This window comes from Ruegeria sp. AB7, assembly GCF_056542625.1.
Map to the genome: position 1 here is coordinate 57,672 of NZ_JBQGAC010000008.1, position 56,016 is coordinate 113,687.

56 protein-coding genes, 1 tRNA gene, 1 pseudogene and 1 riboswitch (2 of these 59 running past the window's edge) are annotated in these 56,016 nt (G+C 54.9%); of the genes and pseudogenes, 22 read left to right on the top strand and 36 right to left on the bottom strand.

Annotated elements, in window-relative coordinates; translation table 11 throughout:
- A protein-coding gene (locus ACR0EN_RS18110) for an NnrS family protein (RefSeq protein ID WP_170425541.1) crosses the window boundary here: on the top strand, positions 1-1,102 show its 3' portion. 89 nt of this gene lie to the left of the window's left edge; only the last 1,102 of its 1,191 coding nucleotides appear in the window; the start codon falls outside the window, past its left edge; the stop codon is at positions 1,100-1,102.
- A gap of 15 nt (positions 1,103-1,117) precedes the next feature.
- On the opposite strand, the gene ACR0EN_RS18115 is transcribed toward ACR0EN_RS18110, so the two are convergent.
- Positions 1,118-2,230, bottom strand: a complete 1,113-nt coding sequence (locus ACR0EN_RS18115) for a Hint domain-containing protein (RefSeq protein ID WP_480588178.1) — start codon at positions 2,228-2,230, stop codon at positions 1,118-1,120.
- A 272-nt stretch (positions 2,231-2,502) separates the two neighbouring features.
- Between ACR0EN_RS18115 and ACR0EN_RS18120 the strand changes: the two genes are divergently transcribed.
- The 6 genes from ACR0EN_RS18120 to ACR0EN_RS18145 are packed head-to-tail and all read left to right on the top strand — an operon-like array spanning position 2,503 to position 7,921.
- Complete coding sequence (locus ACR0EN_RS18120; protein WP_170398152.1) at positions 2,503-2,952, top strand: c-type cytochrome; 450 nt, start codon at positions 2,503-2,505, stop codon at positions 2,950-2,952.
- 16 nt (positions 2,953-2,968) lie between these two features.
- Complete coding sequence (locus ACR0EN_RS18125; protein ID WP_170398155.1) at positions 2,969-4,336, top strand: cbb3-type cytochrome c oxidase subunit I; 1,368 nt, start codon at positions 2,969-2,971, stop codon at positions 4,334-4,336.
- 5 nt (positions 4,337-4,341) lie between these two features.
- Positions 4,342-5,151: an AAA family ATPase gene (locus tag ACR0EN_RS18130; protein WP_480588180.1), complete on the top strand. Its 810-nt coding sequence runs from the start codon at positions 4,342-4,344 to the stop codon at positions 5,149-5,151.
- A gap of 9 nt (positions 5,152-5,160) precedes the next feature.
- A complete protein-coding gene (locus tag ACR0EN_RS18135) occupies positions 5,161-7,083 on the top strand; it encodes a nitric oxide reductase activation protein NorD (RefSeq protein WP_480588182.1) in 1,923 nt (640 codons plus the stop codon).
- The gene (locus ACR0EN_RS18140) at positions 7,080-7,628 is read left to right on the top strand and encodes a cytochrome c oxidase subunit 3 (RefSeq protein WP_480588184.1); all 549 of its coding nucleotides are present in this window, start codon (positions 7,080-7,082) and stop codon (positions 7,626-7,628) included. Before ACR0EN_RS18135 ends, ACR0EN_RS18140 begins: the two co-directional genes overlap by 4 nt.
- 5 nt (positions 7,629-7,633) lie before the next feature.
- On the top strand, positions 7,634-7,921 hold the full coding sequence (locus ACR0EN_RS18145; RefSeq protein WP_480439537.1) for a cytochrome C oxidase subunit IV family protein: 288 nt from the start codon (positions 7,634-7,636) through the stop codon (positions 7,919-7,921).
- 59 nt (positions 7,922-7,980) lie between these two features.
- Here the strand turns inward: ACR0EN_RS18145 and hemA are convergent, their stop codons facing one another.
- Positions 7,981-9,204 carry a 5-aminolevulinate synthase gene (gene hemA, locus ACR0EN_RS18150; protein ID WP_480588186.1) on the bottom strand — a complete coding sequence of 408 codons (1,224 nt, stop codon included), beginning with the start codon at positions 9,202-9,204 and terminating at the stop codon, positions 7,981-7,983.
- Between the two features lie 185 nt (positions 9,205-9,389).
- On the opposite strand from hemA, the gene ACR0EN_RS18155 reads away from it, so the two are divergent.
- Positions 9,390-10,091 carry a Crp/Fnr family transcriptional regulator gene (locus ACR0EN_RS18155; protein WP_170398170.1) on the top strand — a complete coding sequence of 234 codons (702 nt, stop codon included), beginning with the start codon at positions 9,390-9,392 and terminating at the stop codon, positions 10,089-10,091.
- Between the two features lie 33 nt (positions 10,092-10,124).
- Here ACR0EN_RS18155 and ACR0EN_RS18160 read toward each other — a convergent pair whose 3' ends face one another.
- The 14 genes from ACR0EN_RS18160 to ACR0EN_RS18225 form a co-directional block, all read right to left on the bottom strand.
- Entirely contained in the window at positions 10,125-10,382 is a 258-nt protein-coding gene (locus ACR0EN_RS18160) for a hypothetical protein (RefSeq protein WP_170408114.1), read from the bottom strand.
- 1 nt (position 10,383) lies between these two features.
- On the bottom strand, positions 10,384-11,088 hold the full coding sequence (locus tag ACR0EN_RS18165) for a NapC/NirT family cytochrome c (protein ID WP_170398176.1): 705 nt from the start codon (positions 11,086-11,088) through the stop codon (positions 10,384-10,386).
- 26 nt (positions 11,089-11,114) lie between these two features.
- Positions 11,115-11,549: a nitrate reductase cytochrome c-type subunit gene (locus ACR0EN_RS18170; RefSeq protein ID WP_170398181.1), complete on the bottom strand. Its 435-nt coding sequence runs from the start codon at positions 11,547-11,549 to the stop codon at positions 11,115-11,117.
- A gap of 12 nt (positions 11,550-11,561) precedes the next feature.
- A complete protein-coding gene (gene napH, locus ACR0EN_RS18175) occupies positions 11,562-12,473 on the bottom strand; it encodes a quinol dehydrogenase ferredoxin subunit NapH (protein ID WP_170595065.1) in 912 nt (303 codons plus the stop codon).
- Positions 12,470-13,288 (bottom strand): ferredoxin-type protein NapG, encoded by an 819-nt coding sequence (napG, locus tag ACR0EN_RS18180; protein ID WP_170513614.1) that lies wholly within the window; start codon positions 13,286-13,288, stop codon positions 12,470-12,472. Before napG ends, napH begins: the two co-directional genes overlap by 4 nt.
- A 27-nt stretch (positions 13,289-13,315) precedes the next feature.
- The gene (napA, locus tag ACR0EN_RS18185; RefSeq protein ID WP_170398190.1) at positions 13,316-15,808 is read right to left on the bottom strand and encodes a nitrate reductase catalytic subunit NapA; all 2,493 of its coding nucleotides are present in this window, start codon (positions 15,806-15,808) and stop codon (positions 13,316-13,318) included.
- A 17-nt stretch (positions 15,809-15,825) separates the two neighbouring features.
- Positions 15,826-16,098 carry a chaperone NapD gene (locus tag ACR0EN_RS18190; RefSeq protein WP_170513617.1) on the bottom strand — a complete coding sequence of 91 codons (273 nt, stop codon included), beginning with the start codon at positions 16,096-16,098 and terminating at the stop codon, positions 15,826-15,828.
- On the bottom strand, positions 16,095-16,604 hold the full coding sequence (napF, locus tag ACR0EN_RS18195) for a ferredoxin-type protein NapF (protein WP_170408124.1): 510 nt from the start codon (positions 16,602-16,604) through the stop codon (positions 16,095-16,097). Before napF ends, ACR0EN_RS18190 begins: the two co-directional genes overlap by 4 nt.
- Positions 16,605-16,744: 140 nt before the next feature.
- A complete protein-coding gene (dxs, locus tag ACR0EN_RS18200; RefSeq protein ID WP_480588188.1) occupies positions 16,745-18,673 on the bottom strand; it encodes a 1-deoxy-D-xylulose-5-phosphate synthase in 1,929 nt (642 codons plus the stop codon).
- A 14-nt stretch (positions 18,674-18,687) separates the two neighbouring features.
- A complete protein-coding gene (locus tag ACR0EN_RS18205) occupies positions 18,688-19,554 on the bottom strand; it encodes a polyprenyl synthetase family protein (RefSeq protein ID WP_480588190.1) in 867 nt (288 codons plus the stop codon).
- A complete protein-coding gene (locus ACR0EN_RS18210; protein ID WP_010443127.1) occupies positions 19,555-19,797 on the bottom strand; it encodes an exodeoxyribonuclease VII small subunit in 243 nt (80 codons plus the stop codon).
- Positions 19,794-20,720 carry a histone deacetylase family protein gene (locus ACR0EN_RS18215; RefSeq protein ID WP_170819097.1) on the bottom strand — a complete coding sequence of 309 codons (927 nt, stop codon included), beginning with the start codon at positions 20,718-20,720 and terminating at the stop codon, positions 19,794-19,796. Before ACR0EN_RS18215 ends, ACR0EN_RS18210 begins: the two co-directional genes overlap by 4 nt.
- Before the next feature lie 69 nt (positions 20,721-20,789).
- The gene (locus ACR0EN_RS18220) at positions 20,790-21,491 is read right to left on the bottom strand and encodes a response regulator (protein ID WP_170513633.1); all 702 of its coding nucleotides are present in this window, start codon (positions 21,489-21,491) and stop codon (positions 20,790-20,792) included.
- Complete coding sequence (locus tag ACR0EN_RS18225; protein WP_170398209.1) at positions 21,488-22,000, bottom strand: MarR family winged helix-turn-helix transcriptional regulator; 513 nt, start codon at positions 21,998-22,000, stop codon at positions 21,488-21,490. Before ACR0EN_RS18225 ends, ACR0EN_RS18220 begins: the two co-directional genes overlap by 4 nt.
- 158 nt (positions 22,001-22,158) lie before the next feature.
- On the opposite strand from ACR0EN_RS18225, the gene ACR0EN_RS18230 reads away from it, so the two are divergent.
- The 4 genes from ACR0EN_RS18230 (at position 22,159) to ACR0EN_RS18245 (ending at position 25,047) form a co-directional block, all read left to right on the top strand.
- Positions 22,159-23,025, top strand: a complete 867-nt coding sequence (locus ACR0EN_RS18230; RefSeq protein ID WP_170819098.1) for a branched-chain amino acid aminotransferase — start codon at positions 22,159-22,161, stop codon at positions 23,023-23,025.
- 116 nt (positions 23,026-23,141) lie between these two features.
- Positions 23,142-24,092 (top strand): AraC family transcriptional regulator, encoded by a 951-nt coding sequence (locus ACR0EN_RS18235; protein WP_170408132.1) that lies wholly within the window; start codon positions 23,142-23,144, stop codon positions 24,090-24,092.
- Between the two features lie 111 nt (positions 24,093-24,203).
- Positions 24,204-24,569, top strand: a complete 366-nt coding sequence (locus ACR0EN_RS18240; protein ID WP_480588192.1) for an SPW repeat domain-containing protein — start codon at positions 24,204-24,206, stop codon at positions 24,567-24,569.
- A gap of 268 nt (positions 24,570-24,837) precedes the next feature.
- Positions 24,838-25,047 (top strand): hypothetical protein, encoded by a 210-nt coding sequence (locus ACR0EN_RS18245; RefSeq protein ID WP_170398221.1) that lies wholly within the window; start codon positions 24,838-24,840, stop codon positions 25,045-25,047.
- Here the strand turns inward: ACR0EN_RS18245 and cobO are convergent.
- The 5 genes from cobO to ACR0EN_RS18270 all read right to left on the bottom strand — a co-directional run bounded on the left by cobO (position 25,044) and on the right by ACR0EN_RS18270 (position 28,990).
- On the bottom strand, positions 25,044-25,643 hold the full coding sequence (cobO, locus tag ACR0EN_RS18250) for a cob(I)yrinic acid a,c-diamide adenosyltransferase (protein WP_170625409.1): 600 nt from the start codon (positions 25,641-25,643) through the stop codon (positions 25,044-25,046). The genes ACR0EN_RS18245 and cobO overlap by 4 nt on opposite strands.
- A gap of 58 nt (positions 25,644-25,701) precedes the next feature.
- Positions 25,702-26,637, bottom strand: coding sequence for a DMT family transporter (locus ACR0EN_RS18255; protein ID WP_170398226.1), 936 nt, complete (start codon positions 26,635-26,637; stop codon positions 25,702-25,704).
- 54 nt (positions 26,638-26,691) lie between these two features.
- On the bottom strand, positions 26,692-27,354 hold the full coding sequence (locus ACR0EN_RS18260) for an HD domain-containing protein (RefSeq protein ID WP_170625410.1): 663 nt from the start codon (positions 27,352-27,354) through the stop codon (positions 26,692-26,694).
- Complete coding sequence (aroC, locus tag ACR0EN_RS18265) at positions 27,338-28,438, bottom strand: chorismate synthase (protein WP_170819102.1); 1,101 nt, start codon at positions 28,436-28,438, stop codon at positions 27,338-27,340. The genes ACR0EN_RS18260 and aroC overlap by 17 nt, the downstream gene beginning before the upstream one ends.
- Before the next feature lie 111 nt (positions 28,439-28,549).
- Entirely contained in the window at positions 28,550-28,990 is a 441-nt protein-coding gene (locus ACR0EN_RS18270) for a 6,7-dimethyl-8-ribityllumazine synthase (RefSeq protein WP_170613155.1), read from the bottom strand.
- Between the two features lie 72 nt (positions 28,991-29,062).
- Positions 29,063-29,209, bottom strand: a riboswitch (FMN riboswitch).
- 55 nt (positions 29,210-29,264) lie between these two features.
- Between ACR0EN_RS18270 and ACR0EN_RS18275 the strand changes: the two genes are divergently transcribed.
- Positions 29,265-29,879 (top strand): FMN-binding negative transcriptional regulator, encoded by a 615-nt coding sequence (locus ACR0EN_RS18275; protein ID WP_170636651.1) that lies wholly within the window; start codon positions 29,265-29,267, stop codon positions 29,877-29,879.
- Between the two features lie 22 nt (positions 29,880-29,901).
- Here ACR0EN_RS18275 and ACR0EN_RS18280 read toward each other — a convergent pair whose 3' ends face one another.
- Positions 29,902-30,348, bottom strand: coding sequence for a cytochrome c family protein (locus ACR0EN_RS18280; RefSeq protein ID WP_170513659.1), 447 nt, complete (start codon positions 30,346-30,348; stop codon positions 29,902-29,904).
- Positions 30,349-30,833: 485 nt separating this feature from the next.
- Between ACR0EN_RS18280 and petA the strand changes: the two genes are divergently transcribed.
- From petA to ACR0EN_RS18295, 3 genes are read left to right on the top strand one after another with little or no spacing between them, the layout of a single operon-like run.
- Positions 30,834-31,418 (top strand): ubiquinol-cytochrome c reductase iron-sulfur subunit, encoded by a 585-nt coding sequence (gene petA / locus ACR0EN_RS18285; protein ID WP_170398293.1) that lies wholly within the window; start codon positions 30,834-30,836, stop codon positions 31,416-31,418.
- A gap of 14 nt (positions 31,419-31,432) precedes the next feature.
- Positions 31,433-32,764 carry a cytochrome b gene (gene petB / locus ACR0EN_RS18290; RefSeq protein WP_170398296.1) on the top strand — a complete coding sequence of 444 codons (1,332 nt, stop codon included), beginning with the start codon at positions 31,433-31,435 and terminating at the stop codon, positions 32,762-32,764.
- Positions 32,765-32,781: 17 nt separating this feature from the next.
- Positions 32,782-33,567, top strand: coding sequence for a cytochrome c1 (locus tag ACR0EN_RS18295; RefSeq protein WP_170398299.1), 786 nt, complete (start codon positions 32,782-32,784; stop codon positions 33,565-33,567).
- Positions 33,568-33,710: 143 nt separating this feature from the next.
- On the opposite strand, the gene mtaB is transcribed toward ACR0EN_RS18295, so the two are convergent.
- Together mtaB and dapF are read right to left on the bottom strand one after the other, a co-directional pair.
- Positions 33,711-34,967 carry a tRNA (N(6)-L-threonylcarbamoyladenosine(37)-C(2))-methylthiotransferase MtaB gene (gene mtaB / locus ACR0EN_RS18300; RefSeq protein WP_170819104.1) on the bottom strand — a complete coding sequence of 419 codons (1,257 nt, stop codon included), beginning with the start codon at positions 34,965-34,967 and terminating at the stop codon, positions 33,711-33,713.
- On the bottom strand, positions 34,964-35,797 hold the full coding sequence (gene dapF / locus ACR0EN_RS18305; RefSeq protein ID WP_170398305.1) for a diaminopimelate epimerase: 834 nt from the start codon (positions 35,795-35,797) through the stop codon (positions 34,964-34,966). Before dapF ends, mtaB begins: the two co-directional genes overlap by 4 nt.
- A gap of 218 nt (positions 35,798-36,015) precedes the next feature.
- Between dapF and ACR0EN_RS18310 the strand changes: the two genes are divergently transcribed.
- A tRNA-Lys gene (locus ACR0EN_RS18310) sits at positions 36,016-36,091 on the top strand.
- A gap of 101 nt (positions 36,092-36,192) precedes the next feature.
- On the opposite strand, the gene ACR0EN_RS18315 is transcribed toward ACR0EN_RS18310, so the two are convergent.
- The 4 genes from ACR0EN_RS18315 to ACR0EN_RS18330 form a co-directional block, all read right to left on the bottom strand.
- Positions 36,193-37,239, bottom strand: a complete 1,047-nt coding sequence (locus ACR0EN_RS18315; RefSeq protein WP_480588195.1) for a tyrosine-type recombinase/integrase — start codon at positions 37,237-37,239, stop codon at positions 36,193-36,195.
- A gap of 116 nt (positions 37,240-37,355) precedes the next feature.
- Positions 37,356-37,712 (bottom strand): helix-turn-helix domain-containing protein, encoded by a 357-nt coding sequence (locus tag ACR0EN_RS18320; protein ID WP_480588197.1) that lies wholly within the window; start codon positions 37,710-37,712, stop codon positions 37,356-37,358.
- Positions 37,658-38,194, bottom strand: coding sequence for a hypothetical protein (locus ACR0EN_RS18325; RefSeq protein ID WP_480588199.1), 537 nt, complete (start codon positions 38,192-38,194; stop codon positions 37,658-37,660). The genes ACR0EN_RS18320 and ACR0EN_RS18325 overlap by 55 nt, the downstream gene beginning before the upstream one ends.
- Before the next feature lie 222 nt (positions 38,195-38,416).
- Positions 38,417-38,995, bottom strand: a complete 579-nt coding sequence (locus ACR0EN_RS18330; RefSeq protein WP_480588201.1) for a recombinase family protein — start codon at positions 38,993-38,995, stop codon at positions 38,417-38,419.
- A 1,494-nt stretch (positions 38,996-40,489) separates the two neighbouring features.
- Between ACR0EN_RS18330 and dcm the strand changes: the two genes are divergently transcribed.
- Both dcm and ACR0EN_RS18340 read left to right on the top strand, forming a co-directional pair.
- Entirely contained in the window at positions 40,490-41,563 is a 1,074-nt protein-coding gene (gene dcm / locus ACR0EN_RS18335; RefSeq protein WP_480588203.1) for a DNA (cytosine-5-)-methyltransferase, read from the top strand.
- A 13-nt stretch (positions 41,564-41,576) separates the two neighbouring features.
- Positions 41,577-42,014 carry a DNA mismatch endonuclease Vsr gene (locus tag ACR0EN_RS18340; protein ID WP_170757097.1) on the top strand — a complete coding sequence of 146 codons (438 nt, stop codon included), beginning with the start codon at positions 41,577-41,579 and terminating at the stop codon, positions 42,012-42,014.
- Here ACR0EN_RS18340 and ACR0EN_RS18345 read toward each other — a convergent pair.
- From ACR0EN_RS18345 to ACR0EN_RS18370, 6 genes are all read right to left on the bottom strand, one after another.
- Positions 42,011-42,445: an EcoRII N-terminal effector-binding domain-containing protein gene (locus tag ACR0EN_RS18345; RefSeq protein ID WP_480588205.1), complete on the bottom strand. Its 435-nt coding sequence runs from the start codon at positions 42,443-42,445 to the stop codon at positions 42,011-42,013. The two genes, ACR0EN_RS18340 and ACR0EN_RS18345, sit on opposite strands and share 4 nt — an antisense overlap.
- Positions 42,442-44,256, bottom strand: a complete 1,815-nt coding sequence (locus tag ACR0EN_RS18350) for a DEAD/DEAH box helicase (protein WP_480588207.1) — start codon at positions 44,254-44,256, stop codon at positions 42,442-42,444. The genes ACR0EN_RS18345 and ACR0EN_RS18350 overlap by 4 nt, the downstream gene beginning before the upstream one ends.
- Entirely contained in the window at positions 44,240-45,073 is an 834-nt protein-coding gene (locus ACR0EN_RS18355; RefSeq protein WP_480588209.1) for an HNH endonuclease, read from the bottom strand. The genes ACR0EN_RS18350 and ACR0EN_RS18355 overlap by 17 nt, the downstream gene beginning before the upstream one ends.
- A complete protein-coding gene (locus ACR0EN_RS18360; RefSeq protein WP_480588211.1) occupies positions 45,070-46,704 on the bottom strand; it encodes an ATP-binding protein in 1,635 nt (544 codons plus the stop codon). Before ACR0EN_RS18360 ends, ACR0EN_RS18355 begins: the two co-directional genes overlap by 4 nt.
- 53 nt (positions 46,705-46,757) lie before the next feature.
- The gene (locus ACR0EN_RS18365; protein ID WP_480588213.1) at positions 46,758-48,872 is read right to left on the bottom strand and encodes an AIPR family protein; all 2,115 of its coding nucleotides are present in this window, start codon (positions 48,870-48,872) and stop codon (positions 46,758-46,760) included.
- Between the two features lie 940 nt (positions 48,873-49,812).
- Positions 49,813-50,385 carry a hypothetical protein gene (locus ACR0EN_RS18370; RefSeq protein ID WP_480588214.1) on the bottom strand — a complete coding sequence of 191 codons (573 nt, stop codon included), beginning with the start codon at positions 50,383-50,385 and terminating at the stop codon, positions 49,813-49,815.
- A 1,015-nt stretch (positions 50,386-51,400) separates the two neighbouring features.
- Here ACR0EN_RS18370 and ACR0EN_RS18375 point away from each other — a divergent pair.
- A pseudogene (locus tag ACR0EN_RS18375) lies at positions 51,401-51,868 on the top strand (cephalosporin hydroxylase family protein); the annotation flags it as partial.
- 131 nt (positions 51,869-51,999) lie between these two features.
- Positions 52,000-53,856, top strand: coding sequence for an SLC13 family permease (locus ACR0EN_RS18380; RefSeq protein ID WP_170398548.1), 1,857 nt, complete (start codon positions 52,000-52,002; stop codon positions 53,854-53,856).
- 9 nt (positions 53,857-53,865) lie between these two features.
- Here ACR0EN_RS18380 and ACR0EN_RS18385 read toward each other — a convergent pair whose 3' ends face one another.
- Together ACR0EN_RS18385 and ACR0EN_RS18390 are read right to left on the bottom strand one after the other, a co-directional pair.
- Positions 53,866-54,966 (bottom strand): Gfo/Idh/MocA family protein, encoded by a 1,101-nt coding sequence (locus ACR0EN_RS18385; protein ID WP_480588216.1) that lies wholly within the window; start codon positions 54,964-54,966, stop codon positions 53,866-53,868.
- Positions 54,967-54,978: 12 nt separating this feature from the next.
- Entirely contained in the window at positions 54,979-55,689 is a 711-nt protein-coding gene (locus ACR0EN_RS18390) for a GntR family transcriptional regulator (RefSeq protein ID WP_170398311.1), read from the bottom strand.
- A 105-nt stretch (positions 55,690-55,794) separates the two neighbouring features.
- Between ACR0EN_RS18390 and ACR0EN_RS18395 the strand changes: the two genes are divergently transcribed.
- Positions 55,795-56,016: the 5' portion of an LLM class flavin-dependent oxidoreductase gene (locus ACR0EN_RS18395; RefSeq protein WP_480588218.1), read on the top strand. The gene runs 933 nt beyond the window's last position; only the first 222 of its 1,155 coding nucleotides appear in the window; it begins with the start codon at positions 55,795-55,797; its stop codon lies beyond the right edge, outside the window.

Genomic DNA, 56,016 nt, shown 5'->3' on the forward strand with positions numbered 1-56,016 from the left:
GTGGGGTTTTTGGTTGATGACGCAGACCGGGTTGGTCGGATACGAAGACCCAACCTATTCCATGAGTCCTCCAATGTGGCACGCGCATGAGATGATCTTTGGCTATGCCACAGCAGCTCTGGGCGGGTTTTTTCTGACGGCTGTTCCCAACTGGACCGGGACCCCAGAGGCGCGCGCCCGGTTCATCATGCTGGCTGCAGGTCTCTGGTTGGCCGGGCGGGTAGCGATGTGGTTCTCCGGTGCGCTGCCGCCTGTTCTGGTCGCTGTGTTCGATCTGGTCTTTGTTCCAATTCTGGCGGCAAAGATTGCTACTCAGCTGATCCGACGCCCCAAACCGCAGAACATGGTATTCCTTTTGCTGCTCAGTGCGATCTGGATTGCCAACTTGTTAACCCATTTAGAGTGGATCGGTGTGACCAGCGATACGCTGGACATCGGATTGCGGGCGGGGTTGCTGACGCTCTGTAGCCTAATCGCGATACTTGGCGGGCGCATTACGCCAGCTTTCACCCGAAATGCGATGAAACGCGCGGGAGAGCCCGAATCCAACTGGCCTATTTCGGTAGGAGCGTTTGATAAAGCCGCCATGGGGCTTGCACTGTCACTGCCGCTGAGCGTGCTCGTCTTTGGAATCGCACCTGTATCAGGCGCTATCGCGCTAATGCTTGGCGTTGCTCAGATCCTGCGCATGGCACGTTGGCGCGCACGCTGGGCACTGCGGCAGCCGATCCTGATCGCGTTGCATCTGGGGCTGGGCATGCTGGCGCTGGGCCTGATCCTGTGGGGGCTGGCTGTGCTGGGGTTCGGCAGCGAGATCGGGGCGCTGCATGTTCTGGGCATTGGCTGCGTCGGCGGCATGACCCTTGCCGTGATGAGTCGGGCCGCCCTTGGCCATAGTGGCCGTGCCCTCGTGGCCCCGCCACCCATGGCGATCGCTTACGGTTTGATGGCGGCAGCCGCAGTTTTGCGCTGGGTCGGGTCGGCGTTTGACCAGGGATATCTGGTTGCGATGCTGGCCTCAGATGGGCTGTGGATCTGCGCCATCGTCTTGTATCTGGTTGCGATGTGGCCCGCGTTGACCGGGCCACGTCTAGCGGCCTGAGCAACGGTTCTTAGATTAAGAAAGTCGGAGCAACGCCCTGTCATTTTTAATATGCCGTTGCAGCAAAGTATGGATTTGTCTTCCGCGTTTTGGAATCTGGCGGGCTGCGATTGGTTGATGGTCTGGCAAAGCTAACTCTGGGAAGAGCGCAACAATTTCGGCCAGCGCCTCGGGCTGTATTCCTTTCAAGGCTTGCTTGCCTGTGAATAGGCTTTCTGACGGCGCGCCTTCCGCCAGCACGATCTCATGCCGGTCGAACAGAACATGGAAATACACAACGCCCTGAGCTGTCTCGTCGACGGTTATGCCGGGTATGCCGACCAGCTTATGGGCTGGGACCAGAACCTCTTCGCTGTCGAACATGCGATCGGCGATACTCGAACGGATCAACATGCGATGCTGCGGTGAGACCAACAGATCGCGTCGCGGCAGGTTGCTTCCCAGACTGCCCGCTGCGATTCGGATCGGGCGCAGCTTGGGATTGAGCGCAAATTCAGACCTATCCAGAGCGCGCGCGCCGATCCAGCGAATTGGTTGTGGTCCATGATCCAAGGTGACAACCTTGTCACCAGCGGAAAGCGTTTCTATCGCGACATCACCATCAGGTGTCGCAATAAGCGTTCCGGCTGAGAAACAAGGAACATCAACGATGGAACCGGGGTCAGTCGTGTCCGGTGCGTTGCTCGGTGTAACGTTGACGACGCTCATCGAATACGTCACCCCGGGATCTAGGGGCTCAGAGGTTATGTAGCCAGCGTTGGTTCCTTCAACCTCGACAAGGTACACAGTGATTGTCCCACCGCCGGGATTCGTCAGAATGTAGGATTCTTCCAGATAGATGTCGCCGCTCAGAAACGTTGTCGAACCATCAAGGTTTGTTACTGTTCCGGTCTGTGTGTCGTCGTCGCCATTTTCGTTGTTGAATCTGTCGCCGTTGAAAACATCCCCGGTATCGGGAACTGGCGGGCCAAACCCATTTCGAATGAAACCACCGGCCTCGTCCTCAACATTGAATACCCTTCGGTCCGTCGCGGGGTCATAGCTTGCGTCCAGGGTGATCGTATCAGGCCCAATTGTATTCACCGTAATGACGCCGGGTGCGTATCCGATGTATGAGTAGTTCGCCATTCTTTAACCACCACGCTTCAGGTGCCATCTAAGCACCTCTATTCACCGATAAATCGAGAACGCTCGCTTCAACTTTTCGAACGTCCGGAAACATGCTGTTCTAAGTACTATTTTTCAAGGCAATCTGAGGGCATTTTAGTGATACTGACGCAATTATGACCACAGGTGTCCAATTCCGCGCTTACTTTGGCATGCTTGACTTTCGTTAAGGCAGCCCTGCGACCCACCCGCCATTGTCATCAGACTAGCTAATCTGCGCAAAGGAGAGCGCAATGCGAGAAGTCATGACAAAGAGCATGGCTCGCAACATATTCTATGGCGGGTCACTGTTCTTCATCCTCATCTTCCTGGCCCTGTCGGCCCACTCGCACTGGTACATCGTCAACTCCGAGAATTCGGCGAAGCTTGATGACAGTGTGGTTCGGGGCAAACATGTCTGGGAAAAACATGCCTGCATCAACTGTCACACGATCCTGGGTGAGGGCGCCTACTACGCGCCGGAAGTCGGGAATGTGATGACCCGCTGGGGTGTGCTGGACGACCCGGAATCGGCCTTTGAAGCGCTCAAGGGCTGGATGGAGGCGCAGCCGACCGGCATTCCCGGTCGTCGGCAGATGCCCAATTTCAACCTCAGCGACGAAGAGATCCGCGATCTGACCAACTTCTTGATCTGGACGGACAACATCGATGCGCAGGGCTGGCCGCCCAACGAGGCAGGCTGAGAAAGGGAACGGAGCAATGAAATACGAATCCCAAAAAATCGCCTACGCCTACTTCGCAGTAGCGATGGCCCTGTTCGCGGTACAGGTAATCGGCGGCCTGCTGGCCGGTTTCATCTATGTATTCCCGAACTTCCTGAGTGAGCTTCTGCCGTTCAATATCGTACGGATGCTGCACACCAACTCTCTGATCGTCTGGCTGTTGCTGGGCTTCTTCGGTGCGGCCTACTTCCTGATCCCCGAAGAGACCGAGCGCGAGATTCATTCGACCAAGCTGGCCTATCTGCAGTTGATCATTCTTGTGGTTGGTACGCTGGGCGTGGTCGTGACCTATGTCTTCAACCTGTTCGAAGGCAACTGGCTGCTGGGCAAAGAGGGGCGCGAGTTCCTTGAACAACCCAAATGGGTCAAGGCGGGCATCGTCGTGGCCGCGCTGATGTTCCTTTACAACGTGTCACTGACCGTTCTGAAGGGCAAGAAGACGGCAATTTCGAGCATCCTTGTTCTGGGCCTCTGGGGTCTGGCGCTGCTGTTCCTGTTTGCTTTCTACAACCCGGGCAACCTGTCGCTCGACAAGCAATACTGGTGGTATGTCGTCCACCTATGGGTCGAAGGCGTATGGGAGCTGATCATGGCCTCGATCCTGGCCTACCTGATGCTAAAGCTAACGGGCGTTGACCGTGAGGTGGTCGAGAAATGGCTCTATGTCATCGTCGCCGCCGCGCTGTTCTCGGGCATCCTTGGGACAGGCCACCACTACTATTGGATCGGTACACCCGGCTATTGGCAGTGGATCGGTTCGATCTTCTCAAGCCTCGAGGTGATCCCGTTCTTCGCGATGATGGCCTTTGCCTTCGTCATGGTCTGGAAGGGCCGTCGTGACCACCCTAACAAGGCTGCTCTGCTGTGGTCACTGGGCTGTGCAACGCTTGCCTTCTTCGGTGCCGGTGTCTGGGGCTTCCTGCACACGCTGCACGGGGTGAACTACTATACCCATGGCACGCAGATCACCGCAGCCCACGGTCACCTGGCCTTCTACGGTGCTTATGTCTGCCTCAACCTGGCGATCTTCAGCTATGCGATGCCGATCCTGAAGAACCGTGATCCCTACAATCAGGTTCTGAACATGGGCTCGTTCTGGCTTATGACCAGCGGCATGGTCTTCATGACCTTCGTCCTGACCTTCGGTGGTACCGTGCAGACTCACATGCAACGTGTGGTCGGTGACTACTTCATGGACGTGCAGGACCAGATCGCGATCTTCTACTGGATGCGTCTTGGCTCTGGTGTGGTCGTGGTCCTTGGTGCGCTTCTGTTCATCTACTCGATCTGGGTGCCCCGGAAAGAGGTGATTGAACCCGGTGCCTCTGAAACCCCTGCGGAGTAATGGATATGGATGGCTCCATGAAACTGAATGAGGGGGCGGCGAACGCCCCCTTCTACCTCGCCCAAAGCGATGAATGCGATGTGTTCACCGCCGCCTACAACAACGACCTGCCGGTTTTGCTGAAAGGTCCAACAGGTTGCGGTAAGACCCGCTTTGTGGCCCATATGGCCGCCAAGCTTGGCCGCCCGCTTTACACCGTGGCCTGCCACGATGACCTCGCCGCCGCCGACCTGATCGGTCGCTACCTGTTGAAGGGCGGCGAAACCGTCTGGGTTGATGGCCCTCTGACTCGTGCGGTGCGCGAAGGCGCGATCTGCTACCTTGATGAGGTGGTCGAAGCCCGCAAGGACGTCACCGTTGTGCTGCACCCGCTGACCGATGACCGGCGCATCCTGCCGATCGACCGCACCGGCGAAGAGCTTGAGGCCGCGCCCGGCTTCATGCTGGTGGCCTCGTACAACCCCGGATACCAGAATATCCTGAAAACCCTGAAACCCTCGACCAGGCAGCGGTTCATCTCGCTGGAGTTCGACTTTCCTTCGCCCGAGATGGAGGCCGAAGTCGTCGCGCAAGAAAGCGGTCTGACGCTTGAACGCTGTAAACCGCTGGTACGCCTTGCAGGTAAGTTGCGCGGGCTTAAGGGTCAGGACCTTGAGGAAGGCGTGTCCACCCGGCTGGTCGTTTATGCCGCGACGCTGATCGCACAGGGCATGTCCACCGACCGCGCCATCCTCGCCGCAATGATCGAACCTCTGACTGATGATGAGGATATCAAACGCGGGCTCCTCGATCTTGTCACGGCTGTCTTTGGGTGAGGCCGGCCGATGGTCAGGATCGATTTTGAGCCATGGGAACCCGAAGAAACGATCGGGAAACTGTGGCACACCCTTGCCAGTCGCCTTAATGCACCTGAAGTGCATGATGGAGCCGCGGTCGACCTCTCAGAGGTCGCAGGGCGGCTGGCAGTCCTCTTTCGAGGACTTGGGGGTAGTCCGGGCGTAGAATTGCGCCCGGTCTCGCCCGAGATTTCGCGCCACCGTCTGGGGTGGCGTTGTCGTCTGGCAACCGAGGCCGAGATGATGCCGCGTGCGTCGTTCGATGGCGAAGTTCTGCGTTTGCCGGATCGGCTGGCGGTGTTTCCCGCGCGTGAAGCCAACGGTGCGCTTTATGTCTGGCTGGCCGCCGCCGCTGCACATGCCGGAACTCGTATCGACGAAGACGACCCGTTGCGCGCCGACCTGCATGCGCTTGTCGCCGCCCGACAGATGGTCGAGGCGGCGTTGCACAACGCCCCCGGCCTGCGCCCGCTATATGCGGAACTGTGTAAGGGCGTGCTGTATCAACGCGACATTTCCGGGCTGCCACCCGTCGAGGCAGCGGTTGAAGAACTGGTCCGCCACATGCTTGGCGACCCCGCGCCTTTGTCGCCAAAGGCTGAACATCTTCTAGCGTTGGATGACGATCTCACCGCCCCGCGCGCCTATCATCATTTCCGGCCTGTCCCGCTGTGGCCCGAGTTGCGCCCGGTCGGGTTCTCCGAACATAACGAAGTGGAGAACCCCGAAACCGAAGGACCGCCTGAGGAATCCGGCGAAAAAACCCACCGTGCCCGCCGCCGCAAGTCGGATCAGGCCAACCGCAGCGACAGTTTCATCCTGCACAAGTTCGAAGCGATCCTCAGTTGGGCCGAGTTCCTGAACATCAACCGGCGCATCGACGATGACGATCCTGATAACGCCAAGAAAGCCGCCGATGATCAGGAAGAGATTGGCTTGGGTCAGATCTCGAAGGCGCCGCCGACCAAACTGAAACTTCATCTGGACCTCGCTCCGGAGGACGTGAACCGCGAACGCCTGTCGGGACGGGTTCTGTATCCCGAATGGGACGTGCGCACCGGCCAATACTTGCCCGATCATGTCAACGTTCTGACCTCGGATGCCGAGATTCGCGAAGATGCCGCCGAGTTCGGCAAAGACCCCGCCACTGCCCGCCGCATCCGCGCCGTGAAACGCCAGTTCGAGGCGCTGCGCCCGGGCCGCGTGATGACGCGCGGTCATCTGGATGGTGACCAATTGGATATCGAGGCAGCCGTTCGGGCGCAGGTAGACCGTTGTGCCAATGGCGAAGGCACCGAACGCATTTGGATGCAATCGCGCCCCGAGGCGCGCGATCTGGCGGTGTCTATCCTGCTGGATGTCAGCCGCTCGACCGAAAGCGCCGTCACAGGCCGCGCCGTGATCGACATTGAACGCGAGGCTCTTGCGGCACTCGCCTGGGGTCTGAACGCCTGCGGCGACGATTTCGCCATCCACGCCTTCAGTTCGCTGAAACGCCAGCGGGTTTACGTGCAGCGCTGCAAACGCTTCGACGAGCCGATGGGTGGTTTGGTGGAACAGCGCATCGCCTCGCTGCGCCCCGGCCACTATACCCGCCTCGGCGCCGCAATCCGCCATTGTTCCGCCGATCTGGCCAGCCAATCGCGCAAACGCCGGTTGCTGTTGATCATCACTGACGGCAAACCCAACGACCTGGACCATTACGAGGGTCGCCACGGTATCGAAGACACCTGCATGGCCGTGCGCGAGGCGCGTAGGGCAGGGCAATCGGTCTTTGGCGTTACCATCGACAAAACCGGCAAAAGCTGGTTCCCGCGCATGTTCGGTCAAGGCGGCTTCGCCGTCATCCCCGACCCGCACCGGCTGATCATGGCCCTGCCTCAGATCTACCGCCAACTGGTTGGAGCATGAGTGACGCCTCATTGATCGATGAGCTTCCGGGCGAGCTGCTGATGTGGGTTCTGATCATCTCGGAATTGCTGGTTTTCGGCGCGGGCCTGATTGCCTTCATGGGCGTTCGGCTGACCGACCCGACAGGATTTGCCGAGGCTCAATCGCACCTTTACCGGACAGGGGCGGCGCTCAACACGGTGGTGCTGGTCACCTCGGGCTATCTGGCGGCTCAGGCGCTGCAGTGGCGAAAAATCGCGCGCCGGGGCGTGGCTCGAATGGCCTTGATCACTGCCGCCGTGCTGGGTGTCGTGTTCCTGATCATCAAAGGTGCGGAATACGCGGGCAAAGCTGCACATGGGATCACCTATGAGACCCACCCATTTTTCCTGTTCTATTATCTGCTGACCGGGTTTCACGCCGCACATGTGTTGGCAGGGGTCGGTATCCTGCTGCTGGTCGCCTGGCGTGACGATCCACGCAACATTGAGGCAGGTGCGCAGTTCTGGCACATGGTCGATCTGGTCTGGATCATGCTTTTCCCCGTGATCTACCTGCTGGGATAATCCCGATGCCTGCAGCACCATCTTTTCCCAAATACTGGCGAAGAGCGCTCCATAATTCGCTCACACGTGCATGGCTGACCCTTTTGGTGCTCAGCGTCGCATCAGCACTGCTGACTGTGCTGCCCATCCCGCCAGCCGTTCTGGCGGGGTGTATTCTGGTCCTCGCACTGGCGAAATGTCGCGTTATCCTGGCTTGTTATCTTGATCTCGTAAACAGCCCGGCCTGGCTGCGAGGTTTCACCATGGTGCTGACGGGCTTTGCCATCATTGTCTTCGCCCTCTACCTGATCTGACTCAAAAAACGCCGCCTCCGGGGAGACGGCGAAGTATTACGCTAGGGGGCGCTTCTTGGTTACTGGGCTGCCATCGGCATGCGCGCAATCTGACAGCGTTGCCAGAGGGTGGACAGCGCGCCAACCAGATGCTCGATATCCTCATCCGTATGTACCGGAGACGGCGTGATCCGCAGACGCTCGGTCCCTTTTGGTACGGTGGGATAATTGATCGGCTGAATGTAGATGCCGAACTCTTCCAGCAGCGTGTCCGAGATAAACTTGCACTTCACCGGATCGCCAACCATCACCGGGATGATGTGGCTGGGGTTAGGAATATGAGGAATACCTTCCGCATCCAAATGAGCCCGAACCTGCGCTACACGGGCTTTCTGCAGGTCGCGTTCAGCATTCGATTGTTTCAAATGCCGGATCGAGGCCGCGGCCCCGGCGGCAATCGACGGCGGCAGGGCGGTGGTAAAAATAAACCCACTGGCGAAGCTGCGCACGAAATCGCACAGCGCAGCCGAGGCAGCAATATACCCGCCCACCACACCGAACGCCTTGCCAAGCGTGCCTTCGATCACCGTCAGGCGATCCATAAGGCCTTCTCGTTCAGCGATACCACCGCCGCGTGGCCCATAGAGGCCAACGGCATGAACCTCATCCAGATAGGTCATCGCGCCGTATTTGTCGGCGAGATCGCAAATCTCTTTGATGGGGGCGATGTCACCATCCATCGAATAGACCGACTCGAACGCGATCATCTTCGGCGCATCGGGATCAGCTGCGGCCAGTTTGGCTTCAAGGTCATCCAAATCGTTGTGTTTCCAGATCACCTTCTGCGCCCGCGAGTGGCGGATGCCTTCGATCATCGAGGCATGGTTCAGTGCATCAGAGAATACGATCAGGCCGGGGATTTTCGCGGCGAGAGTGCCAAGGGCTGCCCAATTCGAAACATACCCGGAAGTAAACAGAAGCGCGGCTTCCTTTCCATGCAGATCGGCCAGTTCGGCCTCAAGCAGCACGTGGTCGTGAGTGGTGCCTGATATGTTTCGCGTGCCCCCGGCCCCCGCGCCACAGCGATCCAATGCGTCATGCATTGCATCGATAACTGATGGGTGCTGACCCATGCCAAGATAGTCATTCGAACACCAGATCCGCACATTTCGCTGGACAGATCCATCCGTCTGACGTGCGTTCGGGAAAGAACCACAGCGACGTTGCAAGTCTATGAAAACACGATAGTTCCCTTCATCCCGAAGGTCACTGAGGCTTTGACTGAAATAACGCTCGTAGTCCATGTTACGTGCTCCCCGGAATACTGGCTTTGAGCCGAGAATAGGGCAGCGAACCAAGCCGCAACATGACAATAGTCAAGTTTAGACAACATAAAACTATGGTGCACAACTGCCGGCTCTGGCATAGCGTGGAACAGGGATGGACCGACCGCGCCCATGCGCCAGCAGGAAATAACAGGGGTATTCTCTTGTCTCACGAAGCACAAAAAGCGATCGCACGTCAGTCGCTGCTGCTGCGCAGTTTACCGGAACAGCATGTGGAAACACTGCTGAGCCACGCGATCTGGCGTCAGTATGACCGTGGTGAGACAATATTCCTGCAGGAGGAAAAAGCGCAGGCCATCCACGTCGTGCTTGAGGGTTGGGTCAAGCTGTTCCGCATGACCCCCACCGGGGCCGAAGCCGTCGTGAGCGTCTTCAAACGTGGTGACAGCTTTGGTGAGGCCGTAGCTCTGCGTAACGTTCCCTATCCTGTATCCGCCGAGGCCGTATCGGCCTGTGATGTCATGCATATCCCCAGTCCGATCCTGATCTCATTGATGAGAGAGGACCCTGAGATCGGTATTTCTATTCTGGCCGCGACCTTTACCCATCTTCACTCGTTGGTGGCGCAGCTAGAGCAACTCAAGGCTCAGACCGGAGCGCAACGCGTGGCCGAGTTTTTGTTGAATCTCTGCGACAGCGACAAAGGCGGATGCGAGGTTTTGCTGCCCTACGACAAGATGCTCATCGCAGGCCGTCTGGGGATGAAGCCGGAAAGCCTGAGCCGGGCGTTTTCGCGGCTCAAGGCGGTGGGTGTGAAGATCAACCGCAACCACGCCGAAATCTCGGATATCGCGCTTTTGCGGGACTATGCCGAAAGTGATCCGGCGGAAAACTGGGGACGTTGACCCCGGCATTGCCGCCGGGCCCGACCAACCACTTCAGACGGTTGCGCCCTTGCGGCGAATGGCGGTGCCCAGACTTCCGGCGCAGAGGCCAACGATAATTGCGATCAGCAGCGCTATCGTTCCAACGTGGGAAATCTGCCAACCCGCAAAGAGCAGAGGCGCGATCAGGCCAACCAATCCACCCATCAGTGCACCCAACCAGTATTGGCGCGTCATCATTCCCAGTGCCAGACCCAGAATGCCGGGCAGACCCAGTACGTTACCGCCGATGGTTCCAAGTATCTCTAACATCTCAGTCCCCACCTTGTTCCGAGCTTTTGTTCAGGAACGCGCGGATGTCGTCCCCTGATGCTGCAGCGTGTTCCTGGAGAACCTCACCATCTACCTCTTTCGCAATCTTCTCATACGTTTCCAAATAATTGGGTGGGAGACTGTGTGCGATGCCCTGGTGGCAATCGATGCAGGTCATGCCGGTGTCGATTGCGCGCTGGTGTTCGCTGGCTGCGCGGGTTTCCTGAAGGGTGAAGTCCATATAGTCAAAGTTGTGGCAGTTGCGGCATTCGCGGCTGTCGGATTCCTTCATCTTCTTCCATACGGCCGACGCCATGGAAAGACGATGGTCCTCATACTTCTCTTTCGTGCTGATGGTGCCTGCCAGTTCGTGGTAGACGTCCTTCACGGCCATGATCTTGGCCTTGATCTTGTGGTTCCACTCGTCCGGGACGTGGCAATCGGAACAGATGGCCCGCACGCCGGAATCGTTATTGTAATGGACCGTTTCCCGATATTCGCCCAGATTGGTTTCCATCGTGTGGCAGGATACGCAGAACTCTTCCGTGTTGGTCAATTCCAGTGCCCAGTGGAACCCACCCCAGAACAGGATGCCTGCCAAAAACCCGGCCAGTAGTGTAAAGCCGACGCTGAGGACGGCGATCGGGCTCCAGAACCAGGTCCAGAGGCGCCGGATGAGTCCTTGTTTTTCTTGGGAGTCGGACATGTCGCGCTCTCCTTTTCGACCTGTGTTCAGTTTCCGGAGGAAGGTTCAAAAGTGTTATCGACCAGAGGCAGCGCATCGGCCTGTGGTACGTGGCACTGATTGCAGAAATACCGTGTGCCGGCGATCTGATCCAACTCTCGCCCTTCGCGGTCCAGATAGTGAGTCATCGACAACGTCGGAGCGTTGCGTTCACCAGCCTTGGTCCAGTCATGGCAGGAGAGGCACTGATTGGTGCGCAGGTCGATCTGGTACTGTTCGATCGAATGTGGGATCAGCGGCGGCTGCTGGCGATAATTACGCTGCATACGGCCTTCGACTGTCCGATGCACCTGATCCAAAACGGCGGGCTCATCGACTTCGGCACCGCGTAGGCTGTTAACTCCGGCAGACTGCGCGAGGGCCAGGCCACCGAGGAGCAGCGGCGGGATCAGGGCAAGGCCCACTAGGATCGGCTTTTTCATCTTCTCACTCCTTCAAAAAGGTCTTGAGGCGCGCGGCTGGGGCGCGGCGGTTGATTCCGGTGGCGCGACGGTCAGGGCGTCGAACCGATGGGTGAATTTGAAAACGTCTTCAGCGCAGACATCGATGCAGCGACCGCAATTGGTGCAGTCGGGCGACAGGATCAGCGGGTTGTCTTTGCCTTTCAGCGCCGGAGAGATCACATGGTTTTCCGGGCAAACCGCGTAGCAGTCCATGCAATCGTCACAGGCGTTGCGATTGGCGGCGCTGACCCGCAGCATCGCCTTGCTGCCCACCAGTCCGTAGAATGCGCCTACGGGGCAGACATGGCCGCACCATCCATGGCGCGAGACAAGCAAGTCAAACAGGAAGATCGCGGCGACCATCGCCCAGACGAAGCCCATGCCAAAGATCAACCCGCGATGCAGCATGGTGATCGGGTTGACCAGTTCCCATGCAATTGCGCCAGTCAGGCCAGAGACGATCAGCACAGTGGCCATGATCCACAGCCGCGTTCCGCGTTTGGGCTGCCAGCCTTTTTGCAGACCCAGCTTGCGGTGCAGCCAGTGCGCGCCGTCGGTTACAGGGTTGATCGGGCAGACCCACGAGCAATAGACTCGGCCTCCGACCAGCGCGTAGGTCACCAGAACGATGACGGCACCTATGGCGGCAGTCAGCTCGGGCCAGTGCCCTGCGATCAGACTTTGCAGAAAGACAAACGGATCGGTCAGGGGCAGTACGCCTAGGGTCAGCGATCCGGCCAGAGTGCCCTGCACGATCCAGAGGCCGAACCACGGGCCCAACAGGAACAGTACCAGGAAGAACACTTGGCTGGCGCGGCGCAGCAGCAGGTATTTATGGGCACTCAGCCAACCTTTGGCGGCGATAGCTTCATGCCCCAGCGGCATGTTTGTGCGGACGGTCATTGAGTGACCTCCGGCAATTTGAAGCTGGGCTCAAACCCGCCCGGTGCGACAAGGTTATCGGTGCCCGGTCCCGGCAGGCGATCAGGCAAATCGATGATACCTTCGACGACGGGCGCGCCTTTGGCTTCTTTCTCTTCCCAGCCCTTGCGGTAGTGATCGGCGCTGCTGCCCCGAGCCAATCGGGCGGGCAGCACCTTGATCGCCGCTTCGGGCAGAACGCAGCTTTTCTCGCAAACGCCGCAGCCGGTGCAATGATCGGCGTGAACGGTTGGAATGAAGATTGCATGACTGCCTGAGCGGGCGTTGTGTTCGGTCTCCAGCGTAATGGCCTCGTCGATGACGGGGCAGACGCGGTAACAGACATCGCAGCGCAGGCCGAAGAAGTTTAGGCAGTTTTCCTGATCGACCAGAACGGCGACACCCATCTTGGCGTCGTCGATATTGTCCAGTCCCGGGTCCAGCGCCCCGGTCGGGCAGGCAGCGACGCAGGGGATGTCGTCACACATTTCGCAAGGGATATCGCGGGCGGTGAAATACGGCGTGCCGGTGGCCACCGCATCGACACCCAGCTCGGCCAGTTTCAGCGTGTCATAGGGACACTCTCGCACGCACAGACCACAGCGGATGCAGGCTGACAGAAAGTCTTTTTCCGGCAAGGCACCGGGGGGGCGCAACGCCTCGGCCGGCAACGCCCGTGCGTCCCGCGCCAGCCAGGCCAGCAAGGACCCGGCTGCTACGCAGCCGCCCGCTGCGCGCGCCGAGTCCTGCAGGAACCGGCGCCGCTGCGGCGAAAGGGGAGTGCCAACACGAGACATGGGGACGACCTTTGCCTTGCCAGCCTTTTACGCGCGCTCGACCTTACAGGCGCATTTCTTGAAGTCGGTCTCTTTCGAGAGCGGGCAGGTCGCGTCCAAAGTCAGCTTGTTTGTCAACTGGCCTTCGTCGAACCATGGCATGAACACCAGGCCACGCGGCACTTTGTTCCGGCCTCGGGTTTCGACCCGGCTGTTAACTTCGCCGCGGCGGGTGGAAAGAACGATCTCCTGCCCGCGGCGCAGACCGCGGTCGCGCGCATCATCCGGGTGCATGTAGACAACGGCGGCGGGATAGGAGCGGTGCAGTTCGGGCACGCGGCGGGTCATCGAACCTGAATGCCAATGTTCCAGCACACGCCCGGTGCAGAGCCACAGGTTGAATTCCTCATCCGGTACCTCGGGGGCGGGTTCGTATGGCGCGAAGATGATCTTGGCCTTGCCGTCCTTATGGCCATAGAATTTCACGTCTTCGCCTTCAGGCACATACGGATCATAGCCTTCTCGGAAGCGGTACAGTGTTTCCTTGCCATCCACGACTGGCCAGCGCAGGCCACGCGCCTGGTGGTAGGTTTCGAATGGGGCCAGATCGTGCGCGTGGCCGCGCCCAAACTCGGCATATTCCTCGAACAGGCCCTTTTGCACGTAGTAGCCAAAGTGCTCGGACTCGTCGTTGTCGAAACCCTCTGCGGTCTCTGACAGCGGGAACTTGTCGATCGTGCCATTGGCGAAGAGCACGTCATACATGGTCTTACCACGATGTTCTGGCATGGTGGCCAGCAGTTCCTCACCCCAAACCTCTTCAACGGTGAAGCGTTTGGAGAACTCCATCAACTGCCACAGATCGGATTTCGCTTCGCCCGGAGCTTTGACCTGTTGCCGCCAGAATTGGGTGCGACGCTCGGCGTTGCCATAGGCGCCTTCCTTCTCGACCCACATGGCGGTAGGCAGGATCAGGTCAGCCGACAGGGCTGTTACAGTAGGATAAGGATCGGAGACGGCAATGAAGTTCTCCGGGTTGCGATAGCCGGGATAGCCTTCTTCGTTGATATTGGGCGCGGCCTGCATGTTGTTGGTGCACTGCACCCAATAGGCATTCAGATCGCCGTCCTTCAGCTTGCGGTGCTGCAAAACGGCGTGGAATCCGGGTTTGGGTGGGATGGTGCCCGCAGGAATTTTCCACGCGGTCTCGCAAATCTCGCGGTGTTTGTCGTTTGCAACAACCATATCAGCTGGCAGACGGTGAGCGAAGGTTCCGACCTCACGTGCCGTACCACAGGCCGAAGGTTGACCGGTGAGCGAGAAGGGCGAGTTTCCGGGTTCGGAAATCTTACCCACCAGCAGGTGCACATTGTACATCAGCGAGTTCACCCACGATCCGCGAGTGTGCTGGTTGAAGCCCATGGTCCACAGGCTCATCACTTTGCGGTTGGGGTCGGCATATTGCTGGGCCAGACGCTCAAGCTGAGCGGCAGGAACACCGGAGAGTTCCGATGTGTATTCCAGCGTGTATTCCGATACCGCTTCGGCATATTCTTCGAAGCTGATCGGCTCCATCTTGCCAGAGTTTGGATTCTCTGCCTCTTCCTGCAGCGGGTTGTTATCGCGCAGTCCATAGCCAATATCGGTGGCGGTCTTGGTGATGTTGACGTGTTTGTTGACGAACTCTTCGTTCACCGCGCCGTTCTGGATAATGTAGTTGGCGATATAGTTCAGGATCGCCAGATCGGTCTGCGGCGCAAAGACCATTCCATTGTCGGCCAACTCGAACGAGCGGTGTTCATAGGTCGACAGTACATGCACTTCGGATCCCGGTTTGGTCAGACGCGTGTCGGTCAGGCGTGACCACAGAATCGGGTGCATCTCGGCCATGTTCGAGCCCCAGAGCACGAATGTGTCTGCGTGCTCGAAATCGTCATAGCAGCCCATTGGTTCATCAATGCCGAAGGTGCGCATGAAGCCGACAACCGCCGAGGCCATACAATGGCGCGCGTTGGGGTCGATGTTGTTGGATCGGAAACCGGCTTTCATCATCTTGGCAGCAGCGTAGCCCTCCCAAACGGTCCACTGGCCCGAACCGAACATGCCAACGCTGGTCGGGCCTTTCTTGGCAAGGGCCTCTTTCCACTTGGCGGCCATGACGTCGAAGGCTTCGTCCCAGCTGACTGGTTCGAACTCACCGTTCTTGTCATATTCGCCGTTGGTTTTGCGCAGCATCGGCGTGGTCAGGCGGTCTTTGCCGTACATGATCTTGGACAGGAAATAGCCCTTGATACAGTTCAGACCGCGGTTCACTGGCGCATCCGGGTCTCCTTGGGTAGCGACCACGCGCCCGTCTTTGGTGCCAACCAGAACCGAGCATCCGGTGCCGCAGAACCGGCAGGCGGCTTTGTCCCAACGGATATCAGGGTTGCCGACCTGAGCGCTGGCTTGTCCGGTCGCAAGGGGAAGTCCTGCGGCTGATGCTGTCGCAGCGGCGGCGGTTGATTTCAAGAAGGTCCGGCGGGATTCAGAGATGGTCATGACATGGGTCTCCGGCTTTAGATCTGGCGAGAAGCGTTAAGGTGCGGACGGGTCTCCGCGAGGTCTTCGAAATGGTGGTAGGTCAGGGTCAGAGAGATCACACCCGGGATCTGGTGCAGATCCATGATCGTCTCGGACGCCATTTTTTCAGGCGTATCCTCGACCACAACAACAATGCGGCCATCCTCGGATGCCGCGTGAACTTCTGCCCCGTTTGTACTTGCAATCGCGGCCTGTGCACTCTGCGTGGTTTCGGGGGCTACATGGACGAGGCATCCACAGATATTCATAAGGCTACCTCCTGAGTGGGCGGGGTGTGGCGTTCAAAGCTGACAGAACCGGCAGGACAGGCGCTGGCACAAGCGCCACAGCCGGTGCAAATATCGGTGTCGAGTTGGGGTTCTGCACGACCACCGGTTTGCAGCCGAAAGCGGATCGCATTGTGGTCGCAGACATCCTGACAAACCCGACAGCTGACACCATTCATCGACAGGCAAGAGGCCGACACCGCAGCGCGCCAAGGCCAATCAGCCACGTGTTCAGGATTCAGCGCCCCGGTCGGGCAAGCATTGGCGCAATCACCGCAAAATGTGCATGGGCCTGCGTCCAATTGCACAACAGGCCAGCCTTGCGCGTCGAAACGGATGATATCTTCAGGGCAGGCCTCGCGGCATTCGTCGCATTGAGTGCAAAGCTCAAGAAACTCGGTCACCGCACCCGGTGGGTGGATGGCTGATGTATCCTCGCGCAGCACTTTCCCTTTCAGGAATGCGCGTCGGCTGGCTAGCTTGTTCATTCGCTCGCGACCTTTGAGTGATCGACAGGGGTTGGCCTGCCTGACTCGGGTGTTAGCGTAGCACAGCGTGTAAGGAATTGACCTAGATCATTTTTGAACTGCTTATTTTTTCAGCATCCATGGGCGGCAACACCCGAATATCAGGCGCGTTTCTCACCGATTGTAGCAACGCCAAGAACCGAGAGAACCTTTGCCTCGATCTGTTCTGCGTTCATTCCTGCGACGGCGTACATATCCGCCGGGCTCGCCTGATCGATGAAGATATCCGGCAGCACCATCGAGCGATACTTCAACCCTTCGTCAAACACGCCCTCATCCGCAAGCAATTGTGCAACATGGCTGCCAAAGCCGCCGATGGCCCCTTCCTCGATGGTGATCAGTGCCTCGTGATTGGCAGCCAGATCAAGGATCAGGTCCCGATCCAGCGGTTTGGCAAAGCGTGCATCGGCGATGGTGGGCTTGATCCCGCGTGCCGATAGCGCCTCTGCTGCTTTCTGCACCTCGGCCAGCCGCGTACCGAAAGACATCAGCGCCACCCGGGCACCTTTCTGGATCAATCGGCCCTTGCCGATCTCCAATATTTCTCCGCGCTCGGGCAGATCAACGCCCGCTCCTTCGCCGCGAGGATACCGGAAAGCGATCGGGCCATCGTCATGTGCCACCGCAGTGGCGACCATGTGCATCAATTCGGCCTCATCTGCAGCCGCCATGACAACCATACCCGGAAGGTTGGCCATGTAAGCAATATCAAACGACCCCGCATGGGTCGCACCGTCTGCCCCAACCAGACCCGCACGGTCGATGGCAAATCGCACCGGCAGGCGTTGGATCGCCACATCATGCACAACCTGATCATAGCCACGCTGCAGGAAGGTTGAATACATCGCACAGAAAGGCTTCATCCCCCCGGCGGCCAACGCAGCCGAGAAGGTCACGCCATGCTGTTCGGCAATCGCTACGTCGAAACAGCGCGACGGATAGCGCTCCGCAAACAGGTTCAGCCCGGTACCGTCCGGCATCGCGGCTGTAACCGCGACGATCTTGTCATCCCGCGCTGCTTCATCGACCAGTGTCTTGCCAAAGACCGAGGTATAGGAAGGCGCGTTCGAAGGCGCCTTTTTCTGCTCGCCCGTCACCACATCGAACTTGGCGGTCGCGTGACCCTTGTCGCGGGCCTGTTCGGCGGGGGCATACCCCTTGCCTTTCTTGGTCAACACATGGATCAGGATCGGTCCGCTTGCCTTCGCCTTGACCGCACGCAGAACCGGCAGCAACTGGTCCAGATCATGCCCGTCGATCGGGCCAAGATAGGAAAAGCCGAGCTCTTCAAATAGCGTCCCGCCCATGGCCATGCCCTTCAGCATATCCTTGGCGCGCTTTGCCCCTTCGCGGAAGGGTTCCGGCAGCAACGACACCGCACCTTTGGCAGCAGCTTTCAGATCGTGAAATGGTTCTTCGGCATAAATGCGCGATAGATAATTCGATAGGGCACCCACCGGCGGTGCAATGCTCATCTCATTGTCATTGAGAATTACGATCAAGCGTTTCTTCAGGTGGCCTGCGTTGTTCATCGCCTCAAAGGCCATGCCGGCGGACATAGAGCCATCGCCGATCACAGCGATCGCATCGCCCAGCCCTTCAGGCGTAACGCCGCCCAGATCACGCGCGACAGCAAAGCCTAGCGCGGCACTGATCGAGGTACTGGAATGTGCAGCGCCAAATGGATCATAGGCGCTTTCACTGCGCTTGGTGAATCCGCTTAGGCCGCCTTTTGTGCGAAGGGTGCGAATTCGGCCCCGGCGTTCTGTCAGAATCTTGTGCGGATAACACTGGTGACCTACGTCCCAGATGATCTTGTCTCGTGGCGTGTCGAATACCGCGTGCAGCGCCGTGGTCAGCTCGACGACACCCAGACCCGCGCCCAGATGCCCTCCGGTCACCGAAACTGCTGAAATCGTCTCGGCCCGCAACTCATGTGCGACCTGATGCAACTGCGCATCTGAAAACTGCTTCAGATCCGCTGGGCGGCTCACAAGGTCCAACAAGGGCGTATTCGGGCGGTCAGACATTTGGCGTTCCTGGCTTAGCTGTCCCGGGCAATAACGAAGCGGGCAGCCTGCTTCAAGGTTTCTGCAGCGGGGCCATGTTCGTCCAGCGCAGCACAAGCCTGATCCACAAGCTCAATTGCACGGGATCTGGCGGCGTCCAGACCCAGTAGCGAGATAAAGGTCGCTTTGCCCGCCTCGGCGTCTTTCTGCAGCCGCTTTCCGGCCTTTTCGGCATCTCCTTCGACATCCAAAATGTCATCCGCGATCTGAAAGGCAAGCCCAAGCGCCTGGGCATATTGGCGCAAGGGGGTGGGATCGGCCTGCGCCAATCGCGCACCCGCACAGGCGGACCATTCGATCAACGCACCGGTCTTGCCCGCTTGCAGATGTGTAATCTCATCCAGTGTCAGCGGCTCCGCCGCCGTCTCAGCGGCGATATCCAGCGCCTGACCCAGAACCATACCCTGTGCGCCGCTCGCTTTTGCCAGTGTTAGAGCCAGTTCAGCGCGTATTTCAGCATTTCCGACCTCTGGCCGCGTGCAAAGCTCAAACGCAAGTGTCTGCAGCGCATCCCCGGCCAGAACGGCGGTGCCCTCATCCCATTTCACGTGCACCGTCGGGCGTCCACGCCTCAGGTCGTCATCATCCATGCAAGGCAGGTCGTCATGGACCAGAGAGTATGCATGCAGCGCTTCGATACCTGTCGCTGGCCAGATTGCCCGAGCTGTATCGACGCCAAGCAACCGCGCGCTTTCCAATACCAGAAACCCTCGCAGACGCTTGCCGCCCTCGGTGGCATAGGCCATGGCCCGTGTCACATCCAGATCATCCAGCGCGCTCAGAACCAGATCGAAATGGCTCTGAATCAGCGTGGCATCCTGTGCCAGCTTTTCACGAAACATTTACTGACCTTCGACAGGCGTCGTCCCGGTTGGCTGGCCATCTGCGTCCAGAGTGATCGCGGCCACTTTTTCCTCAGCACGCTTCAGCTCATCCTCGCAGCGCTTCTTCAATGCGGCGCCACGTTCGTACAGCGCAATCGATTGATCCAGCGCCACATCACCACGTTCCAACTGGCCAACCACGGCCTCAAGCTCTTTCATCGCTTGTTCGAACGTCATTTGTTCAACTGGGGTATCGGTCATCGTGCTGCCTTTATCAGTTCTTCCACATGGGCGCGTGTCGCCTCGGCCAATGCGTTCAGATCATAACCGCCTTCCAGAGTCGAGACGATACGGCCATCACACACGTCATCGGCAATCTTGCACAGCTCCGCCGTGATCCAGGCGAAATCGCCAGTGGACCAATTGAGATTGGCCAACGGATCATCCTGATGCGCATCAAACCCAGCGGAAATAATGATCAGTTCCGGCCTAAACGCCCGCAGACGCGGAAAGGCTTGCGCTTCATAGGCTGCCCGCATCTCGGCCCCACCCGTGCCCGGAGCCAATGGTATGTTCAAAACGGTTTCATAAGCACCGGTCTCATCCGGGCGGCCCGAGCCGGGCCATAAGGGCATCTGCTGGCTGGTAATCACCAAAGCGCGTTTCTCATCCCACAGCAGGTCTTGCGTGCCATTGCCATGATGCACGTCGAAATCCACCACTGCCACGCGGTTCAACCCGTGATGATCCAACGCGTGCTTTGCAGCCAGCGCGGCATTCCCAAACAGGCAGAACCCCATGGCCGTCTCGGTCTCGGCATGATGCCCCGGAGGCCGAATAGCGCAAAACGCGTTCGGCGCTTCGCCGGCCAGAACTATATCAACGGCCCGCACGGCGGCACCCGCCGCACGATAGGCTGCATCAACAGATCCCGGAGACATGAACGTATCCCCATCAATCTGTTTGAACCCATCCGGGGGCCTGTGGTCGAGAATATCGCTGATATGGTTCTGCGGATGCACCCTTAGCAGATCATCATCCGCCGCCAACGGCGCCGTCACACGCTGAAGATCCAGCCCCTCAAGCGCATGCAGGATATGCTCCAACCGCGCAACCCGTTCCGGATGTCCCTCAGGTGTCACATGGTTCAAACAATCTGCATGGGTCAATAGGGCGGTTTTCATCAGGATCCCATCTTCATCTGGCTAAAAATACCTTCGCCGAAGGCTTAAGATCGCCGCGCAGCGGCAAAATCAATCCGGTGCCAACATATACCCTGCACCCCGTACGGTCTGCAGATACCGGGGTTGCTTCGGATCTTGCTCAAGCTTCCGACGCAAGCGGGTGATCTGTACGTCCACAGCGCGCTCCTGTGCCTGACCTTTGTCACGCCCCAGATCTTCGACCAGCTTGGCCCGGCTGATCGGTTCGCCGGGTTGAGCCGAGAATATTTTCATCAACTGGCTTTCGGTCGCGGTTAGGCGCACCGGGTCTTCGCCCTGCCACATCTCACCGCGTTCGATATCATAGCGAATGGGCCCAAGATGTAGAATCTTCGCCGCCGTGTCCTGTGCAGGTGTCTCTGGCATCCGACGCAGAATGGCGTTGATCCTCAGCAGCAACTCTTTCGGCTCGAATGGCTTGGCCAGATAGTCATCCGCGCCCGCCTCAAGCCCGGCAATCCGATGCTCGGTCTCGCCCTTGGCCGTCAAAAGCAGGATCGGGGTGGAATGGGTGTCGCGCAGGGATCGGGTCAGGCTAACGCCGTCTTCGCCGGGCATCATCACATCCAGTACAATCAAGTCGAAATCGAGCCCCGACAAAACCCGCCGTGCGTGCGCTGCATCCCGCGCCGCGGTTACAAGAAAACCGCTGCGCATCAGGAATTTCTTGAGCAAATCACGAATACGCTCGTCATCGTCGACGATCAGAAGATGGGCGTCCATTTCGCTCATGAAGTCGTATCCCGCAGTTTCGTATATGCACGACGCATATCAGCATCCATCATCGCTTCAAGCACTTTGCGAAACCCGGCCACCGCTTCGGGGCCCGCATCTTTGTAGGCCGCACGCATCCGGGCGCGCTGGGCGTCAGATAGTTTGGCCTCGAGTGCCTTTCCCTTATCCGTCAAAAATAGGTGGCGTTCGCGTTTGTCCACTGTTCCGACCCGGCTTTCGACCAACCCATCTTCAATCAGGCTGCGCAGGACGCGATTCAGCGATTGCTTCGTGACACCCAATATGGCCAGCAGATTGTTCACCGTCGTTCCCGGCGCTCGGTTGATAAAGTGGATGGCCCGGTGATGCGCCCGGCCATAGGCCAATTCAGTCAGGATGCGATCAGGATCAGCGGTAAAACCTCGATAGGCAAAAAACATGGCCTCGATGCCCTGCCTCAGTTGTTCATCTGTCAGAAACAACAGGCTTTCTCCGCCAAAGACCGGGGCGGGACGGATGTCGGTCATGTTGGGCCTCATTCGCAATATAATCTGACTTTATGTCAGCCTTATTGACATTCCAAGAGCGCACAGGTATCGAATCGCAGTTTTTGCGCAACATTGTGTCCGATACGGACCTAAACGGCGCAACATTCGGAAATATCGACCGGTTCAGGAGGTTTCGCATGGCTGGATATGACGATCGCGACGGTGTCATCTGGATGGATGGCGAATTGGTGCCCTGGCGTGAGGCCAATGTGCACATCCTGTCCCACGCGATGCATTATGCGTCTTCGGTGTTCGAGGGTGAGCGCGCTTACAACGGCAAGATCTTCAAAAGCCGCGAGCATTCCGAACGCCTGATCGCGTCGGCAGAGGCGCTGGATATGCCGATGCCATACTCGGTCGATGAGATCGAGGCCGCCAAGGAAGAAGCGCTCAAAACCAGTGGTCTTCAAGATGCGTATGTACGTGCGCTGGTCTGGCGTGGCTCGGGCGAGGATATGGGTGTGGCGTCCGCCAAGAATCCGGTTCGGATGGCCATCGCTGTTTGGCCTTGGGGTGCCTATTACGGTGACGCTAAGATGCAAGGCGCCAAGTTGGACATCGCCGAGTGGAAACGACCCAGTCCGGAAACCATTCCAGTCCATGCCAAGGCAGCAGGTCTTTACATGATCTGCACCATTTCCAAACACAAAGCTGAGGCCAAAGGCTGCTCGGACGCGTTGTTCATGGATTATAATGGCAATGTCGCCGAGGCGACGGGGGCAAATGTCTTCTTCGTTAAGGATGGCGAAGTGCACACCCCGCTGGCCGATTGCTTCCTCAACGGCATCACTCGTCAGACGGTGATCCAGATGCTGAAAGACAAGGGCATCACTGTTCATGAACGTCGGATCCGTCCCGAGGAGATGGCCGATTTCGAGCAATGCTGGCTGACTGGCACTGCAGCCGAGGTTACACCTGTCGGGCAGATCGGCGATTATACCTTCGAGGTTGGCGATCTGACCCGCGAAATCGCCGAAGATTACGAGAAATTGGTCCGCGCGTAAGTTAACACCGTATTGAACCCCCGCTCAGGCGGGGGTTTTGATTGCAGATCATGCAAATATGCATGCAGATCGTTCGAAGGTATGGACGCTGCCGGGCCAAGCCGTATCGTTGGCTCATGTTAGATCTTCTCAGCGATATCCTTACACGCCTGTCTCTGCGTGGCACATTTTATTTCCGCACATCCTTTACTCCGCCGTTTGGGATACAGGTGCCGGGCTTCGAGAACGTGGCCCGGTTTCACTTTGTGCAACGCGGTGAATTGAAGGTGCACCTGCCAACAACCGGCGAGACCTTGCGGTTGCGGCAGGGTGATCTGATTCTTATTCCCCACGGTGCGCCGCATGCGCTGCTGTGTAATGAAGTCAAACCCTATGATGCCTTGCCCCTTGAGCGGGTGTTAGAGCTGTCAGGCTACAAAGGCGATGGTGTCCTGGTCTATGGCGGTGAGGAAGACGAGCGCGATACGCAACTGATTTGCGGACATTTCTCATTCACCGGGCCAGCCGGGCGAAACGGAACCGGTCATATGCTGATCGACCGGTTGCCACCTTTTATACTGATCGAGAATTACGGTGAAGAAGCGGGTGCCTGGATCGAGGCGACATTGCGCATGATCGGGTCTGAAGTGTCCGGTGCTCGTATCGGCGGTGACCTGATCGCGCTGAAACTGTCCGAAGTGCTGTTTGCGCAAGCGATCCGGGCATACCTTGAACATCAAAGTCCTCATGATGCCGCGCTTGCCGGATTTGCCGATCCGCGCATCTCGCGGGCGCTGACAGCATTTCACCAGTCTCCGGCGCAGGAGTGGAGCGTTGCAATGCTCGCGCGAGAAGCAGCAATGTCACGCACCGCATTTGCGCAGCTTTTCTCACAAAAGATGGGGACTACCCCGATGCAGTACCTGACGGACTGGCGGATGCAGATTGCGTGCCATGGGTTGACCGAAAATCGCTGGAACGTTGCGGATGCCGCAGCAGAAGTGGGATACGCGTCCGAGGCTGCGTTTTCACGCGTGTTCAAGAAGCAGGTCGGACTGTCGCCCGCCGCGTACCGTGCGATGCACTAATCGTACAGATCATTTGAACGATCTGCAATAAATGTAAAACGAACTGAGATGTTGCGTTCAATCGCGCGCCCCTAATCTTTGATCATCACTGATTGAAGAAAGGAAGTTCACATGTCCCTGCGTTTTGTCACCCGCTCTGTCCATGCCTATCTTGACTACCCGGTTGCGATTGCGCTGATGGTTTTGCCTTTTGTACTGGGGCTGGGCCAGTCCAACCCGCTGGCACTCTGGCTGTCCGTTGTGACCGGCTTTGCAGCATTCGTACTGACCGTTCTGACAGACCATCACCTTGGGATTTGGCGGGTTCTGCCATACAAGTTCCACTTGGCTGTTGATCTGCTTGTCGGCGTCACGTTCCTGTTTGCGCCCAGCCTGTTTGGATTTTCTGGGCTTGATGCGTTGTTCTACTGGGTGAACGGGGCCGCAGTCGTTATGGTGATCTCGCTCAGCGCGCCCGAACAGAGCGCTATTGTTTGAAGTGAGTCAGAACCGTAGCGATCAGCTGGGCCATGCGGGCATCCGGATGGCCTTTTTTTGTTTTAGACACTAATAAGGCCAAATTTGCCCAATGGGTCGCCCCTGTTGCATCAGATTTTCAGGCTTGAATTTTCCGACAAAAACCATCAGATATAGCGCAACGCCAGATGACACCATCAAGCAACTGGTTCCGGGGCGATCTGTGGGCTCAGCAAAAGCAGATGTGAAAGCCCGCCATCGCCCCGGGAACGACCAAAGGAGCCCGCGATTGCGTGATCGATTTGAAGAACTGATGGCCGATCCCTGCTGTGCATCGTGTGATTGCGACGCGCTAACCTCAGAAGTCGCGGCCTATCTCGATCACAAGACCTGCAACGCCGAGCGCTGCCGGGCGCTCGAAGAACGCTCAGCCGCAACGATGTACGCAGTCAGGCGCGATTCGATGCGCGCGCTGAATGAGGGTGGTGCGCGGGCCTAGAAATCCACACCACGTTGGGCTTTGATGCCGGCTTGGAACGGGTGTTTTTCTTCGGTCATCTCGGTTACCAGATCCGCATAGTCCCTGAGGGCTTGCGGGGCATCCCGGCCAGTCAGGAACACACTGGTTTTGTCTGATCGGGTCTGAAGCCCTTCAATAACAGTGTCTACTGAAAGGTATTCGTAGCGCAGGGCGATATTGATCTCGTCGAGGACAACCAGATCGTAGTCGCCGCTTTTCATCAGATCACAGGCCTTGTTGAAGGCCGAAGTCGCTGCCGCGATGTCGCGCTCGCGGTCCTGCGTATCCCAGGTAAACCCTTCGCCCATCGTGTGCCAGGTGACCAGATCGCGTCCCTCAAAGAACCTGCGCTCACCGGTTTTCCACTTGCCCTTGATGAACTGAACCACAGCCACTTTCTGGCCCCAGCCCAATGCCCGGATCACCACGCCAAATGCAGCCGAGGATTTTCCCTTGCCCTTACCTGTATTGATCAGCACCAGTCCCCGGCCGGGATCGACCGCTTCCGAGACTTTCTTGCGGTGCTTGGCTTGCACCTCTTGCATCTTTTCTTTGTGGTTCTGTGCGTCGCTCATCGGTAAACCTCATAGGTATATCGCGACCCAACCTAGGGAAAGATTGCGAAAGGTAAAGTCAGGCTTTGGGATCCGTTGCTGATCGCGCTTTAGTCCGATCAAGGCCAAGTTGTCGTTCACGCAGGATCACCACGACGTTGCCTGCAATCACCAACGCCGCGCCGCCCAGCATCACCAGGGTTGGCAACTCATCGAACCAGAAATAACCAATGACAATGGCGAACAGCATTGTGGTGTAGTCATAAGGTGCCAGCATTGACGCTTGTCCAAACTTGTAGGACGAGGTCACCAGAATCTGCGCCACTCCGCCGATCAGGCCGATTGTCACCAGCAATGCGGCTTGCTCCCATGTCGGGATAACCCAGCCCCAAAACACTGTGAGACCCGAAAGCAAGGTCGCTGTGAGAGAGAAATAGAACACGATTGCGGCGGGATGATCCACCTGTACCAGTTGGCGAATATGTATCTGCACAAAGGCACGGGCAACGGTTGCAGCCAGCACGCAAAGCGCACCTATTGTTGCGGCGGTTTCGGCAGTGCCTGAACCCAGCCGGGGCCAGATCATGATCAGAACGCCGACGAGGCCAAGCGCGACGGCCCCGATACGAATCATTCGTATCCGCTCGCCCAACATGATTGCAGCCAGAATCAGCGTGAAGATCGGGGTTGCATATCCGATGGCGGTTACCTCGGGCAGCGGCAACAGGCTAAGACCAGTAAAGGTCAGTCCCATGGCCGAGGTTCCCAGAACCCCGCGCCAGAAATGGCCCATCGGCTTCTTGACGACAAAGCCGTGCACCAGCTCTCCTCGCCAGACCAGCCAGGCGATGATAACCGGAATCGCGAAAAGCGAGCGGAAAAACACCATCTCTCCCGGCGGGAAATCATCTGACAAAGCCTTGACCAATGCAGACATCGTCGTGAACAGCACGAGCGCACTAAGCTTAAGCGCCACGGCCAATGCCGGACGATGCGATGTTAAGGATTTCGCCATGGTCGCGAACCTGCGCCTTTGAGGCGGAAAGATCAACTGGCCAAAGTTGACGTATCAGAGATTGGACCAGTCTAGTGGAAGCTGAGCTCCGATTTCCTCTGACAGGTCCTTTAGAAACCTCATCATCCGCGCGGCTCGGTCCTGCGCGATGGCCCTGCCTTTTTCGGTCAGCATATCATTGGGTAAGCGCAGCAGTTTTATTTGCCAGTGATCGATTGAAAAAATCAGGTCATTCGGCAAACGGTTTTCGGCAAACGGATCTGACGGGTCATAAAGGGTGCGTCCCAAGGCGCCCGATACTGAAAAGTTGCGGGCGATACCGATAGCACCCAACGCATCCAGACGATCGGCATCCCGTAATATTCGCGCTTCGGGTGTTTCGGGCGGGATGTTAGCCGAAAAGCTATGGGCGGCAATCGCGTGCTGCACGGCTCCAATTTCAGTGGTGGAATAGCCGAATTCTTCAAGAATAGGCTCTGATTCAGCGGCGGATCGCATCGAGGCCAGATGCCGATCCGGATCATCTTTTGACAGGTTGATCAGATCATGCAGATAACACGCCGCCAGCAAGACACGCGGGTTGGCTTCATCATCCGCAATCGCCTGCGCATTAACCCAAACCCGATCCAGGTGCGCCAGATCATGCGCCGGATCCGTCTGCATCCGTTGCCTGACGACCGCGCGCAGCGAAGCGCGCAGATCAGCCAATCTGTCCACGGTTCTCGCCGATTTGACCACGGTGCAGGAGCAGGTGATCAAGGATCACGCAAGCCATCATTGCCTCACCTACCGGAACGGCGCGGATGCCGACGCAGGGGTCGTGGCGGCCTTTGGTAATGATCTCGGTCTCTTCGCCGGATTTGGTGATGGTCTTGCGGGTGGTCAGAATGGACGAGGTCGGCTTGACCGCAAAGCGCACCACAACATCCTGGCCGGTCGAAATGCCGCCGAGAATACCGCCTGCGTGGTTCGAGCTGTATTGAGGGCCGTCCTGTCCCATGAATATCTCGTCAGCATTGGCCTCGCCGGTCAGTTCGGCGGCGCCCATGCCTTCACCGATTTCGACCCCTTTAACGGCGTTTATCGACATCATGGCTGCAGCCAGATCAGTGTCTAACTTGGCATAAACCGGCGCGCCGAGCCCCGCCGGAACGCCGCGCGCGACCACTTCGACCACTGCGCCGACCGAGTTGCCGGATTTGCGCAGGTCGTCCAGATAGGCCGCCCAATCCTCGGCAGCCTTGGCATCGGGGGTCCAGAACGGATTCTGTTTGATCTGAGACCAGTCGAAATTGGCACGGTCGATCTTGTGCGGACCGATCTGGGTCATATAACCGGTGATTTGAACATTCGGAGCGATCTGTTGGATAGCCTCACGCGCGAGTCCTCCGGCCGCCACACGTGATGCCGTTTCCCTCGCCGAACTGCGCCCGCCGCCGCGATAGTCACGGATCCCGTACTTCTGCCAATATGTGATGTCGGCGTGTCCCGGACGAAACTTGTCCATGATGTCGCCGTAGTCTTTCGAGCGCTGATCGGTGTTCTCGATCATCAACTGCACCGGTGTGCCCGTGGTCTGGCCTTCGAACACACCGGACAGGATTTTAACCTGATCGGGTTCGCGCCGCTGTGTGGTGAATTTATTCTGACCTGGTTTGCGCTTGTCCAGCCAATGCTGGATCATGCCCTCATCGATTGTGACGCCCGGAGGGCAGCCATCGATGGTCGCACCCAAAGCGGGTCCGTGGCTTTCACCCCAGGTGGTAACGCGGAAGAGGTGGCCAAAACTGTTCATCGACATGGGGCATGCTCCTTTGAGCGATGTGATTAGCGGGGAGTGCCTTGGTCCTCAAGCGGATTTGCATTTGCAGAGAAGCAAGCGCCGCCCTGTGGGCGGCGCGATTGGAATAAATCAGGCGGCTTGAGCCACCGCGGCGCGGGTTGCGTTGATCTTAAGCGCTGCAAGTGCCGCCTCGCGCCCTTTCTCGATGAAATGCGCGCGATAGATGGCGTTGTGGTGATCCGTTTCCTGATACTGATGCGGTGTCAGCGAGACCGACAGGACCGGAACGCCTGAATCGAGCCCGGCCCGCATCAAGCCATCGACAACCGCTTGTGCGACGAAGTCATGCCGGTAGATGCCGCCATCTACTACAAAGGCAGCGCAGGCTACGGCGGCGTAGCGCCCCGTTTGCGCCAGGTCACGGGCCAGCAGGGGCATCTCGAAAGCGCCCGGAACGTCGAAGACATCAACCTGATCGGCCGGAATTAGTTCGAGAAACCCATCCAGCGCGCGATCCACGATATCTGAATGCCAGTTGGCTTTGACAAAAGCATAGCGGGTGTGTGTCATCATGATCTCCTTTCGTAACAGACACGTCACCCAAGGCGATCACGAGCAGGCACACCGCATTACCGGCGTGCTGCACGTTCTCTTTCATCCGGACTGTAACCGTCGGCTCTGGCTTCTCACCAGATCTGCTGACACCCCGGAGACCGGGGCCGCTCGCGGGCTTACGGGTCATGCCCGCATACCGCCGGTGGGGAATTTCGCCCCGCCCTGAGAACGAGTGGGACCTTGCCAAGGAGATATCGCTTCTGCAAGAGAAATTGGCAGGAGGACGAATATGCATCCCAATCCCACCTTTCGCGCCGAAACGCGCGAGCGTCACATCGAGTTTGCGCGTGACCGCGCCTTTGGTGTTCTGGCGGTGTCGACATCGGATGCACCGTTGTTAAGCCACGTTCCCTTTCTTCTGAACGAGGATGCTTCATCGGCTGACCTGCATCTGGTCCGGTCAAATCCGATTGTTAGGGCGCTGAAAAAGCCGCAACCTGCGAAGATCGCTGTGTTGGGGCCGGATGGGTATATCTCGCCTGACTGGTACGAAGTCGATGATCAGGTGCCGACCTGGAACTATGTAGCGGTGCATCTAACTGGTGTGCTTGAGATGCGGCCAACGGACGACCTGCGAAATCTGCTCGACCGGCAGGCGGCAGACTTTGAAAATCGCCTGCTGCCAAAGCCGCCATGGTTGGCGTCCAAGATGACACCAGACGCGCTGGATAGAATGATGCGCATGATCGTTCCCTGCCGACTCATGATCTCGGATATCGACGGCACTTGGAAGCTGAATCAGAATAAGCCCGATGAGGCGCGACATCGCGCGGCTGATCACGTGCACTCAGCAGGACTTGGCAGCGAGGTGGCGCGCTTGGCCTCGTTGATGCGCAAGGCCTGAGGCACGCGTTCTCGCCTTCCATTCATTGAGCGCTGAATGTGGCGAGATAAGCAGCGATGTCATCTGCGCCTTTTTTCAGCTTGACGCTCATGTTCGGGCGGGCGGTGTCATCATCCAGATATTCCTTGATGAACCCGATCGGATCCCGAGAATAGGCGGCGATGTTTTCTTCAGTCCACACAAGCCCTTCTTGCCCGGCGCGGATCATGTCGTCGGTGAACATCCCGATGGGCAAACGTTCACTTCCATAAAGATAATCGTTCTCAGTTCCGGCGGTGCGGCCAACTACGCCAAAGAGATTCGGCCCGGTGATGCCGCCTTTGACCAGAACCTCGCCATTTTTGATGATCGCATGGCACGAAGAGCATCTGTTATAGAGCTGTTCGCCTTTCGCCGGATCGCCGGCTGCGATCGCCTGTACTGAAGTCAGAAGCGAAACAAAAACTACGGTTGCTGCTATCTTGAGCATTGAACATCTCCGGCTGGGAATATTGCGCCTGTGGCCTTTCACGCATTCCCGTTTAGAGTGCAATCGAATTCTGGTAGATAATCACGTGTTTGAAATATCTATTTTATATTAATAATTTAAGAGAAATCGTATCGCGCTAAAATAGAAGTAATACAGTGTTCCTAAGGTAGAGCTGCGCGTGAAATCGGCGGCGTTCGCATAGGGTGAGGAGATTTCAATTTGGGGATCTACCAGCGCGGGTCGATGCCGAATCATGTCCCGCCTGCCTGGCGCCAATTCGCCGCTCTGAGGGTTAAAATCTGCATTTGAGATTGAAATTTTGCCCTTTCACCGTGACATGAATGCTTAGATGCGGCGTATTGCGCGTTTAAGAGCGCTGGACGAACTCTATTCTCCCCGATAGATACCCCGTTTAAGACGCCGCACTTGTGCGGTGCGCGAGCTTTATGCCCGTTCGCGGGCGCCAGATAATCGGAGATAACCTCGTGTCCCAAGCTGAAGACCACGAAGGCACCCGCAGAGATTTCCTCTACTACGTCGCTGGCGGCGCAGGTGTCGTTGCCACCGGGGCTGCCGTTTGGCCCCTGGTAAATCAAATGAACCCATCGGCAGACGTTCAGGCGCTGTCCTCGATCCGTGTGGATGTAAGCGGGGTAGAGCCGGGTACGCAGCTGACTGCAAAGTGGTTGGGTAAGCCTGTTTTCATCCGTCACCGCACAGGTGCCGAGATTCAGGAAGCTCAGGAGCAGGACGCTGAAGGTGTCGACGCGCTGCCTGACCCGCTGGCTCGCAACTTCAATTTGAACGCCGACGCACCAGCGACCGACGCCAATCGCGTCATGCCTTCGCCCGAAGGCGAAGGAGAAGGGGCGTGGATCGTTCAGATGGGTGTTTGTACACACTTGGGTTGTGTGCCGCTTGGCGATGCTGGCGATTTTGGCGGTTGGTTCTGCCCCTGCCACGGCTCGCACTACGATCTTGCCGGTCGTATCCGCAAAGGCCCCGCGCCTGAAAACCTGCCCATTCCGCCCGTTGAATGGGTGGACGCCACTACCATCAAGCTCGGCTAAGGGAGACCTAACTTATGTCCGGAATTCCCCACGATCATTACGAGCCGAAGACAAATGGCGAGAAGTGGCTGAACAGCCGTCTGCCCATCGTCGGCCTGCTTTATGACACCCTGATGATCCCAACCCCCAAGAACCTGAACTGGTGGTGGATCTGGGGCATCGTCCTGGCGTTCTGCCTGGCGTTGCAGATCGTCACCGGTATCGTTCTGGTGATGCACTACACCCCGCATGTTGATCTGGCCTTTGCCAGCATCGAACACATCATGCGCAACGTGAACGGCGGCTATATGCTGCGCTATCTGCACATGAACGGCGCATCGCTGTTCTTTGTAGCAGTCTACATCCACATCTTCCGCGGCCTGTTCTACGGCTCATACAAAGCCCCGCGTGAGATTACGTGGATCATCGGGATGCTCATTTACCTGATGATGATGGGCACTGCGTTCATGGGCTACGTTCTGCCCTGGGGGCAGATGTCCTTCTGGGGTGCGACCGTGATCACCGGCCTGTTTGGTGCGATCCCGTTTGTTGGTGATGCGATCCAGACCTGGTTGCTGGGCGGACCTGCGGTGGACAACGCCACTCTGAACCGCTTTTTCTCGCTGCACTACCTTCTGCCGTTTGTTATCGCGGCGCTTGTGATCGTGCATATCTGGGCCTTCCACACCACAGGCAACAACAACCCGACAGGTGTTGAGGTTCGTCGTGGCTCGAAAGCCGAGGCAGAGAAAGACACGCTGCCGTTCTGGCCCTATTTCGTGATCAAGGACCTGTTCGCGCTGGCGGTCATTCTGGTCGTGTTCTGGGCCATCGTGGGCTACATGCCGAACTACTTGGGTCACCCGGATAACTACATCGAAGCCAACCCGCTGGTTACTCCTGCGCACATCGTCCCTGAATGGTACTTCCTGCCATTCTACGCGATCCTGCGTGCGTTCACTGGCGAAGTCTGGGTCGTTCAGTTCGCCAGCTTCATCACCGGCGGCATCATCGACGCCAAGTTCTTTGGTGTGATTGCGATGTTTGGTGCGATCCTGGCCATGGCCCTAGCCCCTTGGCTGGACACCTCGACCGTGCGTTCGGGCAAGTATCGTCCGATGTTCAAATGGTGGTTCTACCTTTTGATCATCGACTTCTTTGCTTTGATGTGGCTGGGTGCGATGCCCGCGGAAGAGCCCTATGCGACCTTCTCGCTGATCGCTTCGGCTTACTGGTTCGCCTATTTCTTCGTGATCCTGCCGATCCTGGGTGTCATCGAAAAACCCGAGGCGCAGCCGGAAACCATCGAAGAAGACTTCAACGCGCATTATGGCAAGGCAAACGCCGACGCCACGCCGGCCGAGTAAGAAGAGGGACCGGAAACATGTTCAAGAAACTTGCAATCGGTGCCGCGTTCGCTTTGGCCCTTGCGCCCGCCTCGACTTTTGCGGCAGGTGGCGGTGAGCAGCACATCGAAGATTTCGACTTCTCGTTCGAGGGACCGTTTGGAACCTGGGATCAGAACCAGCTTCAGCGCGGCCTACAGATCTATACCGAGGTCTGCGCAGCCTGCCATGGTCTGCAATATGTACCTCTTCGGACCCTTGAAGATTTGGGGTATTCGGAAGAGCAAGTCATCACCTACGCGGCCGACAACTTCGAGGTGTTCGATCCCGAGCTGGACGATTTCCGCCCGGCAATCCCGACCGACCACTTCCCGGCCAACAACGGTGTCGGCGCGCCTGACCTAAGCCTGATGGCGAAGGCCCGTGCCGGTTTCCATGGTCCTTACGGTCTGGGCATCAACCAGCTGGTCAAAGGCATGGGGGGCGCGGAATATATTGCCTCGCTTCTGGATGGTTATACCGGTGAAGAAAAGGAAGAAGCCGGTACTGTTCTCTATGAGAACAAGGCCTTCCCCGGTGGTTGGATTTCCATGGCTCCGCCGCTGGCAGAAGATCAGGTTGAATTTGCCGACGGACATCCTGCAACCGTTGAGGCAATGTCCGAAGACATAGCAGCCTTCTTGATGTGGAGCGCCGAGCCGAAAATGATGGAGCGCAAAAATGCCGGTTTCGTCGGTGTTCTGTTCCTGACAGTTCTGTCTGTTCTGCTGTACCTTGTGAACAAGCGCCTGTGGGCACCGATAAAGGGCAAACGTCTGGACTAAGGTCGACGTATAACTAAAAACTAAACCCCCGCGCCATCACGGTGACGGGGGTTTTTTTGTTGCGATGGTGTGGAAGGGGCCAGCCCCTTCTTGGCCTGCGGCCAATTCATCCCCGAGGTATTTTTGGCCAGATGAAGGGCGGATCAGGCTTGCAGTTGCAGGCCGCTATGCCCGGTGATCTTGCGGGTTACAATCTGGCCTACCGGCTGTGGAGCGTCGAAGGTGACTTCGGTGAATTGTTCGGTTCGGCCCATATGCGGGTTTTCCATCAGGATATGATGGGTTTTGCCGATCTGTGCGGTCAGGTGATTTTGGATCTGAACATCACCGGCAGCGCGCAGGCGGGCGGCACGTTCCTTGATGATGGTGCCGTTCACCTGCTGCGGGATACGGGCCGCCGGAGTACCTGTGCGCTTGGAATAAGGGAAGACATGCAGCCAGGTCAGATTGCAGTCGGCGACGAGTTTGAGCGAGTTCTCAAAATGGGCGTCTGACTCGGTGGGGAAGCCTGCGATGATGTCGGCGCCGAAGGTCATGTCGGGGCGCAGTTTGCGGGCCTCTTCCGTGAAACGAATGGCGTCGTCGCGCAGGTGGCGGCGTTTCATCCGTTTCAGGATCAGGTCGTCGCCGTGTTGCAGGGACAGGTGCAGATGCGGCATCAGGCGCGGCTCGGACGCGATGGCCTGCATCAGGTTCTCATCCACCTCGATTGAATCGATCGAGCTGATCCGCAGGCGCAGCAGGTCTGGCACCAGCTTCAGGATGCGCATCACCAGATCGCCCAGTTTCGGCTGAGCGGGCAGATCCGCGCCCCATGAGGTCAGATCGACCCCGGTCAGAACAACTTCGTTGTAGCCCCTATCGACCAATCGTTTGATCTGATCCACCACAATGCCCGCAGGGACGCTGCGAGAATTGCCCCGGCCGTAAGGGATAATACAGAAGGTGCAGCGATGATCGCAGCCATTCTGAACCTGTACATAGGCGCGTGAGCGGGTTCCGAAGCCATCAATCAGATGCCCGGCGGTTTCCGTGACAGACATGATGTCGTCAACCTGAATCGCCTCGGTCTGACCGATGAAATCGGCGGCCATGCCTTTCCAGGTATCCGGTTGCATCTTTTCGGTGTTGCCGATGACTGCGTCTACTTCGTCCATGGCAGCAAAGGTCTGCGGCTCGGTTTGCGCAGCGCACCCGGTAACGATCAGACGTGCCGAGGGGTTTTCGCGGCGCAGCTTGCGAATCTCCTGCCGCGCCTTGCGGACGGCCTCGGCGGTCACCGCGCAGGTGTTGACGATCACAGCATCCGTTAGGCCAGCCTGCTGCGACAGTTCTTTCATCGCTTCGGTCTCATAGGCGTTTAGGCGGCAGCCCAGAGTGCTGAACTTAGGCGGGTTCATTCCAGTGACCTCAGGTATTCAGGCGTCAGCGTGCCCGAAAACACATGGGCTGTGGGTCCCGTCATCCAGACCCCATCCTCGCGCCAGTCGATCCAGATTGTGCCGCCATCCAGGTCAACTTGTACTTTGCGCCCAGTGAGACCTCTGCGTGCTGCAGCGACGGCCGTGGCACAAGACGATGACCCCGAGGCCAGAGTGATCCCCACTCCTCGCTCCCACACCCGCATGCGGATGTGGTCGGGTGTGACTATCTGTGCGACCTGAACATTGGTGCGTTCGGGATAGAGTGGATGGTATTCGTAACGCGCGCCGAACTCTTCCATCGGAATGGCCTCGGCGTTGTCGACAAAGAAAGTGCAGTGCGGGTTGCCCATGCCGGTCGCTGTTGGACCACCTTCTATCGGCAGTTCCAGCGTGTCCATCTCTTCCGCCAGGGGAATCTCGTTCCAAAGAAGTTGGGGGTGCCCCATATTCACCGACGTCAGTCCATCGCCAGCGTCGCGGGCCTGCAGTGTGCCGCGTTCAGTTGTGAGCGTGAGTTCGGATTTGCCTGTTTCGTTCATCAAAAACCGGGCGATACAGCGCGTGGCGTTGCCGCACGCAGCCGAAGTCGACCCGTCGGCATTGTAGAACACCAGATGCGCATCCGCTTCACCGCGTTCGATAACCGCCAACTGATCGAATCCCACGCCGAACTGCCGGTGCCCGATTCCCCTGGCAAGGGCCGGGGTGACCGGCACGGCATGCGCGCGCGCATCGACAACGACAAAGTCGTTGCCCAACCCGTGCATCTTCATAAAGGCCAAACCGGTGTCGAGTATCTGTTGCATGGCGGGCGTATAACGCCGGTCCGGACATGAATCCACCCTGTCGCGTAGATTCCTGAAAAAAGGGGTTGACCCCCCAGTTCCACCTGCCTAATTAGGCCGCCTATCGGGGCGCCGAACTCATACGAATGACGGCGAACTGAAGTACGAAATAAGGTCTTGAACCCGGTCGGGTATTTACCTTACAGAGTGCTGCGGATCGAAGAGATCCTAAAAAGAGTGGGCCGTTAGCTCAGTTGGTAGAGCAACTGACTTTTAATCAGTGGGTCGCAGGTTCGAATCCTGCACGGCTCACCACTTTTTTCAATTAAAGCAAATACTTAACCACTTCAGCACGTTCCCGAAAAGTATAGTAAGTACATACTGTTCCGAAAAACGTGCTGAGTGATTTCGTTGGGTCAGTCTGCGTTTAGGTACACCCGTGCTTTTGCCGCAACTGGCCGGTTGGCAAACTTTGCGTATTTCTGAGTTTGCTGGACGGTTGCGTGACCTAGAAGGTGTGAAACTTCCTCCAACCTCATACCTTTGTTCAACATGCGAGTGGCATATGTGTCGCGGCAGGAATGGATTGTAGCCTTGCCTTTCTCATTTAGTACCCTGTGAGTAGACGGGCACATAACCCGAATTGCCTCTCTAAGGTTTTTCACGGCCCGATCCATTGAGGTGAAAGGTCTCTCCTGCTCTTGAATACGCGAGAGCATTTCGGCAACGCGGTCACTAATGGGAACGAAAACCGACTTACCAGTTTTGAAGTTGTAGTTGTCGATCTCCTTCTCATTGAGATCAATGTCGGGCCACTCTACGGCTAGAGCTTCCCCGAGGCGAACTCCGGTGTCGATAAGGTAGATGAACAGATCATGTGCCTTTTGCCACGCTCCCTCCCCGAACTCAGCTTCTTTCTCGAGGCAGTATGCAATGACTGCACGCTCTTCCGAGATCGATAGAGACCGGCACTTTGCAAAACCTTTGAGCATGCGGAAGTCTAGATCAGGGTTAGTGCGAAAGCGTTTACGGCAGTAGTTGTTCACCCTCTTCAGAAACCTTAGCTCCAAATTAATGGTATTCGGTCTCATTCCTTCTTCCTGACGGGCCATTCGATGGTCGTCTAGGTCATCGTCAGTAAGAGATGAAAGGTGGCGCTCAGGCCCCAATGCCCAGCGCCCCTGAAAGGCTGTTGTAAGCCCGAGAAGCTTGTTGGTGGCATACTGGTAACTTTCCTTTGTACGGCCTTCCACGCTCCCAACCGTGAGCGTGCACGCATCCTTCAGCGTGATTTCTGGCTTTTCGCCGTGTTGAGCGATGTCCATGATTTTGTTGTATTCGGCCATCATCACTCGATTGGCACTTTGTTTGTCTTTCCGTTTAGTACTCCCTCGATACTCCTTGCCATTTACGTTGAAGCGGTAGTGGTAATAGGGTGAGCGATCACGTTTGTAGAGGTTCATGTGCTATTCCTTTAGCCACACGAAGACCAAGCGATCCCGTCATTTGGGCACGCCAATAGGCCCCACGTACGCAATGCGCGTAGGGTTGTGATCTTCGTGTGCGTGAAGTTAAGGGTTTATTTCTGCTTACTCAGCAGTTCTGTCAGTTGACCCTTGTGAAGGGCCTCTAGAAAGTCAGCCGTGTCTCTTCGGCTTAGTTTGCCGAATAGTGAACGGTTGATGTCGGGGTGGTATTCCTGGAGACAGCGAAGCAGCCAGACATACCGGTCAATCCTAAGGGTGTCAGCAATTGGGACCCAGAGCGAAGCTGGTATAGCCATGTAGCCGAGCTCCATTTGACTGATCATTGTATGGTGTTCGATATTGAGCGCATCGGCCAAAGCCTTCTGGGTGAATCCTTCCCTTAATCGTGCATCTTTCAATGCAGTTCCAAGAGTGTCTTGGTTGCGTTGTTTTCGGCGTCTCGAAAGCATTGCGAGTCCTCACTTCGTGAGCAGTGATCTGTATCTATTTTGGAACGTTCGTTTAAGATCGACATATGTCTAACAGAAGATTGCGCTTCCTCAGCCAATCGTTGAATTTGCTCCTTATATCTTCTTTTGATTACTGTCGCATTGTACGATCCAAAGTCTGACAAGGCTTTGATGCCCAAGACTTCTCTGATGTCATTTCCTTCTGACCCTGGAACGTGCAGTGCTTTGTACAGCCAAAGGTTGTTACATCTTAGAGCAACGTCCATTTCTTGTGTTTCTGGGATGTCCTTAGCCAAACGAGCACCATATTCCTTGCTACTGATGATCGTCATTCTAAGCTGGTGTTGGTATTGACCAATCTTCATGCGCCGGTCGAAGTAGTAGAAATAGTCGTTATCCGACTTTGCCTTCAGTTCCCTAGCGGCGATTTGAGCGTCCGTTTTTAGGCGCTCCAGATTGAGATTGGCGTCGTGATTTGCCATGTGTTTCTTCCTATTTTGATTGGAGGGGTAGTTCGAAGCGAAAAGCTCGGTTGTTTGCGTCGCCAAAATTCCGGCATGCATTCCGTTCACGCTAAAGTTCAATTTTTAGCGTCGTAACTTTGGGTAGTGGTTTGGGTTTGAATAAGGGATGAAGCGCCACTCTAGAGTCGATGAGTGGCGTCGCGCTCGAAAAGCACTAGGCGCTGAAGAGAGTGCTCAATTTCAGCTATGACCTTCCACAGCCACTGACTGATGAGCCTCATTAACGATCCGATAGACCGATCTCTGAGAGATGCTTAAGCACTGGGCGATCTCGTGCTTCTTGTAGCCTTGCCCTAGTAGCTGAAGCACCTCAGAAGCCTTCATACGTGCGGTCGGTTTTCTGCCTTTGTATTTTCCCTCAGCTTTGGCCTTGGCTATTCCCTCTCGCTGCCGTTCCAGCATCATCTCCCTTTCAAACTGAGAGATAGACCCTAGGACGTTAAGCATGAGTTTCCCTGTAGCTGTGGAGGTATCAAGGGACATGTCGAGTACTCTTAGATCGACGCCTCTTTGAGTTAAGTCGTCCACGATCTCGCCTAAATGCACGACTGAACGAGCAAGGCGGTCAAGCTTGGTGACAATGAGGACATCTCCTTCCCTGCAGTAGCTGAGAGCTTCACCAAGCGCCTCTCTACGGGCAACAGAGGAGACTTGTTCGGAGTAGATTTTCTCGCATCCAACTTCCGAGAGTATCTTCTGTTGGGCTTCCAGTCCTGCTTGCTGTTCTAGTGTAGATGTTCTTGCGTATCCGATGATCATGGTGGTGATCTCCTTTTGGTTCCTAGACGTTGAGGCAATTGCTTGCCAAAAGCCGAAATCGACTTCATTGCCACCATTTCCGCCACCCTCAGAAGATGGACACAGAACCTTGGCCTATTGGCAGCATTTTGGCAGGAAGCGAAGGGGTGGGGGGTTTGGGTAACCGACTTCAAAAAGGAGAGGGTTTATTGTTCTCATTATTACCTCTGAAAAACGGTCCCTCAGTGGCTTTGAAAGCTGTTGTCTCTGAACCCTCTGAGGAAAGCCCGGAATCCCAAAAATCCGTTACATAAGACGCACTATCTCTTGGAGTTCTAAAGGCACCCATCGACCCTCTCGGTGGGTTTTGCCTAATGTCCTCATTACGTGGCTTAGGTCAGCGCCTAAGAGGTTGATCCAAGCAACTGCTTCTCTAAAGTTACCCTCGGCATACTCTAAGTGATCCTGAAGAAATCATTTCGATGTTGCCTCCGCTGAAGAATTATCTTCGATGTGACCGCTTGCGTCTATATAAGGGTGTCGACGCTTTTGCCTTGATGATTGGAAGCCTCGTCCTTGGTTATCACTGGAGCCATCCTCAAAAACCTCACCGGTAGCAGGATCAGGAACGAGCCCCTTAACGACACGGTCAACTGACGACCGCCAAGGAGAGCTGAGGGTATAGCGATTGGCCGCTTGAGCAATTGTACAGTAGGCCCTTGGTCGCTTTCGGTAGAACAACCAATGTTCTTCTGGATTGGGACGTAGCAGCTTTGGAGTAGTGAGAATATCTCTGATGATCGGAGACCCACCATTCCTAGCTAGCTGGATTATGCTTTCAATGTATCCTAACCGCTCTCCGGGTGGCAGTGTGTACAACCTTTCTGACATCCTCAGAGCGAGTTCAAATTTCTCTTCCTGTTGTCTCGCTTTATCGTAGCTGGATTTGGCGTTTGACGGTGTCTGGCGTCGTTCTCTGCGTTTGCTCTCAGCCTTTCGACAGCGGGCAGAACAATATTTCTTGTTCTTTCGGTATTTGAATGGAAACCCACAAGAAAGGCAAAAGGAGTGCGACGGCAAAGGGCTTTCGCCCTCCACCGGAGGTTCAATACGTTTGTTCATTTACTAGAAATTCTTTTGATGTTTGAAGTTGCTTCCGCTTCCGCGACAGTCCGTTTAATGACCGCTGCTGGAAGCTGTTCTCAACTTACCGAAATTTGCTTCCGCTTCCGTAAGGGTACAGTTGGAGACCTCTTAAGCGCTGGGCGTGAACCGGCTTGGCTTCCTTAAGGGGGCGATTGAATGCCGCCTACCTTGGACCAGTCAAATCGGGCCAACCAATCTACAAGTTCTACCCATTACTTGCGTTGGATTAGTCCATTGGAACTCTTGCAAGAATTCGCCACTTTAGTCCTTACTCGCTGAACGAAGGATTCTAAAGCAGTGTCAAGCATATATTGTTGTTTATTTTGCAGTTTTGGCTAGATATCGTTGTCATAGACAAAAGGCAAACCAATGCAATCTACAGGCCAAAATTTTCGTTTCATTGACTTGTTCGCAGGTATCGGAGGTCTCCGCCTCGGCTTTGAAGGCATAGGAGGAACGTGCGTGTTCACGAGTGAGTGGAACAGTTTTTCCAAACTTACATATCTGGAAAATTTTGGCGACAACCACCCATTTGAAGGCGACATAACGAAGATTGACGCGTCGTTAGTTCCGGAACATGACGTGTTACTCGCTGGTTTTCCATGCCAACCATTTTCCATAGCCGGTGTTAGCAAAAAGAACTCGCTTGGTCGGCTCCACGGCTTTCTGGATGAGACACAAGGAACGCTATTCTTTGACGTTGTGAGAATTCTAAAACAGCATCGGCCAAGAGCGTTTCTCTTAGAGAATGTTAAAAACCTTTTATCGCATGACAAGGGAAACACTATGCGAGTGATCTTACATTCGCTAGACGAGTTGGGGTACCAAGTAGACCACAAAGTCATTGATGCGCAAAATTGGCTACCTCAGCATCGCCAAAGAATCTTCATTGCAGGCTTCAGACGTGATGTTCCAGTAGATTTTTCACTCGACGATGTAAAAATCCCAGATCTGCCACGTCCGAAATTATCAAGCATACTCCATCCAGAAGATGGTTCAGAGAGTCCAGAAAATCCTTATACAGAAGGCAGAAAAGCGAAGGTCGCAAAAAAATATACCCTCTCTGACAAGCTGTGGAACTATTTGCAAGGGTATGCGGCCAAGCATAAAGCTGCTGGAAATGGCTTTGGTTTTGGTCTCTGTACTCCTGAAAGTGTTTCGCGAACCCTAAGCGCAAGGTATTATAAAGATGGTTCGGAAATATTAGTCGCACAAAATCGACGGAACCCAAGGCGACTTACTCCGAGAGAATGTGCGAGGCTAATGGGATTTGAGAGACCGGGTTCAAATGAGCCTTGGAAGATTCCAGTTTCCGACACACAAGCATACAAGCAATTCGGCAATGCCGTTGCGGTGCCAGTTGCTTTGGCAGTTGCAGAAGCAATGTCGCCTTGGCTTGATAACACTGTTTCTTTGCGTTCTACGAGGGATAGGGTTGCATAGCTCAAAAACTCCGATGTCGCGATCAGAAATGATGCGACGAATTGGGCCAGAGAATACCAAACCTGAGCTATTAGTGCGGAGAGCTTTGCACAGAGCAGGCTTCAGGTTTCGACTTCATCAAAAGGATCTCCCTGGAAAACCTGACCTGGTGCTGAAAAAATTTCGGTCAGTTGTATTCGTTCATGGGTGCTTTTGGCATGCCCACAGCGGATGTCGGTACTTTAAGCTACCCAAAACCCGTGTGGAGTTTTGGGAAGACAAACTGAAGTCCAACGTTGCTAGAGATAACGCGACACGTGACCGTTTGGTTGAAACTGGGTGGAGAGTATTAACGGTTTGGGAATGTGCTACACGGAGTCTCACTAGTGATCATTTAGCGACCCAGATAGCCACTTGGCTCAGCTCCACCGATGAGATTGGCGAGATAGCTGAACCCACTTCTTCAAGTTAGTGGACCCGACGCCAGCTTGATAGCTTTATCCTCATTGCTCCAGTCTTCGCGTCTGTAGTTTCGTTGATCTGAGGAATGACCTTGATCCAGTAGTATTCCTCTTCGGAGTCTTGACTAATTTCAAATTCATCGCCTTCTTTTGCTCCCACGTCTTTGAACCATTTGGTCATGTGTGTCAGGCGGTATTCATTACGTGTTCCCTTTTCGTCGTGTAAGCGGTTGTTGTAGTAAATGTATCTGAACTTGAGTTCGTGTCCTGACTCGTCACGACATACCAACCAAGCGTCAGGGTTTTTTATCTTTGGAGATAAAAACGGCAGCATTCCCAAAAGCTCTAGTTCAGTTTTCGGAATATGTACTCCGGCTTGATGAGCTCCGGTTGCGCCAACGTCATTTGCGGTAAGTTTTTTTCGGAAAGCTTTGGTCGTCATGTTTTGCCCGGCAATATTTGTAGTGCTTTTTTTAGATCATCGGCATCTCTTGTGGATACCGGTACAGTTTCATTTGCAAGGTCGTTTTTCCATGCAGATCTTTCGATCATGACTTCTTCAACAGTTCCCTTAAAGAACAGGCGGTATATCGAAACAGGCTCAGTCTGACCCCTTCTGTGAGCACGTGCACTGGCTTGTGCTTCAAGTGCTGGGTTCCATACTGGGGTAAAGTGGATCACTATCGTCGCCGCGGTTATATTCAAGCCAGCACCTGCCGCTTTAGGGTTCAACACCAAGCAAGCAGGACCATCAAACTCGGTGAACTCGTCAATTATTTTCTGACGGTCCTCTTGGTCTGTCGAACCGTTTATGGCGCTCCAATACGCTTTCGGCAACTGTGACCCTGCTTGCTTTAGGATTTCGCCAATTTTGTTAAATGGTGAGAATACTAATACTTTACGTTGATTGAAAAAGGCTTCCGAAAGCAGACTGATTGTGCGTTCGACCTTGGGCGTTATCAGGGGAAGCGAGTCTGAGGGTTTCAGCAATGCGAACTCTTCTTCTTCGCCTTCATTTTTTCTTAACCACGGATGTGCGCAAAGCAGCTGTAGTTGCAGCGTCGCCACCAATGCTCCAGCCACTGGGTATTTTGCCAATGTGGCTTCTCTGACTTCTCGGTAGTGGTCAACAAGCTGCTCATCTAATTCAAGTGGAACATCTATGTCTAATCTCTCCGGTAAGTCGCCGGCTACATCCGAAACTCTTCGTTTTAATATTATAGGGTCCGTAAGTCGGCCAAGCTTTTGAGCGGCTTCGATGCTGTCAGGAAACTCCATCTCAAACTCGCTCTTACTTCCGAGAAGCCCGGGAACCGCAAAATCTGAAATTGACCAGAGATCTAATAGTGAATTCTCCACAGGTGTGCCGGTCATCGGGATTGAGTATTTTCGCGGTACAGAGGCAAGTGCTTTTCGGCGGTTTGAGTTCGGGTTTTTTATGGCTTGCGCCTCATCACAAACAACCCAAGACCACGTCATCGAGGAGAATACTTCTTTGTCATTAACCAAAGTTTCATAGGTGGTGATCACTATTTGAGCGGTCTGAAGCCCACTTACTACTCCTGTTCGGTGTGCTCCTCGGTGAACCATAAGACTGAGACTCGGAGCGAAACGCTCTATTTCGCGCACCCAATTTACTATCAAGCTAGTTGGACAAACTATAAGCGCTGGTGCACTTTCTTCTGGCGGATCCATCATCAATAACGCTATGATTTGTAGCGTTTTTCCCAAACCCATCTCATCGGCAAGAATGAGCCCGTTTGTTCTTTGGATGGTTTCATTCATCCATTGAACACCACGAGCTTGGTATGGAAAGAGACTTGCTTGAAGACCGCTGATTGATAAGTGCTCGCTGTGCTGCACTGCAGCTTCATTACCCTTCTCCAGTACGTTTTGCGCTGTCACAACTTGGAGCAGAGGGTCCTCACTTCTAATAAGTTGAATGGCCTTGGCAAAGGCGAGATCGTTTGGATCAGAGTCAGCGAACAACTTGGCAAATATTTCCGCAGAGTCTCTTGGCATAGGGCGGAAAGTCATATCGTCCACTACCCAGCAATGATTGTTTGTGGGTGCTTTCAGTTCCCGTCTCTGACCTTTTGTGGTTCGAACACCGCCCAGATGAGCAACCAGCTTGTCTCCATCGCGTTTCAGAAAAACCGCTGGTTCAATTAGGCGCTCAGACAAAATGAAATTGGAAGGTTTAACTGATCTTAAATCTTGAAAACTGGCAGGAAGATCAGAGTATTGTGTCATCATGATCTCCGATACACTTCTGAATTTCTTCTACGGACCAAGGGACTGGGTGTCGTGTGTGAACTGCTCTATGGCAACACGGGCACAAGGGTACCAAATCTCTATACGGGTTATAGCGTCGAGGTTTATTTAAAGTTGCAAGCGGTTCAAGGTGGTGGATTTCAATAATGTCACCTGCTCGACCATAGATATTTTGCGGATCTTTCCCGCAAGCGACACATTTTTTACCGTGAATTCTGATGCAAAGCAGTCTGCTTCGAGGGTTGCGTTCTCTCCGAATTATAGTCGAAGGTTTCTCCGCACCCTCGTATGGGGGGTCGTCCGGTCCAAACTCTTTTTCGATGACGTCGTATCCAATTAGTTCGGCCATAGCGGCCATGACTGGAGTAATAATTTCTCGGCAAGTTCTAGCGACTGCTGCATCTGAATCCGGTGCTTTTAAGTCTCGTGCAGTGACTTCGATTCGGAACTTCCCATCTTCAACACGCCAATTTTGTAGGTCTTGGCCGACAACCACGACGGAAAAAGCTTCGTCGATTGACTCAATCAGTGCCCTTGCAAGCACAACGTCTTCGTTATTGGCCTGCTTAATTTGATTTATCACGCCGCCTGAGAAACTTCCAAACTCGAGTGTTACTTTGTGACCTCTCAAACCGTGAGGGCGAAGTGATGCTATCGGGCCTGCATTCTTCCCCAAATCTGAGAACCAGATGCGCATCGCCGAGCGTAGGCCCGATCTGTCCGGCTCAAGATCAATTTCTGCTCCGGTGCCGACCTCAAGCTCTTGAACAATTAGCTTTTCTTTTTCGGCGATCATTGACTGACATCATCTTCGATGAGTTCTCCGGGCTCCGGGTCGGGAAGGCTCCTCAACAGCTTTTTCAAGTTGTTTGAAATTTCTGTTCGGATGTCTTCAAAAACAGGTTCGAGCTCATCATTGATATTGTTCTGCTCTGCAACGGCGAACGCCCATAAAAGCAGGTCCATCCCTTCAACAGCAAATCCATTGGAGGCAGCTCGGTGGTATATTTTTTGGTAAAAGTCGTGGTGTTTGTTAAGCAACACGGACGGCACATGACCGTCGACGCCTGGGCTCCTGAACGCAGGTTGCCAAAGTTCGCCACTATTAATAGTCTCAACTGCCTCCACATGGATAGAACTCGGACTAACGTTATTTTCGACCGGTGACTTTATCCTTATTTGTTGTCCCATATTATTTGAGACTATTGCCGACTGTGTTTTTTCGTCTGCCGAGCTTACAAGGGGCTTTGCAGCATTCGAAGTTCCAGCAATGTTTTTGTTTGCGCTGCTGTGATCGACATTCTTTGACGAGTTAGCTTGAGAGCGACTACTTCGACGGTAGCGGTTACCTGCTTCTCGGTAAATTGGCTGAAGAAGCTCCTTCAACCCCGCCTCAAGGTCGGGATGGAACAGAATCCGAGACTTTTTGACGTCAATCCGAAATGCATCATCGAGTCGATGCCCAAAATCAAACTCAATCCTCAAAAGTGAGGTATGCGGCTCCGGAGAGCCAAATACGTCCATCCAGCCTCCGGCTTGAATCAGGCGTCCTTCGCGATAGACATAAAAACCTTGAGCCCTATTGCTGATACGAGCGTACTCGCGTTCCTCATCTTTTGTCATATCTCTTCGGTGAGGAAGAATCCAAGCTTTGATATGGGCTGTTTCTTCTGACCCGTCGGGCAGTTCGATTATGAGTTGTTGTTTAGCTTCAGCCAATACTTGCTCGGACTTTTGGGGGTAGAATGGGTTCCAAGGAACCACTGGGCTGCTATTAATAAATATTTCGATGTTCTTTTCGCGCCTATCATTTTTCTCGAGAAAGCGATGAAAAATTAAAGACAAGTGCCTACTGAGAGCGTCGGTTAAACGTCTTACCGCAGCTTGTTCTCGTGTGCCCCCTGCTTCATAGTCCTTTGAGAGAATACGATCACACTTTTCCCAGACGATAAGTGTGCCCGTTTCGCCGCAAAGTTCGTCAAACATTTCGTCTTCATCTGGAGTAATCGGCTCACGAAGCATTTCCCATCTGTCGAGATCGGCCACGTAATCCAAATCCCAAGCAAGTTTCGCAAGTGGCTGGTCCAAACTTGCGCGTGAAATCACTGTGAACTTTCGGCAAACCGAACTTGACGCAGTTTTTAGACCTAGACCAAATTTGCCAAGACTTTCTGGGTTTTCTCTGGCTGGCGCTCCGTAGCGCATTGCTTGGTGTACTTCTGCCGCATCCATACCCTTTCCGTTGTCACCAAAATAAACGACCTTTCGGCCGTCTTCATGCAGAACAACTTCTACATTTATCTGTGTCGCGCTTGCTGCCACGGAGTTGTCAATAATGTCGGCTGCCGCTGTACGAACGTTGTAGCCGGTGTCACGCAATCCGAAGATCAAACGAGTTGCGTCTGGTTCGTTAATCAATTCGTTCATCTGTGCACCTTTAGTCTATTAAACCGATCCGTTTTTGAGTTTTGCGAGTTGGATTAGTGTAAGCGATTAGTCGACCCAATCCTGATTTTTGGAGCTTCTTCTTTGTCCTGATATCCCTCAGTTCGGGCTCTTTCTAAGACATCGACAGCGATAAGCGACTGTTTCTCGCTGGGAATCTTGGCCGGCACTGAGCCGCAAGCGGATAGAATGCCAACCTCTTTTTCGGAGAGAATTTTTTTCGCAATGGACCAGTTTTTTAGTCGGCTCCAAAAATCGCCGCCGTACTCGACCACTTTTGCCTGAGCTTCAATGCCGGTGACTAATTCCTCGTCTTGATGTTCAGCGCGACGTTCAGCTTGGGCTTCGCTCGGCTCAATCAAAAGCGTTTCGAGCTCAACCCTATAGTCAACTTCCAAGCGTTTTAGGGTTGACCAGCACGCTTGTTTCTTTGCCCACTCGGTAACGTTATTGATACCTGCCTCTGGATTAGTAATGACAACCGAGGCTTCTTTTGCAGCTCTCAAGAACACGTCCGCAACTTCTTTCGGAACAGATTGCTTCCGCCAAATTGAATCGAAGTCTATTTCAAGATCTGTTTCGGACACGTCCGACATAACTTTTGCAATCGCATATGTCAGAATATTGGCGCGATATCCGCCCGGATACCACTCTTGCTTTGGAATAGATTTTTCAAGATGACGAAAGATAATGAGTTTCGCGATCAACCTCCGAAACCAGGTGCGATCAAAGTGTTTTTCGCTTCTGATCCAAGCAGCACCTATTTCTTGCGCGAAAGCCCCAAAATTCTTCTGAGCGCCTTTGCTGACGATATCAGGATGCATTCGAAAACTCATTTCGACTTTGGCCAGATCTGTTTTTACAAAGTACTGCGCCTTAGGAAATTCCATGTCGAAGCGTCGTCTCTCCGCCTGAGATCTCTTCGAGCGTTCAACAAGGTATTGACCACGGGCTCGTTCGTAAAACCATTTCGTTTCCCGGTTTGTGCCTTCGGCTGCCGGAGCCAAAAGTCTACGAGAGAACTCTTCCATCCGCATATGAAAAGGGTGGTTAGAGAAAAAGTCCGCAGCGCTGACTTTGTTTTGGCTGTTCGCATACTTTGAGATGTTGGGTACCAGCTCCTCCGAGGTCTGTTCGGGAACAACAGTCAGTTTCATCTGCACAAAGACTTCGCTGAGCGTCTCCGGTGATGTCTTTCGCGCGGCGTGAAGTGAAGCTGTGGTCTGACCGCCGTTTACAATTTGCAGATTGACCGCCGACGCGATTCGAAGGCCATCAGCTGTTCTTTTAACTTCAATACTATCCGCGGTTGCACTTAATCCATTGTTATAGCTGAAGAACATACCCGGTTCATTTTTGATTGTGTCTCTTATTCCACGGTTTACCGATCCGCGTGCTTGGAGAAAACTCCTGACGTTCGACTCTAGCAAGCGAGCTCCCCATTTTTCATATATTTCTGCCAGTTGCTCTCCACCAACAACTGTCAAATAGCTTTGCAAAGGTTCATCATCCGCTGAAGCAGCAAGTGCTGGGATTGAAGCTCCAAAGTCATCTTCAAATTTGACGGTCAGTTTTTCCCGAAGTTGACCGGAAGTCTCGTAGCGTTGGAACCTTGAAAGGTCCCATATGTTGTAAGTTACCGGTACGTCAGCAATCTTCCCTGCAAGCACGGCATCTGTTCTCGCGCTGTAAACATCGTTTGTTATGATGATGAGCTTGACTTTTGACGTTGAGTTCCAAGCCTTCTCGATTGTACTCGCGGCTCCGGCTTCTGCACTACCTTCGCGAAGACTTTTGCTGAACGAACTGCGACGTGCGGCAGCTACAAAATTCACCAAGTGAGCGAAGCGTTTTTTCGCTTCAGCGGCGTTCATTTTTTGGGGAGTGGCATTTTTGTGGTAGTCGCACACGACGACACTTAGCACATTCTCTGCTTCTCGCGGGTCGCCACCGATAGCGTCTATACGAAGCGTTTTTCCGCCGTGGTTACCATGAAAGCCAACCCGATCAACTGTGGCTAATTCACCTTCAGCTTCTAGCTTCGATCCCATCTGTTCGAGGAATGCGGTATTCTCATCGATTCCCAGTTCGTTGGCTTCAGTTTGTGTTTCTGTTGCCAAGTACTCGAAGTACTCCTGAAGCTCTTGCATTGTCCTCTCCACTTTTCATCGATGGCGCCAGCCAACTGATCATTTTCTCGTGTATTTTGTGAATGCTCACCGACGCGCGAAATCGCCACGAGGGCGCGTGGCGAGCTGCTATCAAGATTCTCGATTTCACGAAAATGTGAGGATTTGATGGCTTGCTTTCAATAGGTTGGCAGATTTTCGAAAGAAATTGTCAGAAAATATCATCCTCTGAGCATACTAACCAATAGAAGGCGTTCCCTCCTGTCTTGGCTTGCCGCTTTCGTAGATGGATTAGGGTTTGTAATATTGCGACCTAAAATCTCTGAATGCTTTTTCAAAAGACCCTCGTAGACGCGTTTCCAAGTCTGGCTCCATAGGCGATAAGCCGATTTCATATTCCTTATTGTGTTTTGCGAATAGTAGCGAAACAGAGCGCGTTGCGCGGGTTGAAACAAAGTACCGTTGCCCGTTCTGTATATCGTGAATCAGCCCTAAGAATGAACGACCAAGTCCAATGCCTACATTGGAGTTTATGTAGAACTTGCATTCTACCGTCAGAAGCGTCTTGCTAAAACGTGGATTACCGTTGTGTGCACGGCTAGCGTCAGCTTCACTCTTGAACAGAACCGCAACATCGCATTCGTGTTTAACTTTTGAGCGACCGGAGACATAAATACCTATGTGCGCCTCTAGTGGAGGACAGTGTTGAAACTCGATTTGAGCGTGGCAATAGGGATGGGCGTCGGAAGCAATGCCCGAAGGACTTGTTCTGAACCAAAAGTCAGTAGTTGTGTTACAAGTATTATCACGCAACGAAATACTAGCACCTTCTCGCTCAGCAGCGTCCAGTACTAGGGACCAAATATACGCCTCGTACAAATCTTCACCCGCAGAAACCGATGAGAGATTTGAGCTCGAGACGGCTCCTAGGGAGTTAACAATTTTATCCCATAAGTCTTGTTCAATTGGCATCCGCGTCGCTCTCGATTGTAAATGCGATGCTGCGTTTTTTCATCTCGAGGCTACGAACCAACTTTTCCAAAGAAATTGCGAGTGGCTGTAGTACCTTTTGAGAACTTTCGAGATTGTCTTGCGAGATAAGAGTTGTTGATTTCTTTTCTGGAAGCCTCGGGTCAGCGAATTGAACGATAGTTTCTTGTTCAGGTGACTTCTCATTGTCCCTAAAACGCTCCACCGTGTCGAAGACTTTTGAAGCCATCTTTGTTGGAGAAATAAAGGCCAGCGCTAGCGCTTCCGCGGTCATATCCAAAGCCTCAACGGCTGGGTAATCTTCGCTCACAACCATGTTCACGCTAGTAGATTGGGTTCTTTGAGAACTACCAGAGACACGATCGCTTCCGAGATTCTCTTTCACGCTAACTCTCTGTAACTTTGGACGACCTTCATCGATTTCGCTCTGAATTTGATTGAGCACATCGATAATCTCGTTCCAGTCATCTTTACCTTCGTGGGAAAGAATTTCGCTTCGTAAGCTGGAAATCTGTTTCTTCGCATCTTCTTCAAGGCTTTGCATAAGAGTTGGTAGTTATCCTGTTGTTAGTCGATTCGAACACTTTGCACTGTTATTGCCAATTGGGGCCGCTTCGAAACTCACGTATGGCGAGATCGATGGCGACAACATTCAACACTTAAGTGTGATAAATTTGGAGCAGGATAGAAGTAAATACTGAAGCTTCGGATCAAGTTTTACCGAGCGATATCGAGTTGAACGGTGTAACACATGGGCAACAGAAGCTACCACCGCCAAGTATGAGAAGAACGAGACTGGCGTGTTGATCGATGTTAACCTGCGGAGTATGTGAGTGGCAAGCAAGCGCTAGTTCGGTGAGTGCTGGACGAATTCTGGCTGTCGCAGCCACATCGCGGTGAGCATCTGACTCTCAATTGTGAATATTGGTGTGCCGAATAATGTGCCCGCAACATCTTGTGGAAGCCTGTTAAAGGTGACCAAGGTTGCGATTTAACTATCTGTTTTAATTTAAAAAAGTCACCGGTTATCAAAAAACAAACACTCTGGAAGATGACTTTTAATCAGTGGGTCGCAGGTTCGAATCCTGCACGGCTCACCACTTAAGCCAAGCAAATACAAAAGCTTAGAGTAGGTGGTGCCCGCCCTGCGGGGTGGTGTGTTTGCCCAAACCAGTACAATACAAGCAATGCGGCTTGCTGTGGTGACTCGCTCAGTAAAAGCGCCCCGGAACTCATGCCCCCGAGGCGCTTCACCGATGCAGGCAGCAAGGAGACACTGCCGAGGTTTGCTCTGTTGGATTTACGAGGGACGGTCTCCAATGCCTTGCGCGGCTGGCGAAACTGCGTGCCGTTACTCTGCCATCTCCTGCGGCAACGGCTATCGTGAATGACTTTGCAATCGGGTCGGTGTCTTCAGTTATCGCGGATGCGAATCCCTATTGCAACCAAGCTCCATAACGGTTTCGTACAGTTCAGGCAGTGGTTCCAGCCTGTTTTCCTGACCACACGCGGTGGGGTGTGGTCCAAGTCCATGACATGTTCACGCCGCTTATGCGAGCACGACGCTTGATCTCGCCCGTTCCAAATGCAGGGTGCTTGGCGTTGACATTGGTACTCTCGCCCACAATCGTGCAGCCATAGAAGAGCATCCGATGGCCTCCAGAATCGAGATGATTCAAGGCTCATCTATCGACGAAGACATTGTGGACCAGGATCGAACTGCTGCTGAAGATTACCAAAAGGTACTTGTTTGTCTCGACAGCAATCATACACACGATCATGTGCTTGCCGAGTTAAATGCGTATGCCCCGCTTGTTTCTTCGGGTAGCTATTGCATTGTGTTCGATACAATCGTTGAGGATATGCCTCCCACTATGTTCACTGATCGTCCATGGGGACCTGGAGACAACCCAAAGACTGCAGTTCATGATTGGTTGAAAGTCAATCCTGATTTCGAGATCGACAAGAGTATCGATCACAAGCTGCAAATTTCGGTGGCACCGGACGGCTTCTTACGACGCCGGTAGTTTTGTCACGGTGGATTTCGACCAAACAGACAAAGTCCATGACAGGCCCGCGCTGATTGCCTAGAAATGCCTATTAGATTTGCTTTTGGAACCAGGTGATCCCAGTGGAGCAATTGGCGTTTACATACGAAATGGGTGTGGTCTCGGCGCTTTTGGCCTTCACGGTGTTCTTGTTTGTGTCCGAGATTGTAAGGATCGATCTTTCGGCCATCCTGGTGTTGGTCATTGTGGGTCTGCTGAGTTATGCACCGGGTCTCGAAAATCTGGCAAATGTTCCTCATCTGTTTGACGGGTTTGCGTCCAATGCCGTGATTTCGATCATTGCGGTCATGATCGTAGGGGCGGGTTTGGATAAAACGGGGCTGATGAACAAGGTCGCGTCCGTCATTTTGAAATATGGTGGTAAGTCTGAAAACCGAGTGCTGCCGATCGTTTCGGGCACAGTCGGTGTTATCTCATCATTCATGCAAAATGTCGGGGCGGCGGCGTTGTTCCTACCGGTGGTTAGCCGTATCTCATCGCGATCGGGTATTCCGTTGTCACGTTTGCTTATGCCCATGGGGTTTTGTGCCATTCTGGGGGGGACAATGACAATGGTCGGGTCCTCGCCGCTTATTCTGTTGAATGACCTGATCCAAACTGCAAACGAAGGGCTGCCCGAAGCCCAGAAGATGGAACCCTTTGGTTTGTTTTCCGTTACCCCCATCGGTGCGGTGCTGATCCTGACGGGGATCGCATATTTCCTGCTGCTGGGACGTTGGGTGCTGCCGGGCGATTCAGGGTCGGAGAGTACGGGTACCGGGCGCGGGACTCAGGAATATCTTCAGCGGGTCTACGGGCTGAAGGCCGATGTGTTCGAGGTTGTGGTTCCGGCCGACAGCCCGCTGGTCGGGCAGATACTGGCCGACATCAACTTTGAAAATCATCTCTATATCATCTCGACCTTTTACCGTGGCAAGACCTCGATGGTTCAGGTGCTAACAGCCGAGATTGCTGCGCCTTGTCGTTTAGCGATTGTGGGTCGGCGCTGGGTTGTCGAAGAGTTTGCCGAAAAGTACGGGCTGACGGTGCTGCCTGATCTGGATGTGTTTGTCGAAGAGTTCGCACCCACGAATGCTGGGGTCGCAGAGGTGGTCGTGACGCCTGACAGCAAGCTGATCGGCAAATGCCCTCGCGAATTGCTGTTCCGTAAAACCTACGGAATGTCTTTGCTCGCCATCCACCGGGGTGAAGAGACGCTGAGTCATGTCGAGACTGAGACGCATGAATCCACCCAGATCGGGCTTGAGAAGTTCAAGGCTGGCGACATGTTGGTTGCTCATACCCGTTGGGACAACCTAATGCGGATAAAGCGTGATCCGGATTTTGTTGTGGTCACCTCGGACTTCCCGCAGGATGAATTGCGCCCGCAAAAGGTAGGCTGGGCGCTCTTGTTCTTCTTGATCTCATTGTCACTGATCCTGTTCACGGATGTGCGGTTGTCGCTCTGTTTGCTGACCGGAGCCGCAGGAATGATGTTGACCCGGGTGCTCAGTGTTGACGAGGCGTATCGAGCAGTTGGATGGAACACGGTCTTTCTGCTGGCGTGTCTGATCCCGTTGGGTCAGGCGGTGCAGAATACCGGGACTGCGGCATGGATTGCGCAACAGATCATGATCATCTTGGATGGATGGCCGAATTGGGCGCTACAGGCGGGCGTCGCCATTCTGGCGACGGCATTTTCTCTGGTCATGTCAAACGTGGGCGCGACGGTTCTGTTGGTGCCCCTTGCGGTTTCAATTGCGGTTGCGGCGGGTGCCAACCCGGCGGTCTTTGCATTAACCGTCGCGATTTCGACCTCGAACAGTTTCATTATCCCGACCCATCAGGTGAATGCGCTGATCATGGGGCCAGCTGGGTACAAAGTGACCGATTTCGTCCGTTCGGGCGGGATCATGACGATCATCTTCTTGATCGTCTCACTGTTGATGCTGAATGTGATTTTCTGACCCTGTTAATCACCCAGCTAGGCTGATCGTTTGGCCCTGCTCTGACGCCTGTTGTGCGGCAAGGCCGATACGCACGGCCCAAATCCCATCACGCAGTGAGACCTCGGGTTTGGCGCGCTCGCCCCTGACCAGCTCCAGAAAGCCTTTGTGCTGATAATAAGTCGAGCCATTGTGGTCGCCAGCCGCCAGCAACTCGGGATCAACGGGGATGTCGCGCTGGATTGGACCTTTCGGTGCGCGAGGGCTGATGATCAGCTGTGGTACAGGCGCGTCGCCCAGATGTTCAGGCCAGAAGCGGCCCGGGCCGGGCACAAGCGCTTCGATTTTGGTATCGCGCCCAATGGCCGAGATTTCTTCTTGATACCGCGAACCCTCGGCAAACATGCAAAGCTCGAGCATCGCGCGCGCGCCCGAAGCAAAATCGACAATGACATAGCCGTGGTCCAGAATATCTGGAGTATCGCCGTCATAAACTTCGTCCAAATGATTGACGGCTTGGCCACCGCTTGCGGAAACGCGAACCGGGTCTGATTGCAGGATCAGGCGCATGAGGTCGAAGAAGTGGCAACATTTTTCGACGAATGTACCGCCAGTGTTACGGTTGAACCGGTTCCAATTGCCGACCTTTTCGAGAAACGGAAAGCGGTGTTCGCGGATCGTGAGCATCTTGATCTCACCACCTGCGGTCGCTGCTTCATCGATCAGCGCCGTGATCGGGGGCATATAGCGATATTCCATCGCGACCCAGATCGGGTGCGGAAAATTGCGCTCTAACTCTTCAAGCCGTGCAAGATCGGCGGGATCAGTGAACAACGGTTTCTCGATTAACAGTGGCAGTGGGCGGGTTTCCGCAATCTCGGCCAGTTGATCAACATGCAGGTGGTTGGGGCTGGCGATGACCAGACAGTCCAGATCATTGACCGTCAGAAGGTCCTGAAGGGAAGACACCATCTGCGCGTCGGGTGCAATCGCCTGCGCCTTATGCGCCATCTCCGGGTCGGGTTCGAAGATTGCGGCGACTCGTGTGCCCTCAAGCAGAGCAATGTTGTGCAGGTGTTCCTGCCCCATCATGCCGCATCCGATCAGCCCGTAATTGGTGGTCCGGGTCATGCGCAGTTCCTTTTATTTCAGGCGTTGAACGTATGTGGCTCGATCTGGATCAAACCATGTTTTTGAAAACTCGATAGGTTCAGCTTTCTCAGACCAACTGAACCGTTCGATATACCCTGCGGCTTGGCCCGCAGGTTTGGTGAAGCCTTCAGGTGTCCAGTCGGGCAGGGCACTGACAGAAACGCGATCCTCTGCCCGTGTGATCCAGAAGCCAAGTTGTTGCTGGTAATAGCGATAAAGCGAGTCGGACAGCAGGTTCTGGTCGATGGTCCCGGCTGATTCGTCCAGCCAGATTTCTTCGACCGCGATGATTGTGTCATTCAGATAACGCATCCGACGTACACGCGAACCGCTATCAGACAGGCCGAACTTCGGCAGTTTCGCAGGCTTCTTGAGATGATCAACCGACAGGATGTCGGCACGCGGCAACCCGCCGCCTTCGGGCAGTTCCAGCCGGAACATAGCATAGACGCTGTTCTGCGTTCCGGTCTCGCGGATGTAGTTGCCCGAACCCTGAATACGCTCCAACATGCCTTTTTTCTCAAGCTCGGCGAGGGATTTTCGCAAGGTCCCGACCGAGACATTTAGGTTCGAAGCCATGTCCCGTTCAGGTGGAAGACGCTCACCATCAATCAGACGGCCCGCAGCAATATCGCGGATCAGAAGCTCTGAGATCTGGACATAGATCGGCAGGGCATTTGGATTGCGGCTGTTGGCGGACATTGAGGGCGCTTCACTCGGTCGCAGGAAAAATTGATACACTATTGATCTACATCAATGCGCTTGCTACGCAAGAGGAAAGTCAAAGATGTACGGAGCGTGAATCAAATGACCATCGTCCCCATCACATCCCCCGACCTGGATGCGGCCGAGGTTTCGTGGTTTGCAGCGCTTTGCTCGGATGACTACCAGTTTCTGGGTGTGCCCGATGGTGATCTGCGATCCAGTTGGGAGCATTGTTCAGGCATCGTGAAAGAGGCCGAGGCGCAAGGCTTTCGCAACATCCTGTGTCCGTCATCGTACCAGGTCGGTCAGGATACGTTGAGCTTT

Excerpts from the sequence above, each read along its gene's own strand:
- ACR0EN_RS18115 (WP_480588178.1), bottom strand. The coding sequence starts at position 2,230 with ATGGCGAACTACTCATACATCGGATACGCACCCGGCGTCATTACGGTG.
- ACR0EN_RS18120 (WP_170398152.1), top strand. The coding sequence starts at position 2,503 with ATGCGAGAAGTCATGACAAAGAGCATGGCTCGCAACATATTCTATGGC.
- ACR0EN_RS18125 (WP_170398155.1), top strand. The coding sequence starts at position 2,969 with ATGAAATACGAATCCCAAAAAATCGCCTACGCCTACTTCGCAGTAGCG.
- ACR0EN_RS18130 (WP_480588180.1), top strand. The coding sequence starts at position 4,342 with ATGGATGGCTCCATGAAACTGAATGAGGGGGCGGCGAACGCCCCCTTC.
- ACR0EN_RS18135 (WP_480588182.1), top strand. The coding sequence starts at position 5,161 with ATGGTCAGGATCGATTTTGAGCCATGGGAACCCGAAGAAACGATCGGG.
- ACR0EN_RS18140 (WP_480588184.1), top strand. The coding sequence starts at position 7,080 with ATGAGTGACGCCTCATTGATCGATGAGCTTCCGGGCGAGCTGCTGATG.
- ACR0EN_RS18145 (WP_480439537.1), top strand. The coding sequence starts at position 7,634 with ATGCCTGCAGCACCATCTTTTCCCAAATACTGGCGAAGAGCGCTCCAT.
- hemA (WP_480588186.1), bottom strand. The coding sequence starts at position 9,204 with ATGGACTACGAGCGTTATTTCAGTCAAAGCCTCAGTGACCTTCGGGAT.
- ACR0EN_RS18160 (WP_170408114.1), bottom strand. The coding sequence starts at position 10,382 with ATGTTAGAGATACTTGGAACCATCGGCGGTAACGTACTGGGTCTGCCC.
- ACR0EN_RS18165 (WP_170398176.1), bottom strand. The coding sequence starts at position 11,088 with ATGTCCGACTCCCAAGAAAAACAAGGACTCATCCGGCGCCTCTGGACC.
- ACR0EN_RS18170 (WP_170398181.1), bottom strand. The coding sequence starts at position 11,549 with ATGAAAAAGCCGATCCTAGTGGGCCTTGCCCTGATCCCGCCGCTGCTC.
- napH (WP_170595065.1), bottom strand. The coding sequence starts at position 12,473 with ATGACCGTCCGCACAAACATGCCGCTGGGGCATGAAGCTATCGCCGCC.
- napG (WP_170513614.1), bottom strand. The coding sequence starts at position 13,288 with ATGTCTCGTGTTGGCACTCCCCTTTCGCCGCAGCGGCGCCGGTTCCTG.
- napA (WP_170398190.1), bottom strand. The coding sequence starts at position 15,808 with ATGACCATCTCTGAATCCCGCCGGACCTTCTTGAAATCAACCGCCGCC.
- ACR0EN_RS18190 (WP_170513617.1), bottom strand. The coding sequence starts at position 16,098 with ATGAATATCTGTGGATGCCTCGTCCATGTAGCCCCCGAAACCACGCAG.
- napF (WP_170408124.1), bottom strand. The coding sequence starts at position 16,604 with ATGAACAAGCTAGCCAGCCGACGCGCATTCCTGAAAGGGAAAGTGCTG.
- dxs (WP_480588188.1), bottom strand. The coding sequence starts at position 18,673 with ATGTCTGACCGCCCGAATACGCCCTTGTTGGACCTTGTGAGCCGCCCA.
- ACR0EN_RS18205 (WP_480588190.1), bottom strand. The coding sequence starts at position 19,554 with ATGTTTCGTGAAAAGCTGGCACAGGATGCCACGCTGATTCAGAGCCAT.
- ACR0EN_RS18210 (WP_010443127.1), bottom strand. The coding sequence starts at position 19,797 with ATGACCGATACCCCAGTTGAACAAATGACGTTCGAACAAGCGATGAAA.
- ACR0EN_RS18215 (WP_170819097.1), bottom strand. The coding sequence starts at position 20,720 with ATGAAAACCGCCCTATTGACCCATGCAGATTGTTTGAACCATGTGACA.
- ACR0EN_RS18220 (WP_170513633.1), bottom strand. The coding sequence starts at position 21,491 with ATGAGCGAAATGGACGCCCATCTTCTGATCGTCGACGATGACGAGCGT.
- ACR0EN_RS18225 (WP_170398209.1), bottom strand. The coding sequence starts at position 22,000 with ATGACCGACATCCGTCCCGCCCCGGTCTTTGGCGGAGAAAGCCTGTTG.
- ACR0EN_RS18230 (WP_170819098.1), top strand. The coding sequence starts at position 22,159 with ATGGCTGGATATGACGATCGCGACGGTGTCATCTGGATGGATGGCGAA.
- ACR0EN_RS18235 (WP_170408132.1), top strand. The coding sequence starts at position 23,142 with ATGTTAGATCTTCTCAGCGATATCCTTACACGCCTGTCTCTGCGTGGC.
- ACR0EN_RS18240 (WP_480588192.1), top strand. The coding sequence starts at position 24,204 with ATGTCCCTGCGTTTTGTCACCCGCTCTGTCCATGCCTATCTTGACTAC.
- cobO (WP_170625409.1), bottom strand. The coding sequence starts at position 25,643 with ATGAGCGACGCACAGAACCACAAAGAAAAGATGCAAGAGGTGCAAGCC.
- ACR0EN_RS18255 (WP_170398226.1), bottom strand. The coding sequence starts at position 26,637 with ATGGCGAAATCCTTAACATCGCATCGTCCGGCATTGGCCGTGGCGCTT.
- aroC (WP_170819102.1), bottom strand. The coding sequence starts at position 28,438 with ATGTCGATGAACAGTTTTGGCCACCTCTTCCGCGTTACCACCTGGGGT.
- ACR0EN_RS18270 (WP_170613155.1), bottom strand. The coding sequence starts at position 28,990 with ATGACACACACCCGCTATGCTTTTGTCAAAGCCAACTGGCATTCAGAT.
- ACR0EN_RS18275 (WP_170636651.1), top strand. The coding sequence starts at position 29,265 with ATGCATCCCAATCCCACCTTTCGCGCCGAAACGCGCGAGCGTCACATC.
- ACR0EN_RS18280 (WP_170513659.1), bottom strand. The coding sequence starts at position 30,348 with ATGCTCAAGATAGCAGCAACCGTAGTTTTTGTTTCGCTTCTGACTTCA.
- petB (WP_170398296.1), top strand. The coding sequence starts at position 31,433 with ATGTCCGGAATTCCCCACGATCATTACGAGCCGAAGACAAATGGCGAG.
- ACR0EN_RS18295 (WP_170398299.1), top strand. The coding sequence starts at position 32,782 with ATGTTCAAGAAACTTGCAATCGGTGCCGCGTTCGCTTTGGCCCTTGCG.
- mtaB (WP_170819104.1), bottom strand. The coding sequence starts at position 34,967 with ATGAACCCGCCTAAGTTCAGCACTCTGGGCTGCCGCCTAAACGCCTAT.
- dapF (WP_170398305.1), bottom strand. The coding sequence starts at position 35,797 with ATGCAACAGATACTCGACACCGGTTTGGCCTTTATGAAGATGCACGGG.
- ACR0EN_RS18315 (WP_480588195.1), bottom strand. The coding sequence starts at position 37,239 with ATGAACCTCTACAAACGTGATCGCTCACCCTATTACCACTACCGCTTC.
- ACR0EN_RS18320 (WP_480588197.1), bottom strand. The coding sequence starts at position 37,712 with ATGCTTTCGAGACGCCGAAAACAACGCAACCAAGACACTCTTGGAACT.
- ACR0EN_RS18325 (WP_480588199.1), bottom strand. The coding sequence starts at position 38,194 with ATGGCAAATCACGACGCCAATCTCAATCTGGAGCGCCTAAAAACGGAC.
- ACR0EN_RS18330 (WP_480588201.1), bottom strand. The coding sequence starts at position 38,995 with ATGATCATCGGATACGCAAGAACATCTACACTAGAACAGCAAGCAGGA.
- dcm (WP_480588203.1), top strand. The coding sequence starts at position 40,490 with ATGCAATCTACAGGCCAAAATTTTCGTTTCATTGACTTGTTCGCAGGT.
- ACR0EN_RS18340 (WP_170757097.1), top strand. The coding sequence starts at position 41,577 with ATGTCGCGATCAGAAATGATGCGACGAATTGGGCCAGAGAATACCAAA.
- ACR0EN_RS18345 (WP_480588205.1), bottom strand. The coding sequence starts at position 42,445 with ATGACGACCAAAGCTTTCCGAAAAAAACTTACCGCAAATGACGTTGGC.
- ACR0EN_RS18350 (WP_480588207.1), bottom strand. The coding sequence starts at position 44,256 with ATGACACAATACTCTGATCTTCCTGCCAGTTTTCAAGATTTAAGATCA.
- ACR0EN_RS18355 (WP_480588209.1), bottom strand. The coding sequence starts at position 45,073 with ATGATCGCCGAAAAAGAAAAGCTAATTGTTCAAGAGCTTGAGGTCGGC.
- ACR0EN_RS18360 (WP_480588211.1), bottom strand. The coding sequence starts at position 46,704 with ATGAACGAATTGATTAACGAACCAGACGCAACTCGTTTGATCTTCGGA.
- ACR0EN_RS18365 (WP_480588213.1), bottom strand. The coding sequence starts at position 48,872 with ATGCAAGAGCTTCAGGAGTACTTCGAGTACTTGGCAACAGAAACACAA.
- ACR0EN_RS18370 (WP_480588214.1), bottom strand. The coding sequence starts at position 50,385 with ATGCAAAGCCTTGAAGAAGATGCGAAGAAACAGATTTCCAGCTTACGA.
- ACR0EN_RS18380 (WP_170398548.1), top strand. The coding sequence starts at position 52,000 with ATGGGTGTGGTCTCGGCGCTTTTGGCCTTCACGGTGTTCTTGTTTGTG.
- ACR0EN_RS18385 (WP_480588216.1), bottom strand. The coding sequence starts at position 54,966 with ATGACCCGGACCACCAATTACGGGCTGATCGGATGCGGCATGATGGGG.
- ACR0EN_RS18390 (WP_170398311.1), bottom strand. The coding sequence starts at position 55,689 with ATGTCCGCCAACAGCCGCAATCCAAATGCCCTGCCGATCTATGTCCAG.